Below are 57570 nucleotides of genomic sequence, written 5' to 3' on the forward strand. Positions count from 1 at the left end.
GCGCGGGCCGCCCGCAACCCTGGGGGTTCGCCACCCGGGCCACCCCCGTTCGCGCCCGCCGCACCCCCGTCACCGGCCCCCCCCCCGGGGGCCCGGGCCCCCCCCGGCCCGGACCCACGGACGGACGGGTCAGCGGCCCCGGTGCAGCGGGACGCGCAACTCCTTGATCCACTGGTTGCGCAGGTAGTCGCGCGCCTTGAGCACGACCTCCTTCTTGCCCACCTCCACGCGCAGACCGGTGTTCTCCTTGCCGGACATGGACGTCTCGCCGCCCTTGCCGTCGTCGGTGAACGAGGTCTGCACGGCGCCGGTGTTCACGACGGTGAAGCCCTCCAGGTTTCCGGTGCCGGGCACGACCTTGCGCACGGCCCAGTCGGAGAGGCCGAGGCTCCAGTGGGTGTGCGAGGTGAACAGCACGGCGTCCCGGTACTTGCCGAGGACGTTCAGGAGCCGGTCGGCCTGGAGGTAGTCGCCGCCGTACATCTTGTTGCGGGTACCGGAGACGGTGTCGGGCAGCACGTGGTGGGAGAAGACCATCACGGGCTTGCCCTCGCGCTGCCAGTGCCGCAGTCGCGCGTCGAGCCAGGCGAGTTGCTTGTCGCTCATCCACACCTCGTCCCACTTCGAGGCGTCGTGGTACTTCATGTACTTCTCGGTGCCGAGCATCAGCATCGGCACGCCGTCCACGACGCGCTCGTAATAGACCTTGTCGAGCCCGGTGAAGTCGTAGAAGTTCTGGAAGAGCTCGCTTTCCTTGGTGCCGTTCGGCCAGGTCTCCTGACAGAGCTTGGAGGCGTCGCAGTACTTCGGCACGTAGAACTCGTGGTTGCCGATGGTGAAATACGTCTTCTTCGGGTGCGGGTGCGCGTTCAGCGTCTTGCGCACCTCCTGGTATTCGTGCGGGTATCCACGGTTGGTGATGTCGCCGTTGACGACCAGCGCGCTGCTCTTGCCGGGCAACCCCTTCATCTGGTCGAGGGCCCGGCCGAGGTCGCCGACGTCACCCTGGACGTCGCTGACGACGTCGAAGGTCACCGCTCTGTCGCGACCTCTGTCCTGGTGGCCGTGGCCGCCGGCGGTGGCACCGGCGGGTACGAGGGCCGCGGCGGCGAGGCCGAGTGCGGCGGTGAGGACGGCGGCGCCGGATACGACGGTGCGTTTCACTGCGAGCTCCTGATCGGTTCGGGCCACACGGCGGGGGGCCGCGTGGCCAGCGGGGGTAAGCAGGCCCGAGCAGCGAAACAGGGCGCCCTGAGCGCGTACGGAAACGGCGCCCATCGGAACATGACGGGCATGTGAATTATTACGATGGGGTTACTGGTCTGGACCGAGATTCGGGGGCGGCGACGGCGGGAGCGGCCTGCGCGCCAGGGTCCTGTCGGGCGCGTGGGCGGGGACCGCGCGGGCGGCCCCCCGTCGGGGGGGGCGGGGGGGGGGGGGCCCCCCCCCCCCCGGGGGGGGGGGCGGGGGGGGGGGGGGGGGGGGCGGGGGGGGCCCCCCCCGGGGGGGGCGGGGGGGGGGGCGCGCCCCCACGAGCCGGGGGCCTTGGGATCGGGGGCCTTGGGGCTGGTCAGGTCGCGGATTCGCCCTGGTCCGGGAGGGCTCGCGCGAGGTGCTGGCGGACGAGGTCGACGAGCGGCTCGTAGGGGGCGGGGTGCTCCGCCGCCGAGGCGGTGCGCTGGGCCACGACACAGACGTGGTCGCGGTACAGCGGGGAGTACCGCTCCGTGCCGGGGCACACGGAGAAGCCGAACCGCTGCTGGAGGGTGACGTGTCCGCCGTCGAAGCCGACGGTCCCCACCATCGCGACGGCGCCGAGGATGCGGGCCGCCGCCACCGCGCACGCGTTCATCAGGGCGCCCAGCCCCACCCCCCGGGCGTGCTCGGCCACGACGAGCCTGCTGTGCTCGAACGTCGCCGACCCGGGCACGCCGAGCGCGGGAAGGAGCGCGGCGAACTGGTCGGGGCCGATCAGCGCCCTGGACTGGAAGTGGTCGGACAGCGCCGGCGGGGCCAGCCGGATGTATCCGGCGGGTGGGGCGGCGGGGTCCCGGTGCGCGGTGAAGTGCCACGCGCCGAAGTCCAGGGGCTGCGGGTCGACGAAGGAGCCGTCGGGGTCACGGAAGGCCGGCCGCTGCCCCGCCGCGTACAGCATCTCCGCCCGAAAGGCCCGCAGCCGTGGCAGCGGGCCCGCGTCGGTGTCCGTCGGCGTCGCGTGGCAGCGCAGGAGGAGGTCGTCCCCACGCCAGGGAAGGACCGTCTCCCGTGGGCCGGCGGCCTTGGCCCGCGCCGGTGCCGCGATCCGCCCGGGGGGTCTCACGAGGGGACCGCCGCCGAGTCCAGGTCGGCTTCCGCGAGGCGCAGGCATTCGCCCATGAACCGCGCGTAGCTGGCCAGCGCGGCGCTGCCGGCGTCGACGAGGGCCGGCAGGAGCCGCGGGGAGGCGGCCAGCACGTCGCGGAGCTGGCCCCGGTTGAAGGCCGTGTGCCCGCCGTCGAGTTCGACGTGCTCGGCCAGGAAGGTGTAGCAGCGGGGACCGGGGCCGAACACCCGCTCGCAGTTGTGCAGCAACAGCGGGCCCATCGTGAGGGAGAGCTGCTCGATCTCGTACTCGATGCCGAGCTGGCCGTGCGGCGTGGGGCCGGCGATCACCGTCTCGTGCAGGTCGACATAGGAGCGCGCGCTGGCCAGGGGCGGTTCGGCCAGCAGCGCGTCCACGTCCACCGACCGGACGAACCGCTCCCCGAGCACGCCGGCGACGGCGCGGGCGTCGGCGACCATCATCCGGTCGTGGCCCGCCTCCGCCCGGGAGTGGGCCTTGAGCGCCCGGCCCAGGGTCGGGTCGCCGAGTTCGGCGCAGCGGCTGCCCGCGCCGGCGATCCAGGACTCCACCGGGGCCGTCATGGCGACGCCGTGCACGCTGTACCGCAGCAGCCACCAGGCGAAGCGGTGCTCGTCACAGGTGGCGGACGTCAGCTCACGGACCGCCGGGTCGGCGGCGAACGCCTCGCGGTGCGGGGTGAGTTCCGCCTCGTAGATGTCGAATGTCGTGGGGCTCATGGCATTTCCCGTCCGGTTGGTTTCGTCTTTCCTGATCGCCACGGCGTACGGAACGGCCGGGAAGGTCATCCCAGCCCTCTGATGAACGCGGCGAAATCACCCCGGTAGCTCTTCTCGACCTTGAGATGCGCCCGCCCGCCGGGCGCCAGCGACCGGGCCAGTACGTGGGTGACGTTCGCCGCCTCGCTGGGGGCGTGCGCGGAAAGCCGTGCGACGCGCTCCGGAAGTCCCGGGAACGCGCACGACGGCAGGCCGGTGGTGTAGAAGGCGACCCGGTGGACCGCGCCGTCGTCGAGACCGACGGTGGCGGCGGCGCAGGCGTCGTAGGCGGGCGCGGGCCCCTGGTCCGGCTCCCCCGCCGGGTGGGCGGTCCCGTCCGCTCCGACCAGCGCCGCCAGGCCCGCGCACTGGCGCCGGGTCAGTGGGCCGCCGTTGTGGAAGTACACGTTGAGGGCGTCGTGCAGGTGGTTGACGGCGACCCCGAAGACGTACGGGAGTCCCGCCGCGCGAAAGGCGGCGGAATTGCGGGACACGGCCTCGGGAACGCGGGGCGAGGCGAGCGCGGCGCCGGTCTCCAGGCTCGGGAAGAAGACATAGGTCTTCGCCAGTCCGTGCCACGCGTGGAAATCGCAGTGCGTCACGGCCCGCTCGCCCGCCCGTTCGCTCCAGTCGCGCAGGAGTTTCCCACTCGCCGCGCTCGCGCGCAGCAGTCCGGCGGTCTGTGCCGGGCCGATGGTGTCGCGGTGAAAGGGGGCGTAGAAGCGGTAGAAGAGACCGTCGCGCGGACGCTCGGTGGTCTTCCAGAGCACCGTGCTGGTCGCGAACCGGTCCGCGTAGGCGCCGACCGCGATCCTGGTCGTACGTTCCGAGAACGGGGCCTCGACCAGGGCGGCCGTGGTCCGGATATCGGCGACAAAGCGTTCGTCGGAGAATGGTGGGGCGGCGGGCAGCGACATTCCCACGGATCGACCCTTCGGTTTCGTACCGCACGTGGCAGAAACAGACCCTAGGGTCGGTGGCGTACATATCCCGCGCATTCGGTCACTCGAACGAGCGAGACACTGATGAAGGAACGGGATGTTTACCGTCGGGCGGTGAGCGGAATTCGGTGCCGTCGCGACCGCGTCGGTGGGGCCGGCTCCCCGGGCCCGGGTCCCCGCCGGGTGCGTCCCGGGTCCCTGTCGGGGGCGCGCGGGCCCGGCCTATCCTGCGTACGGAAAGATCGTGACCGCGTCTCCAGGAGGCTTCCGTGACCGCACCCACCGCCGTCATCACGGGCGCGAGCAGCGGCATCGGGGCCGCCACCGCGCGCCGGCTGGCCGCCGCCGGGTACCGGGTCGTGCTCGCGGCCCGTCGCGCCGAGCGGATCGAGGCGCTGGCCGCCGAACTGACGGCGGCGGGGCGGCAGGCCGTGGCGTACCCGCTGGACGTCACCGACCGCGCCGCCGTGGACGCCTTCGCCGCCTCGCTGGCCGCCTACCCCTCCGTGGACGTGCTGGTCAACAACGCGGGCGGCGCGCTGGGCGCCGACCCGGTGGCCACCGCCGACCCGGACGACTGGCGCACCATGTACGAGACGAACGTGCTCGGCACCCTGCACCTGACCCAGGCCCTGCTGCCGGCGCTGACCAGGGCGGGCGAGCGGGCGCCGGCCCCGGCGGAGTCGGCGGACGGCGCGCCCCGGCCGACCGGGCCGGGCGCCGGCACCGTCGTCGTGGTGTCCTCGACGGCCGGGCTCGCGACGTACGAGGGCGGCGGCGGGTACGTCGCGGCCAAGCACGGCGCGCACGTCATCGCCGAGACGCTGCGGCTGGAGCTCCTCGGCACCCCGGTGCGGGTCATCGAGGTCGCGCCGGGCATGGTCAAGACCGAGGAGTTCGCCAGCACGCGCTTCAAGGGCGACCTGGAGAAGGCCGCGGCGGTGTACGCGGGGGTGGCCGAGCCGCTGACCGCCGACGACGTCGCCGACACCATCGAGTGGGCCGTCACCCGCCCCGGCCACGTCAACATCGACCTGCTGGTCGTCCGCCCGCGCGCGCAGGCCTCCAACTACAAGGTGCACCGGGAGGGCTGAGCCGCCCCCCGGCGCCCCCGCGTGCCGCCCCGACGCCCGCCCGCCGACCGGCGCGGGGGCGCCGGGTCCCGTCCGTGGCGCCCCGCACGGGGCATCCCGTACGGGGCCGCTCGCTCGGGGGTGCTCCCGGGTCGTCCCGTACGGGATGTCGGGGTCAGTCGTCGAGGGCGTTGAGCACCCGGCCCAGGTCCACGAACGTGAAGTTGGTGGCGGGGCGGTCGCCGTCGCCGGGTGTGTCGTGGCCGTCCTGCACGACGAGCAGGCCGTTCGGGTACCTGCGGCCGAGCGGCTCGTTGAGCACGGCCGCGCCGTCGCACTCCTGCGAGCCGTCCAGCGCGGCGGAGGCCGCGGTGACCCGGAAGCCGCCCTGGTAGGCGTTGTGGTCGGCCGGCTCGCGGTCGTAGGCGGCGAACGTGTCGTCGCCCTGGCTGGAGGCCAGCAGATAGCCGTCATCGCCGTCCTCGCGCAGCAGCGTCAGCCCCTCGACGTCGGCCGCCAGGCGCTTGCCGCCGAAGCCGGGGTCGGCGCCCGGCACACACGCGTCGCTCTGCTCGTCGTACGTCCCCGGCACCCCGAACTCGCGGACCCTGTCGACGAGCTGGGGCCTTCCGGTGAGGTCGGCGCGCAGCCGCCAGATGCCGACGTCCTCCTGGCCCGCGTACAGCGTCCCGTTCGCCGGGTCCACCACCATGCCCTCGACCTGCGGCGACTCGCCCGGCTCGGCGCAGGGGGACCAGGCGGCGCCGTTCGGCAGCCGGAAGGACGCCGGCAGGTCCAGGGTGCGCACCGGGCGGTAGCCGACGGTGCCGCTCGCGGTGGCGGTCAGTTCCAGGAGTGCCAGGCGGGTCCGTTCGCGCTGGCTGACGAGCGCGTACGAGCGGCCGGTGGCCGGATCGGTCCAGGTCGCCAGGCCGTACGCGGTGCGCTGGTCGTTGACCTCCTGCTGCATGGCGGAGAAGACGGCCGGGGCCTTGGGGTCGGTGACGTCGACGAGGGGGCCGCCGGCGCGGGCGGGGTCGACGCGGTAGAAACGCAGCCGGTCGCGGCCCCGGTCGCTGGTGACGGCCAGGTCGGCGGGGCCGGTGGACAGGCGCGGGCCGTGGACGAGGTCCACGTTGTTGAACCGGCCCGGCGCGTCGTCGGGACCGGGCGCGGCGGGTGCCGGCACGGACTGCACCTCGCGCGCGTCCAGGTCGTACACCCGCAGGCCGCCCTCCTTGGCGGTGGCGACGACCAGGCTGCGGTCGGGGTCGGCCGGGTCGCGCCAGATGGCCGGGTCGTCGGCGTCAGCGTTGCCGCCCGCGTCGTCGTCGTCGTGCAGCGCGGGGGTCTCCGCGTGCGGCACGACCACGGGCAGCCGGGCGGCCTGGGCGCCCGGGGCGAGCACGGTCGTGGCGAGTGTCGCGAGCGCGGCGAGCAGGGCGAACCGACCGGAAAGGGCGCGGGGCTTGGGCACAGGGCGGATTCCTCTCATGTCGCGTCGCGAACATGACCAATCCGCTCTGTGGCCTTCCGGTGAAGCGGCCCGTCCGACCGGGAGAGGGCGGCCTGTCCGTGACGTGAACGGCTGGCCACGCCCGCGCGCCGCGCTCGCCCCGTCGGGCGGCCCCTCATCGGTCGACGCGCTCGACCACGCGCAGTCCGGGCACCGAGACCTGGGCCAGCGCCCAGAGCACGGAGACGGCCACCGGAAGGTAGAGGTCCTGGTCCACCGCCCGCAGGGCCGGCCCCTCGGCCAGTTCCCGCGCGTAGTAGCCGAACCTGCCGTCGTCCCGCTGCTGGCTCTCCAGGTAGCGCGTGGCGCACGCGCGGGCCTCGGGGTCGTCCGCGTCGATGTAGGTGAGGGTGCGCAGCAGGGTCGACCCCAGGACCAGGTCGTACTCACGCAGCTTCTGCAGCGTCAGGACCGGCAGCGTGCGGTGCAGCCCCGCGGTGTGGCCGGGCATCGCGCGGGCCCCGAACAGCGTGGCCCCCGCGATCGTGTCGCAGAGCCGGCGCACCACGGGCGGGTCGGCCAGCAGCAGCGACACCCCCGAGGGGTGCGGGTCGTCGACGTCCTCGACGGCGGCGAACGGCCCCTCGCCGACGGCGTCCAGCAGCCGCGCGAGTCCGGACAGGCGGGCCGGGACCGCCTCCATGTCGCGCAGGGCGGCGGAGACCTCCCGGACGAAGGTCCGCAACGTACGGCACTCGACGCCTTTGCGCCGCATCGTGTCGTGACACAGGAGCAGGAGTTTCGCGTCGTGGGCGAAGGGATCGAACTCCCCGCCCGCGTCGACCTCGTCGAGCCGTTCGCCGATGTCCACGGCCATGGATTCCGTGTGCGTCACGGCGGCGGGCGTGCCGGCCTTCTCCGCGAGGGAGAGGCCGAACAGGGCCTGGAGTTGGTGGGACACGGAGGCGTTCGGCGCGCGCCCGGCCGCGTGGACGAACGCGGCGGCCCGGTCCACGGCGTTGGGTCGGTACGGCATCGTCCTCTCCTCCTCATCCGTCCCGGAGTGTGGCCAGCGCGGCGAGCGCGGAAACGAGCGTCGTGTGATAGCGGGAATCCACGGTCGCTTCCGCATCCGGGCCCGCGCCTGGCTCGGTATCCGGTTCCCCGTTCAATTCGCCAAGTGATTCCCCGGGCGTTTCCCGACGCGTTCGCGCACCGGCCCGCGCGGGATCACGCGGGGCCGCTTCAGCCTGAGCCAGGCGGGCTCGCAGGCCCGGAACCGAACCGTCGGCCCGTTGGGTGGCGACCAGGCATTCCCAGCCCCACGGCTCGAAGAAGGCGGGCCGCCGCAGGCACCGGGCGGAGAGGATGAGTTCCGCCGTCAGATCCCAGTCGCGGGCGGCGATGCACATTCCGAGCAGCCGGTCCACCAGGCGCGCGAGCCGCCCGCGTTCGCCGTCGCTCATTCCCCGGGCGGGGCGGTGTCCGAGGTCCGCCGCGTAGAAGATGACGTGCGTCAGGACGTAGACCTCCGCGCGGGTCACGTAAACGGGGTTCACCGGCCGCGCCGGCATCGTGCCGCGATAGAGCGCGGGATAGGACGGGAGGTCGTGCCGGACGCCGCTGAGGTCGAGCGCGTGCCGGAGTTCCATCATCCGGTGTGGCGGGAGCGAGGGTGCCGTCACCGTGCTGGCCCGCACCAGGCGCTCGACCACGCGCTGGTAGGAGGCCCCGTCGAGCCGCCGGCCGTGGGCGAGAGCCGCCGCCACCACGAGATGGGATACCAGCGTCTCCGGCTCGCGGAACGGACGCTCCTGGTAGACCGGTCGCCGGTAGGCGGCCTCCATGAAGTCCAGGAACCGCGCGATGACGGCCGCGTCGACGTGCCGCGCGGAACGTTGGGCCGAATACGTGAGAATCGCCAGTTCGGTCAGGGGAATCTCACACAGCCCCGTCAGCTCCCCGTCCTTGAACGGGTCGAAGTACGACAGGTTCTCGTCTATCCAGCCCAGCGCTCCGTCAGCGACCCGCTCCGCCATGGCGGAGGAGGTCACAGCTCACACTCGCAGACGGCATGCGGATCGTCCCCGGAGGCGATGACCCACCAGGAGCGCTCTCCCTGCCGATAGCGCGCCACATTACGCGCGAGTTCGGGAATGGAATCCCTCAACGGTGCGTCGAGGTCCACCATTCCGAGATCCTGGAGGCGTTCCACCTGCTGTCGGATCTCCTCGCGACTGGGGCGCGAGGGTGGGTAACTGGTGCTCACGGGAGTTCACTTCCCCTCGCTACGTGAGATGGTCGCACCATCCCTGGTCGCCGACGAGCCAGTAGCCTCCGGCCACCGCCTGAGCGTCGCTCGCCCGCTGTGGATATCGCTGGTCGAGTACGTCGATGACGTCGCGCGCGGGGGCGTCCAGATTGATCACGCCCTCGTCGTGCAGATGCTGAACGTGTCGGTAGATATCGGCCTGCGCCTCGGCTACCGCACGCCGCTGCTCGCCCTCGGCCTGGTAGCCGCTGCCGGGCCCGGCGTTGGTTGGTGTCACGATGTCTCCTTTCCCGCGTGGGAATTGCTCTCCTTCCCCAGCATGCATCGCCGTACGAGTTCGGCAACTCGGGCGTGGGGGGTGCCCGTTGATCGCATTCCGGCGGGCCCGGATCAGATCGACTTGCGGGCACTTCGGAATGGAGGACGGTGAGGGAAGGGGCGGTATCCAGCACGAGAAACGCGAAGGAGGTCCGCCATGACCACCACCGCTGAGAAGATCTACGCAACCATGGCCCGCGCACAGTTCGGCCTCCACAAGGAACGGCTGCGCTCCCTGGTGGAGCGGGCCGAGGTGACTCCGGAGGCGGTGCGCGACTCGCTCGACACCACGGACTCCCACCCGTACGCGGCGACCGTCACGCTGGGCGGCTTCTTCGTCGTCAGCCCCGTCACCACCCGGCTGACCACCGTCGAGGGCGACCGGTACGACCTGGACGGGGAGCACGACGACTGGTGGCCGGGCCCGCCCACGGTGCTGCTCGGGCCGCCGTTCTTCTCGTCGAGCGGGTCCGCCGAGATGAACTACCCGATCCAGGACCTGGTCGGCCGCGGCTTCCGCTACCTGGCGTTCTTCACCGGCGCGCAGTCGTCCGTGACCTGGCGCGGCACCACGGGCGAGCACCTCGGCGTCTACGTCGGCTCCCCGATCGGCTTCTGGCCGCCCTACGGCTCCCCGGACATCCACGTCGCCTGGGGCGGCGGCACGGTCCGCGCCGCGAGCGACCGCGCCACGGCGCGGCAGGACGACGGGGGTTGAGGCGACCGAGGACCCGCCCCCGACCCGCCCGGCGCCGCCCCCCACGCCACGACCCGGTGCGCGGCGCCCGCGCCACGACGGGCTGTCCACCTCACGACGCGGCGCCCGCGCCACAGCGGGGTGCTCCCCGTGCCACAGCGGGGTGCTCGCCGTGCCAGAAGGGCGCCGCCCCACGTCAGAACGCGCCCCGTCCGGGGGCCGCCCGGCGCGGCCGTCGCGCCGGCGACCGGCTCAGAACGCGGTGCGGGTCTCGCTGCGGCTGTCCCCGCGTACGACGTGGGCGTCGTACAGCCCCGCCCGCGCGGTGCGGCGCCACGGGCGGGCGAGACGGCGGGCGGTGTCGATGTCGGGGTCCCGCGTGTCCAGGTCGATGTCCGCGATCGCCAGGCCGGGGCGGTTCTCGGCGGGGCCGCTGGCGAGCCGTCGGCCGCCGGGCGCGAAGATCACGGCGGGCGCGGTCGCCCCGAACTGCGCGGGGACGGAGTAGCCCACCCAGGAGGTGTAGAGGGTGGCGTACGCCCGCGCGACGTCGGCGCGGGACGCGTCGTCGAACATGACGGAGATCAGGAGACAGTCCACGTCCAGCCGCTCGTACGCGTGGAAGAGTTCGGGGAAGTTGATCTCGATGCACAGCGCGACGCCGCACCGGACGCCGTCGATCTCGACGACCAGGGGCTCCGTGCCCGGGGTGTACAGGTAGGAGACCTCGGAGTGCGAGAGGTAGCGCTTGTCGTAGCGGTTGACCAGCACGCCCTCGTCGGAGACGACGTACAGGCTGTTGTGCGGCCGGTGCGGCGGGGTCAGGGGGTGGGGCGAGCCGAACGCCACCCACAGGCCCAGCTCGCCGGCCAGTTCGGCGATGGACGCGGCCTCCTCGCGCACCACGTCCCAGTCGACCCGGCTCCAGTCCGCGGCGGCCAGCGTCCCGGGCGGGCCCGAGGACAGCACGTGCTTGTCGGGGTAGGTGATGGCGCCCTCCGGGAACTGCGCCAACCGCGCGCCCGCGGCGTGCGCCTCGCGCATCAGCGTCCGTATCTGATCGCCGCTCGCCCGCAGGTTCTCCGGGTCGGTGGGGTCCTCGGGGACCGTGCTCTGCGCGACCGCCAGTCGCAAGCTCCTGCTCATCGGAGCACGATAGGCCACCCGGACCGCACGACGCCCCGGCCGCGCGAGGCCCCCGGACACCGCGTGTCCGGGGGCCGAGGGGCAGCCCCGCCCGGGGGCGCGCCGGCGCGCCTACCCCTTCACGCAGATGACCTGCTTCAGCTTGGCGACGACCTCGACCAGGTCCCGCTGTTGGTCGATGACCTGGTCGATGGACTTGTACGCGCCCGGGATCTCGTCCACCACACCGGCGTCCTTGCGGCACTCCACACCCCGCGTCTGGTCCTCCAGGTCGCGCGTCGAGAACCGCTTCTTGGCCGCGTTGCGGCTCATCTTCCGGCCCGCCCCGTGCGAGGCGGAGTTGAAGGACGCCGCGTTGCCCAGGCCGCGCACGATGTACGAGCCGGTGCCCATCGAACCGGGAATGATGCCGAGCTCCCCCACCCCGGCCCGGATCGCGCCCTTACGGGTCACGAGCAGGTCCATCCCGTCGTACCGCTCCTCGCTGACGTAGTTGTGATGGCAGCTGATGACGTCATCGAAGGCGACCTTCGCCTTGCGGAACTCGCGCCGCAGGACCTCCTGGAAGAGCGCCATCATGATCGACCGGTTGCGCTTGGCGTACTCCTGCGCCCAGAACAGGTCGTTGCGGTACGCCGCCATCTGCGGGGTGTCCGAGACGAAGACGGCCAGGTCACGGTCGACCAGCCCCTGGTTGTGCGGCAGCTTCTGGGCCTCGCCGATGTGGTACTCGGCCAGCTCCTTGCCGATGTTGCGGGAGCCGGAGTGCAGCATCAGCCACACCGCGCCCTCACCGTCCACGCACAGCTCCACGAAGTGGTTGCCGCCGCCGAGCGTCCCCATCTGCTTGGTCGCCCGGTCCTGACGGAACTTCACCGCGTCGGCCACGCCGTCGAAGCGGGACCAGAAGTCGTCCCAGCCCGCCGTGGGCAGGCCGTACAGCCGCCCGGGGTTCACCGGCGCGTCGTGCATGCCCCGGCCCACCGGGATGACCTGCTCGATCTTGGAGCGCAGCCGCGACAGGTCCGTGGGCAGGTCGGCGTCGGTCAGCGACGTCCTGACCGCGCTCATGCCGCAGCCGATGTCCACGCCGACCGCCGCCGGGCACACCGCGCCCCGCATGGCGATGACGGAGCCGACCGTGGCGCCCTTGCCGAAGTGCACGTCGGGCATGACGGCCAGGCCCTTGATCCAGGGCAGCGTCGAGACGTTGTGGAGCTGTCGCATCGCCAGGTCCTCCACGGTGGCCGGGTCGGCCCACATGCGAATCGGTACGTGCGCGCCCGCTACCTCTGTGTACGTCACGACATACTCCATTCCCCCGTGAAAGACAGAAAAAAGACAGAAAAGTCAAAAGCCGGACCTGGCGTTACATTCACGGCCGTGAGCCGGCGAACGCGCTAGCGGTTGAGGTAAACATTGTCTCCACCGGCCGCCCCAGTGCGGCAACCAGTTTTCCGGGGAAGGGAGCCGCGGACAGTGCAGCGAAGGCCGTACGTACCGGGCACCGCGCTGACCGCCGCCGTGCTCGTCACGGGGCTCGCCGGATGCAGCAGCCAGAGCGACGCGCGGGGGGACGACGACGGCAAGCCCGGCGGCTTCAGCTCCACGGCGAACGTCCAGCCGGGCAAGTTCCGTACGCTCCCCGAGCCCTGCGGCACCGTCAGCGGGGACATGCTGCGCTCCCTGCTGCCCGGCATCGACGACCAGGACGAGGCGACCCGCAAGGCGGTCGCCGAGGGCCAGCCGGCCGTCACGTACGACACCGACCGGCGCGTGGGCTGCCGCTGGAAGCTGACCACGCCCGAGGGCTCCCGGCACCTGACACTCGACTTCGAGCGCATCGTCTCCTACGACCCGCAGGAGGGCGACGACGACCGGGCCGAGGCGGCGTACGCGAAGAAGGCGTCGGCCGCCAGGATCCCCAGCCCGCCCCCGAGCCCCGGCCACAGCGACGGCGGCGGCACGGAGACCGCGTCGCCGAGCGCCGGCGCGTCGAGCCCGGGCGCGCCCGGCGACGTCTCGGAGCGGGACGCGGACGCGGACACGCCCGACATCGTGCGCGGCTCCGGCGACCCGAACGGCGGCCTCCACCCCAGCCCGGACGCCACGGTCGACGCGGCCTCCTGGCGCCTGGCCACCGCGACCCGGCGCGACCCGGCCGGCGATGGCGGGGCCGCCACGGCCCTGGATGCTCGGGGCGCCGACGGGGACGCCCGGCGCGGGCGGCCGGGGGCCGGAGCCGACGGCCCGGCGACCGGGTTCGCCCTGGTCAGCCACGTCCGCGCGGCCGAGGACGCGTCGCCCTCGCCCGGCGAGGCGTCGGGGGGAGCCCCCGATGAGGCGTCCGCCACACCCACCGCCCCCGCCACCCCGAGCGCGTCCGGCGATGGCGGGACCAGCGGCGACGAGGGCGGGCAGGAGGACGAGGACGGTCTCGACCTGGCCCCCCGGCAGCTCGACGGCATCGGCGACGAGGCGTTCCTGAACGACGAGTTCAGCACCGCCGACTCCGGCGTCCACCGTGACATCACGATCGTCTTCCGATCCTCGAACGTCATCGTCACCCTGGAGTACGACCAGTGGTCCACGGACCCACGGCACGTGCCCAGCAGCGCCGAGCTGCAGGAGAAGGCACAGGACCTGGCGCGCAAGCTCCCCGGGCACTTCGGCGACTAGCACGGCGAGTACCGTCACGGTTCGGCCGACCGGACACCGCGACCGCGTACCGTGCCGAACGAGTCACGCGGCGGGACGGCCGCCCACCGAGAAGAGAATGAGCAAAGGACCATGCCCCGAACAGCACCGAGACTCGCCCGAATGCTCGCCTGCGCCGCCGCGCCGGTGATGCTCGTCGCCGGATGCTCGTCCGACTCGGGTGACAAGGACCCGAAGGACGACGCGTCGTCGTCGGCCACCGCCAGCCCGTCGCCGACCGTCATCCCGGCGAAGTTCGCCAAGCTTCCCGAGGTGTGCGAGACGCTGCCGAAGAAGATGGTGGGAGACCTCGTCCCGGAGGCGAAGGACAAGCAGGGCAAGACGCTGCCGTCGGCCAACATCAACGAGTCCGCGAGCTGCCTGTGGTCCGGCCTCGACGGTTTCCAGTACCGCCAGCTCACCGTCTCGCTCAAGCTCTTCGCCTCGGACGTCGGGCTCGGTCCGGGCGACAAGCGCGCCGCCACGTACGCCGGGCAGCAGACCGAGAAGGCCGGCACGGCCGACGGCGCGAAGGGCGCCAAGACCGGCACCGTGACCGGCGTCGGTGACGAGGCGAAGGCCGTGGCGACGACCACGAAGAAGGACGGCGACGAGTTCAAGAACGAGACCGTCGTCGCCCGTACGGCCAACGTGGTCGTCACGGTCGAGTACCGCGGCGCCGGCTACGAGGACGCGAAGCCGCCGAAGCCGGAGGACCTGAAGAAGGACGCCGAGAAGGCCGCGAAGGAAGCGGTGGCGGCGGTCGGCAAGGCCAACGGCGCCACCGCCCCCGACGACCAGGGCAGCGGCGGCCAGGGCGGCGGCACGAACGACGGCCAGGACGGCAAGAAGGACGAGCGGGGCGGGACGGACGGCGAGAAGGCCGACGACAAGAGCGGCGCCTAGCGTCTCGCCCGCACCGCCAGCACGCCCCGGCCCCGCGCCCCGCGTCCCGGGCGCGCCCGGGCCCGGGCCTCGACCCCACGGACCGCGCGCGGCCCGACCTCGGATCGGATGGTCCCCGGGCCGGGCCGCGCGTGATCCGCGAGACAGGTCGCTCGCACCGTGCGTCACTCACGCCGCAGGTGGCTCGCGCGGCGGGGCTCTGCGGGGTACGCGGCTCACGCCGCGCGTGGCTCGCGCGGCGGGGCCTTGTGGGGTACGCGGCTCGCGCCGCGCGTGGTCCGCGCGGCGGGGCCTTGTGGGGTACGCGACGCCTGCGGTGCGCGGCCCCGGGGGTGTGGGGCACGGGTGCGCGACTCGTGAGGTGGGCGTTGCGCGATCGGCGCCGTCCGCGAGGCGGGGTACCCGTGCGGGGGTTTCCGGGGCGCGCTCTCGGAGGGGCGTTCGCCCGGTGCCCGCACGGGGTGGGACGGGTCAGTCGGCCATCGCGGCGAACATGCCCGGCTCGTACGAACCGCCGGGGTTGTGCACGATCACGTTCATCCGGGTGGCCGCGTTGATCAGGGCCACCAGGCAGACCAGCGCGCCGACCTGGTCGTCGTCGTAGTGCTCGCGCACCGCGGCCCACGTGGCGTCGCTGACTCCGTGGTCACCGAGCCGGGTGCCCTCGTCGGCCAGGGCCAGCGCGGCCCGCTCGGCCGGCGTGAAGACGGTGCTGTGCCGCCAGGCGGCGACCAGCGCCAGCCGCAGCGGGGTCTCGCCGGCCGCAGCGGCCTCCTTGGTGTGGATGTCGACGCAGAAGCCGCAGCCGTTGAGCTGGCCGACCCGCAGCTCCACCAGCTCCCGCAGGGACCTGGGCAGCGTGGACTGGTCCATCGCCAGCGAGACGTTGTAGAACCGCTTGGCGATCTTCGCGGCGGTGGGGCTGTCGAACAGGTTGAAGCGGGGTTCCATGACCGTTCCTCGTCATTCGTGGTGCACGGGGCGCCGCGCGTGGGGCGACGGGTGCCGTCGCGCCCGTGGTGGCGGGCCACCGCACCGGTGGTGGCGCGGGGCGCCGGGCTCGTGGTGACCCCGGGGCGCCGCGCTGGACGACCACAAGACGTCACCGGCCCGACGCCCGTGACGGCCGCGCGATGTGACGTGGCCCACCGGCCGCGGGTGTCACACGGGAGCGCCGGCCGGCGTCTGGTGACCGGCACAGCCGACAGCGAGCGAACGGGGAACCAGCCATGAGCGAGCCACCGAGGGACACCCCCGAACGGGGCGCCGACGCTCTTGGGCCCGGCCCGGGGGGTGGTGCCGCCCCCGGGGGCGGCGACGTCGGATCGGGTGACCGGGACGCCCTCGGGCCCGGACCCGGCGGTGGCGATGTCGGAGTCCACACCCGCGCACCGGGCGGTGGCGTCGGGGCCGGCCCCGACGCCCGGTTCCCGGACCGTGCCACGGCCGCGTTCGTCGCCCACCGCAACCTGCTCTTCACCGTCGCGTACGAGATGCTCGGCTCGGCCGCCGACGCCGAGGACGTCCTCCAGGAGACCTGGCTGCGCTGGGTGGATGTCGACCTCGACGCCGTACGCGACCCGCGCGCCTATCTCGTGCGGATCACCACGCGCCAGGCCCTGACCCAGCTCCGCGCGCTCGGCCGGCGCCGGGAGTCCTACGTCGGCCCCTGGCTACCCGAACCGCTGCTCACCACGCCCGACGTGGCGGAGGACGTCGAACTGGCCGACAGCGTCTCGATGGCGATGCTGCTGGTCCTGGAGACCCTCGCGCCGACGGCGCGGGCGGTGTTCGTCCTGCGCGAGGTGTTCGCCGTGGAGTACGAGGAGATCGCCCGCGCCGTCGACAAGAGCCCTGCCACGGTCCGCCAGATCGCCCACCGCGCCCGGTCCCACGTCGCCGCGCGCCGACCCCGCGAGACCGTGTCCGCCACCGAGACCCGGCGCGCGGTCGAGGCGTTCCAACAGGCCGTACACACCGGTGACCTGCGACGCCTGCTCGACGTCCTCGCCCCGGACGTCGTCCTCCTCACCGACGGCGGCGGAGTCGTACGGGCCGCGCTGGCCCCCGTCGTGGGCGCCGAGGCGGTGGCCCACGTACTCCACCGGCTCGACGCCGCGCTCGCCCTCCACCCCACCCGGGTCAACGGCCACCCGGCACTGCTCCTCCGACGCGCCAACGAGATCGACACGGTGCTGGCCCTGCGGGTCGCCGCCGGACGCGTCACCGGTCTGTACGCCGTCCGCAACCCCGAGAAACTGGCCCGCCTGGAACGGGAGACCCCTCTCCACCGCTGAGCCCTCGGGCCGGGCGGGCCGATTTGAGCTGTGCGTGGGGCATGGCCGGGCGCGGCCGGCTTGAACTGTGTGTGTGGGGGCATGGCCGGGCGCGGCCGGCCGGGCGGGCGCGGCGGGGGCGACCCAGCCGTCGGGCCGCCACCGCGAGGGCCGCACGAACTCGGCGTGCTGGCCTAACCCTGCTGCGGGGTCAGGGTCAGGCCCTGGTCGGGCGCGCGAGCGGGGGCGAGTGAGCGAGGGTGCTCCCGGTCCAACCCTGCCGTCGGGTCAGGGATACGCACCGGCCAGGCGCGGGCGCGGGAGCGGCTGAGCGGGAGCGGCTGAGCGGGAGGGTTGTCGACCCAACCCTGCTGTGGGGTCAGGGTTACGCACCGACTGGGCGCGCGGACTTCGAGCGGCTGGCCCCACCCTGCCGTCAGGTCAGGGTTGGGCGCCGGGCGCGCGCGGGTGAGCGGGAGGGCTGCCGGCCCGACCCTGCCGCCAGGTCAGGGATAGGCACCGGGTGAGCGAGCGCGGGTGGACCAGAGGGCCGTCGGCCAACCCTGCCATCGGGTCAGGGATAGGCACCGGGTGAGCGAGCGCGGGTGAGCGAGAGGGCCGCCGGCCCGACCCTGCCGTCGGGTCAGGGATAGGCACCGGCCGGCCGGGCGGCCTTGGAGCTGCCGACCCCACCCTGCCGTGGGGTCAGGGATACGCACCAGCCAGGCGGGCGCGGGTGAGCGGGAGGGCTGCCGGCCCGACCCTGCCGCCAGGTCAGGGATACGCGCCGACCGGGCGCGCGGACTTCGAACGGCCGCCCCACCCTGCCGTCGGGTCAGGGTTACGCCCCGGCGAGCCGAGCTCATGGCGGTGGGCCGGGGTCGGCTCCTCGGGGGTGGTTCGTGCTCGGTGGGGAGCGGGCGGGTGCCGTCGGGGGTGGCCCTGCCGTCGGGTCAGGGTTACGTCCAGCGAGCCGAGCTCACATCGGGTCAGGGTTGTGGCGGCTGGCCGGTGTTGTCGTCGGATGGCGGCGAGGGGCCGGGCGAGCGCGGGGGGGCGGGCGGGGCAGTGCGGTGTCCGGGTGGGGCCGGGCACCGTCAGGTCGGGCACGGAGTGCGACGTCACTGCACCAGTACGCGACGGCGAAGGGCCTGGGACGGGCTCCAAGCCGGGGCGCGGGGGACGGAACGGGGCGTTACCGTACGCCTGTTCGCCCCTGGTCGCACTCTTGACTTGACGCGTATGCCAGGCTTGGCGCGCTAGTTGCCGAGGGCGGGAGGGATCGCGGGTGGCCGCGATGCGATTGACGCGCACACACCGAATACTGATCGGGGTGATCATCGCCGGTGCGGCGGTGATCGCCGCGATCGGATTCGTCGGTTCCTACGCCGCGGTCCGTGACCTCGCGCGGGAAAAGGGGTTCGGCAGCTTCGCCAACGTCTTCCCCATCGGTATCGACGCCGGAATCGTCGTACTTCTCGCCCTCGACCTGCTGCTGACGTGGATTCGCATCCCGTTCCCGCTACTGCGACAGACGGCGTGGCTGCTGACCGCGGCCACCATCGCCTTCAACGGCGCCGCCGCCTGGCCCGACCCGCTGGGCGTCGGGATGCACGCGGTCATCCCGGTCCTGTTCGTCGTCGCCGTCGAGGCCGCCCGACACGCCATCGGTCGCATCGCCGACATCACCGCTGACCGGCACATGGAGTCGGTCCGCGTCGCCCGCTGGCTCCTGGCGCCCGTTCCCACCTTCCGGCTGTGGCGCCGGATGAAGCTGTGGGAACTGCGCTCGTACAACGAGGTCATCCGGCTGGAGCAGGACCGTCTCGTCTACCGGGCCCGGCTACGCGCCCGCTTCGGCCGCGCCTGGCGTCGCAAGGCCCCGGTGGAGTCCCTGATGCCGCTGCGGCTGGCCCGGTACGGCGTGCCCATCTCGCAGACCGCCCCGGCCGGGCTCGCCGCGGCCGGCATCGTGATCCCCCCGGAGTTGGCGCTGGCCACGGGCGAGGCCATGGCCGGCACGCCGCAGACGGCCGCCCTCGTGGCGGCGGGCGCGACCGACCGCGCCGAGGCGACATCGCCCGGACCGGCCGCCGGAACGGCCGCGCTACCGCCGGCCGCCACCGTCTCGATCGCCAAGGACACGCCCCACGCGGCGACGGCGGCGAACGCGGCACACCCGGGCGACACATCCGCCACCCCGCCGGCCCCGGACACGACGAAGACGCCGGCCAGCGCGGCCGAGGCCACGGACCCGTCGGGGGCCACGGACCCGGCGCTGGCGAACGCCGTGGCGGCCGGAGGCCCGGCCAAGGACACGGCCACGGCACACTCTGCGCAGGCCCCGGCACCAGCCCCGGCGGAAGCGTCGGCCCCGGCGCGCGCCACCGCTACGGCCCAGGCCGGTGCGGCCCAGGCCGGTGCGGCGCGAGCCGGTGGTACGGCAGGGGCTGTCGGTACGGCGGAGGCCACGGACGTGACCGGCGCCCGACCGGTGAACGGCACGGCCACCCAGGCACCGGCCGCGCACCCGGGCCCCGCCGCGTACGCCACACCCCAGGCACCCGCCTCGCCCGCGACGGCGGGGGCCAACGGTTCGCTGGCAGCCGCCGCCCGAACCTCGGCGGAGCACGCCCCCGCGGCGGGGCAGCCGTCCGCCAGCATCCCCGCGCCGCGCGCGGCGGAGGCCGACGCGCGTTCCGGCGCGCCGGCCCAGGCGGCGACGGACAGTTCGCAAGCGGGACTCCACTCCGAGGCGGGAACCACTCCGGAGGCTGGCCCGGAGGCCGAGGGCACGCACGTGACCGTGCCCGTCATCTCCGGCGGCCGGCGGCGGGCGCTGGGCAGTGCCCAGGCCGGCGGGCCGGGCCAGTACCCGGACGAGCGGCCGTACCCCGGCGACCCGGGGGAGATCGCCCCCACCCACCGCGACGAGCGGTACGGCCAACGCCACGACCAGCATCAGGACCAGCAGCCCGCCGCGTACCGCGACGAGCGGCGCCCGTACGCCGCCCAGCGCGAGGCCGACGAGCGCCGCCCGGACGGCGGCGACGACCGGTACACGGCAGCGGCCCGCGAGGCGCAGGCCGAGCGGCGCGCCGCTCCGACCCCGACTCCGGAGTACCCGCCGGACGCCACGCAGGAGATCGCCCTCTCGGCACTGCCCGACGACATCCCCCGGGACGAGGCGTTCTACGGGGCCTTCCGGCAGTTCGTCGCGGAGCGCGGGGCGTTCCCCGACTCCCGTCAGTTCAGCCGCTACCTGCTCGATCTCTACGGCATCGCCGGCGTGGGCGGCGGCCCGCTGCCCGCGCACGGCCTCCGCCGCGAGATCCGCGAACTGCGCGAGCGCTACCGCATGGAGATGGAAACCCAGAACATCCCGTAACCGGCCCCCCTCGTCCCACACGGGCCGGCCCCTCCCACCCGGGGCCGGCCCCGTCGCGTAGGACCGCCCCCGGCCGACCCACCCGCCGGGAACCGGCCCCACCCGAGGCCGGGCAGCCCCCCGGGCACTCAGGCACCCCGGCACCCCGGCACTCAGGCACCCCGGCACCCCGGCACCCCGGCACCCCGGCACCCCGGCACCCCGCGAAGCAACGGCCCAACCGGCACTCGGCGAACGCCCCCCTCGCGACAAGACCGCCCACACAGGGCGCCCCGCCACGAGCCGTGTCCTGACCCCCGCCCGGCACCTGGGCGCACACCACACAGAGCCGGCCGCCTGACAACGGGAAAGGTCCGCCCCGCGCCCCGAGCCGAGCCCGTCGCGTACGCCCCACGGCCCTCAGACCAGGGGCCCACCAGCCCCACCCGAACCGAGCGCGGCCCACGCACGAGCCCCGCCCAGAACGGGCCACACCCCCCCGCGCCGAACCCATCCGAACCGGGCCCGGCCGAACCAGACCAGGCCCCGCGCACCAGCCCCGCCCCCATCGAGCCCGGCCGCGTACGCCGCACGAACCAGGCCCCTCGGACACACCAGCCCCGCCCCGAGCCAAGCCGGGTCGCATCACCACACCCACCCGAACCGGGCCCGGCCCCACCCGAACCGGGCCTTGCCGCTCCGTGTCGGGCCGAGGGGCTGTCCCCTCGCCGCGCGTGGGGCGGGGTCGCGCGGAACGCGTCCCGCTCAGGCCCGTTTGCGGGTGGCGCGGGTGAGCTCGCTCCAGGCGGCGAGCGCGAGGCCGGCCGCGGCGATGGCCACATAGCCGGGGGTGGGGACGTCGAACCACTGCTGGAGCATGCCCCACGGCTTGTCCCCCACGACGCGCCCGACGATGCCGAGCGCGCCTTGGATGGCGGCCACGATTCCGACGATGCCCAGGATCTCTCTCATGGCTCCAGCATCCTCGGCCCGGTGCTGCCGCACGTCCTTCCCCCGGGGGAAGTGTGGGTCCGTCGAACGATGCAGCCCCGCCCCCCACCTCGCCCGCCCACCCCGGGGCCCGTCACCCACATCGCGTACGCCGGCCCGTCGCCCCCGACGAAGACCCGGTCACCTCGCGAGCGACCAGCCCGACAACCGCACGGGCCACCCGCCCAACCGGCCCATCCGGCTCGCCCGCCCCCTCGGACACACCGGTCACACGGGAGCGAGCCGACAGACGGCAGCGCGCGCAGCGACGGCCCGTGGGAACCCCCACGGGCCGTCACCACTCGACGTCATCCACCACGGCGCCGGCCTTGCTCGATACCCGGTCGCACCCCGTACCAGGCCGCACCCGATATCGGGCGCCCCGCGCCGGGCCCCGCCCGAAGTCGGCCGACGTCGGGCGAGGTCGGGCCACCCGCTCACACCGACCCCCGGCACCGCCCGTGCGACCGGCCACAACCGGTCGCACGGGTCGGCCGGCGGCCGGTTACGCGCCGAGCAGGTGGCGTACCCGGTCCGCGCCCACGGCCAGCAGCAGCGTCGGCAGGCGCGGGCCGGTGTCGCGGCTGACCAGCAGCCGGTACAGCAGGGCGAAGAACGTCCGCTGGGCCACCTTCAGCTCCGGCGTCGGCTTCGCGTCGGCCGGCAGGCCCGCCCGCACCTTGGGCACCCCGTAGACGAGGGTGGTCAGGCCGTCGAGCGACCAGTGCGTGTCGAGCCCGTCGAGCAGCAACCGCAGCGACTCGCGGCCCTCCTCGTCCAGCGAGCCCAGCAGCTCCTTGTCCGGGTCGTCGCGGACCAGGGTGCGCTGGTCGGCCGGCACCTGGGTGGAGATCCAGCTCTCGGCGCGGTCGAGCCGGGGGCGGACCTCGTCCAGCGTCGCGATCGGGTCGGCCGGGTCCAGTTCGCTGAGGATGCGCAGCGTCTGCTCCTCGGCGCCCGCCGTGACGTCCACGACCGAGGCGAGCGTGCGGTACGGCAGCGGGCGCGGCGTGCGCGGCAGCTCGCCGGCCGCCGTGCGGGCCGCGCGGGAGTGGGCCGCGGCGTCGGCCGGCAACGCCGTCCCGTCCGCCACCTTGGCCTCCAGCTTGTCCCACTCGTCGTACAGCCGCTGGATCTCCTGATCGAAGGCGATCTTGAAGGACTGGTTGGGCCGGCGGCGCGCGTACAGCCAGCGCAGCAGCGGCGCCTCCATGATCCGCAGGGCGTCGGCCGGGGTGGGCACGCCGCCGCGCGAGGACGACATCTTGGCCATCCCCGAGATGCCGACGAACGCGTACATCGGCCCGATCGGCCGCTCGCCGCCGAAGATCCCCACGATCTGCCCGCCGACCTGGAACGACGAACCCGGCGACGAGTGGTCCACGCCCGACGGCTCGAAGACGACGCCCTCGTACGCCCACCGCATCGGCCAGTCCACCTTCCAGACCAGCTTGCCGCGGTGGAACTCGCTCAGCCGCACGCTCTCGCCGAAACCACACCCCGAGCAGGTGTACGTCAGCTCGGTGCTCTCGTCGTCGTAGGCCGTGACGGTGGTCAGGTCCTTGCCGCAGTCGCCGCAGTACGGCTTGTACGGGAAGTACCCCGCCGTGCTCGCCCCGTCGTCCTCGGCCGCGGCGCCGGAGCCCTCGGCCGCCTCCAGCTCGGCTTCGTCCACCGGCTTCTGCGACTTCTTCGCCGGCGCCTTCTTCGTCCGGTACTGCGCGAGGATCGCGTCGATGTCGCCCCGGTGCTTCATGGCGTGCAGCACCTGGTCGCGGTAGACGCCCGAGGTGTACTGCTCGGTCTGGCTGATCCCGTCGTACTCCACCCCGAGGTCGGCCAGCGCCTCGGCCATGGCGGCCTTGAAGTGCTCGGCCCAGTTCGGGTGCGGGGAGCCGGCCGGGGCCGGGACGGCCGTCAGCGGGCGGCCGATGTGCTCGGCCCACGACTCGTCCACGCCGGGCACCCCGGCGGGCACCTTGCGGAACCTGTCGTAGTCGTCCCACGAGATCAGATGCCGCACGGCGTGGCCGCGACGCCGGATCTCGTCCGCCACCAGGTGCGGCGTCATGACCTCCCGCAGGTTGCCGAGGTGGATCGGGCCGGAGGGGCTCAGGCCCGACGCGCAGACGACGGGTTTGCCCGGCGCGCGACGCTCCGCCTCGGCAATGACCTCGTCTGCGAAACGGGAGACCCAGTCGGCCTCGATGCTCTGAGCCACGGTCGGCACTTCCTTCCTTGCGGTCCTGGCAGCGACCATTCTCCCAGACGGCGGGGGCCCGCCCCGGGTCGCCCGCGACGCCACCCCACCCCCTGGCGCCCCGCCGGCGAGACCCACGGCGCCTCCTTCGTGCCGACGACGGCGCGGGCCACCGTCCGGAACGCGATTTAACAGAAAACCGATCGGGCGCGGCGTGGAATACTTGACCGACCCTTCGCACCTCTAAAGGAATGGCACCCCTCTCATGGCCTCGGTCCCTTCCCTTGCCGCCACGGTCCACCAGCGCGTCGCGAACGCCCTCTCGGCAGCCCTGCCGGAGGCCGGTCCCGCGGACCCGCTGCTGCGACGTAGCGATCGGGCCGACTTCCAGGCCAACGGGCTGCTCGCACTCGCGAAGAAGCTGGGGGGCAACCCCCGGGAGCTGGCGGGCCAGGTCGTGGGCGTGCTCGACGGCACCGCCGAGGGCGCCGAGCGGCCCGTGGACGACGTGGTCAAGGACGTCGAGGTCTCCGGGCCCGGCTTCCTCAACATCACCATCAGCGACGCGGCCATCGTGCGCACGCTGGCCGAACGCGCCGCCGACGCGCGACTCGGCGTCCCGCACGCGGAGCGGCCCGGCACCACGGTGATCGACTACGCGCAGCCCAACGTCGCCAAGGAGATGCACGTCGGCCACCTGCGGTCGGCCGTGATCGGCGACGCGGTGACGCGCATCCTGGAGTTCTCGGGCGAGCAGGTGGTACGCCGGCACCACATCGGCGACTGGGGCACCCAGTTCGGCATGCTGGTCCAGTACCTCATCGAGCACCCGCACGAGCTCGACCACGGCGACGAGGGCGAGGTCTCCGGCGAGGAGGCGATGTCCAGTCTGAACCGGCTCTACAAGGCCTCGCGGACGCTGTTCGACTCCGACGAGGAGTTCAAGGCCAGGTCCCGGGACCGGGTCGTGGCCCTCCAGTCGGGGGACGCGGAGACGCTGGCGCTGTGGCAGCGCTTCGTGGACGAGTCGAAGATCTACTTCTACTCCGTCTTCGACAAGCTCGACATGGAGATCCGGGACGCGGACGTGGTCGGCGAGTCCGGCTACAACGACATGCTCGACGAGACCTGCCGGCTGCTGGAGGACTCGGGCGTCGCGGTCCGCTCGGAGGGCGCGCTGTGCGTGTTCTTCGACGAGTACAAGGGCCCGGACGGCAAGCCGACCCCGCTGATCGTGCAGAAGTCCAACGGCGGCTACGGCTACGCGGCCACCGACCTGTCGGCCGTCCGCGACCGCGTCCAGAACCTCAAGGCGAACACGCTGCTGTACGTCGTGGACGCCCGGCAGGCACTGCACTTCCGGATGGTCTTCGAGACCGCGCGGCGGGCGGGCTGGCTGAGCGAGGAGGTGCGGGCGACGCAGTTGGCGTTCGGCACGGTGCTCGGCAAGGACGGCAAGCCGTTCAAGACCCGGGAGGGCGAGACCGTACGCCTGGTGGACCTGCTCGACGAGGCCGTGGACCGGGCGTCGGCCGTGGTCCGGGAGAAGGCCCAGGACCTGACCGACGAGGAGATTGCCGAGCGCGCGGCCCAGGTCGGCATCGGTGCGATCAAGTACGCCGACCTCTCCACGTCGGCCGCGCGGGACTACAAGTTCGACCTGGACCAGATGGTCTCGCTCAACGGCGACACCAGTGTCTACCTCCAGTACGCGTACGCCCGTATCCAGTCCATCCTCCGCAAGGCCGGCGAGACCCGCCCGGCCGCTCACCCGGAGCTGGCCCTCGCCCCGGCCGAGCGCGCCCTCGGCCTGCACCTGGACCAGTTCGGGGAGACCCTGGCCGAGGTGGCCGCGTCGTACGAGCCGCACAAGCTCGCGGCGTACCTCTACCAACTCGCCTCCCTCTACACCACGTTCTACTCGGAGTGCCCGGTCCTGAAGGCGGAATCCCACGCCCAGGTGGAGAACCGCCTCTTCCTGTGCGACCTCACCGCCCGCACCCTGCACCAGGGCATGGCCCTCCTCGGCATCCGCACCCCCGAGCGCCTCTGACGTCCCCCGGGACCGTCGGGCCCAGCGCCCGCGCTGCCCCGGCGCCGAGCCACCCGACGCCCCGCCCCTCACCCCTCGCGTGAGCGGCGGGGCGCCGCACGTGGCGGCACCACGCACGAGCCGTCAGTACCCGGTGGACTCCCCTTCGGGCACCTGGTAACAGGCGGATGTGAGACTCACATAGAGCAGGGAGCGCTTTCTGCCGCCCGGCGAAGGCTCCAGCGCCTCGACGCTGACCGAGAACTTGTCGTCGCGGTAGTCGGCCACCAGCGTGAGCTGTTGGGCCTTGCTGGGCGCCGGTCCGTAACTGGCTATGTCCCAGCCGTTACGGGGGAGTTCCTCTTTCAGGCGTGCCATGGCCGTTCGCAGGTCGGCCACGGGTGAGCCCGCTACGGACCAGAAACTGTTGATGCGGTAGAACGTGTCGCTGTCCCGGTCACCGCACAGTCCCACCGCGTTTCCCGGCTGCTTCACCTCGCCGCGCAGGTTGACGATCTTCAGCAGGGAATCGGACAACTCAAGGGATTTCTTCTTGACTTCGCCCACTTTCCTGACCGTGGGTTCATCGTTGTCCATACCTGAGCACCCCGTCATCCCGATCATCAGCGTCACCACGAGAACAGCGAGACCGCCCCGCACACGGCCCACCTGAAGACGGCGTAGGCCGGGAGTTCTCACCACGGCTCCACCCTCACTTCATCGTGCCTGCCGACCACGACTCGCGCCTGGTTCTTCAGACTCTCCGAATCGTCATTCCAGTAACCGCTGTGCCCGTCGGTGTCCGTACGCATGTGATGCGCGCCGAAACGGTCGTCGCTGGGAATGACGAAGTCCCATCCCGAATCCCAGTGGTACTCGGGATGCCCGTGCTTCATACGCCCCAGCTCGGGAATCCAGTCACCCTCCGCCTCCTCGTTCCACACGTGCCCCTCAGGCACGTCCAGATCGGTCGCCCGACCCACCTGGGTACCGGGGCTACCCAGCGTGACGATGTCGTCCGCGTGAAGGTCTCCCTGCCGGGCGGCGGAGCCGATCAGCGTGGTGCCGTAGCTGTGGCCCGTTACGGTGAGATGACCGGGGGAGTCTGTCGCGCGGGAGGCGTGCACACCATCCACGAACGCGTTCAGGTCCGGAGCGCCGTTGTTGGCGTCATCCGAAGAGACGGCGTTCGCGACACCCTGGGGCGCGTCGTATCCCAGCCAGGTGATGGTGGATACGGTCCCCCCGTCCGCGGCGGCGTCGGCCGCGATCCACAGGTTCGTCATGCGCTTGAGGTGGGGGTTCAGGTTGCCGAAGCCCGCGTCCGTCCCCGGCACGTAGACCGCCGTGTGGTCGGCGGTGTCCGGGTTGCCGTTCGCGATGACGGCGCGTCCTCGGCCCTCTGGGGAGAACGCCAGCAGGTAGGGGCGCGGGAAGCGCTTCTCGCCCGGTTCCAGCTCGGTGTGCGTGAAGCGCTCCTGGATGTCCCCCATTCCCTTGAGCGACGCTTCGAGTTGGGACTTCTTGGCGCTCCACTTCTCGTCCCAAGCGAGCCATGCCGCTGTCCTCGTGGCGATGGGGCTGCCCACCCGGCCGGGCTGGATCTTGACCGGTTCGGGAGGGATCGCGTTGAGCTGCGCCTGGTAGTCGGCCCGCTTCTCGGCGAGGACGGCGCGGTTGGCCTCGTCGCGGGCCACGGCCGGGAGGCCGTCCAGGGCGCCGACGCTCGCGGGGTGGAGCGCGATGTAGCCGGCCTGCTCGTCAGCCGAGAGCGCCTTCCACCAGGCCGCGTTCTCCTTGGGCGACCCGTCCTTCGGGATGTCGCTCGCGGACAGGTGCGCGGCCACCTCGCGCACCGCGGCCATGTCCCGCTGGGCATCCACCCAGTCCGCGTCGGAGGTGTTCAGGTCGCTGTCCGCGTGCAGCCGGCCCAGCGCCTGGGCGTACCGGGCGTCCGCCTCGGTGGCCTCCCGTAGGGCCGCCCCGATGCGGTCGGCGTACTCCTGTGCCCTGGCCCGCCTGGGGTCCGCGTCCGGCGCGATGACCACGCTGGGCCTGCTGCCCCGCACGCTCTGGCGCGGCGCCAGGGGTGCTGCCGGGTCCTTGTCGACCCAGTGCACCGAGCCGTCCGACCTCACGGTGAACTGTTCGGCCTCGGCGTCCGCCACGGCGCCGGTCAGCTTCTTCCGTGCGGAGCGCAGCTCCCCCGCCAGCCCGTTCAACGCCGTGCGGACCAGGCCGGTCTCCACCTGGACGTGGTGGCAGCTCCGTGCGAGATCGTGCAGTCGCCTGACGGCGGCGTCCACACCCTCGCCCGTCGCCGCGAGCTGTAATCGCGTGGCGATCTCGTCCGTCACCCGCTCCTTGGCGGCGCTGGCCGCACTGCTGAGCCGGTGCCACCCGTCGGCCGCCTCCTCCAGCTCCGCCGGGCGTAAGTCGATGAGTTGATCGAACGTCACCACCGGGACTGGCCCCCCTCACCCGGGGTGGGCCGGCCGATCTCGGGCCGGTCGTCCGAGGTGGTGTCCCGCTTCTCGAACGCGTCCTTGATCTCGTCGTTGGTCTGGTAGTAGGCCTGGGCGGCCTTGGTCATCTTGCCCCGCACCTCGTCGCACTCCCGCCGCATCAGTTCGACCTTGTGCTTCCACGACTGGAAGACGCTGGCCTGCACCGTCGCGCTGAGCAGGCCCGCCACGGCGGCGTCCGCGCCGCCCGCGCCCCGCTGCCCTTCGGACAGCCCGCCCACGGCGGCACGCAGGTCTCCGCCCACCGCTCGCACCCCCTCGGCCGCCTGGCTCCACGCGCGCCTGGACTGCCGCAACTCGCCCTGGGCGCCCGCGCCACCCGGCTCGCCGGCGCCCGCCAGCCGCAGCCGGGCCGACGCCTCCCCCGTGAGTTCCGCCCATTCCTGATCGAACGTCACCGTTCCCCCTGAGGTCCCCACGCGTCACGGCATGCGCCGATGACTCCTTGGAACATGAACGTAACAGGCTGTGCGGACCTCCGCCGGGGCGGCCTTCCCCCTATCAGCGGCCGGCCGGGTCGGGCCCCTCGGGTAGGGCGGCGCGGCGACGCGCCCGCGGTCCCGGCGCGGCCCACGCGCCGCTGACGTGGTGCCCGGTCCGTCAGCGGACGCCCCCGGGCGTGGTGGACGCCGACTGGTGGGGGTGGGTGTGGCCGCCCGAGGCCAGGCGGTACTCCAGGCGCTCCTTGGCCGCCGGCCACTCGTCGGCGAGCATCGAGTAGTACACGCTGTCCCGCCAGGTGCCGTCCGGCATGGCCATGTGGCGGCGGAGCACGCCCTCGCGGTGGGCGCCGAGGCGGGCTATCGCCTCCTGGGACCGCAGGTTGCGGTGGTGGGTCTTCCACTGCACGCGACCCACGCCCAACTCCTCGAAGGCGTGGGCGAGCAGGAGGAGCTTGGCCTCGGTGTTCACCGCCGTGCGCCACACCTGCCGGCCGTACCAGGTGCCGCCTATCTCCAGGCGCTCGTCGCGCGCGCTGATGTCCAGATAGGACGTCTGGCCGACGGCTCGGCCGTCAGCGCGCCGCACGGCCGCCCACCAGACGGCCCCCTTGCCCACCTCGGCGAGCTGGGCCGCGATGATCTCGCGCAGCTCGGCCTCCGTACGCGGCATGGGCCGGTTCAGCCAGCGCCAGACCTCCTCGTCGCCGCCGCCGGCACGGAAGAGGTCCGGCACGTGGTCGAGGGTCAGCGGCTCCAGCCGCACGGCACGGCCCTCAAGAATCAGGGGAGTCGGGATCACGGAGAGCATGCGAAAAGCCTACGGGCACTTCACACTAGAGACAAGAGGTTTATGCTCTAGCGCAAAAACTCGTCTCGGCGCCCTCCCGCTCCACGCCTGGCCCACCGCCCACCCCTTCGCGCCCCCATGAGCCCAACCCCCCGCCCCGCACAGCACCCGGTCCCCGCGCTGCCACACTCCGAGCCCCCGCCCCGTCCGCGCACCGGGCCGAGCCGGGCCCGGCCCGGAGCACGGGGGCGGTCGCGCCGGGCGCGGGTCAGCCCCGCGTACCGCAGAGTGCCTGGTCGAGCAGGCTCTGCACGGAGCGCTCGGCCTTGAGCAGCCAGGCGTCACCGGGCTCCTTGCCGCTGGCCACGATCACCACCCCGCGCTTCCCGTCGGAGGTGAAGCCGGTGCGTACGGTGCCGCCCTCGACGTCGCCGCCGTGCCCCCAGCGGTAGCCGCCGCAGGCCAGTGGCTGGCGCATCAGCCCGAGCCCGTACCGCAGGCCCGGCATGACCTGGTCGAAGTCCTCGCCCACCGGGACGACCTCGCGCATCTGCGCGAGCTGCTTCGCCGGCAGCAGCCTCCCGGTCACCAGGGCCGTGTAGAAGCGGTCCAGGTCGCGTTCGGTGGTGACCAGCGCGCCGGCCGAGTCGCCCCAGGTCATGTTGCGCACCGTGGTGTCCGTGAGCCGCTTGTCGCCGGGGAACCGCTGGTAGGTGTGCGCGTGCGGGCCCCGCAGGTGCGGCTCGTCGCCGGGCGCGTACGTCCCCTTGAGGCCGAGCGGTCCGGTGATGCGGCGTTCCACCTCGTCCGCCCACGACCGGCCCGTGACCCGCTGGACGACCTGGCCGAGGACGACGTAACCGGTGTTGGAGTAGTTCCATCTGGGGGCCGGGTCGTCGGGGTCGGCCGGGTCGAAGTCGGGTCGGTGGCGCAGGGAACCGGCGATGAGCTGGCCCGGCTCCACGTGGTCGAACCTGGTCCGTTCGAAGTCGGCCGAGGTGTCGCCGGTGTCCTCGGTGGTGTCGTAGTTGTGCAGGCCGCTGGTGTGCTGGAGGAGGTGGCGCAGCGTGATGCGCCGGCCGTCGTTGCCGTTGCCGGTGATCAGGCCGGGCAGCCAGCGGTCCACCGTGTCGTCGAGCGACAGCCGTCCCTCGGCGGCCAGTTGCAGGACGACGGTGGCGACGAAGGACTTGGTGGTGCTCGCGGCGCGGAAGGGGGCGCCGGCGGGTACCGGGCGCCCCGTGTTCAGCTTCGCCTCGCCGGCGCGGGCGGTGGTGTGCCGTGTGCCGTCGCGCACGTCCACGGAGATGTTGACGTAGCCGGCCTCGCGCAGCGTGCGTTCCACGGCGCGTCGCAGTTCCCGTGACGTGAGCGCCGGGCGCGCCGTCGATCGGGCGTCGTCGCCCGCGCGCGCGGACGCGGAACCGGGCGCGGCGGCGGAGGCGGGGCCGGCCGGGGACGCGGGGGCGGGCGCCGGGTCGGCGACGGCGGGGGCGGCGGCGAGGGCGGCCAGGGTCGCGGTCAGCGCGGCGGCGGTCAGAGGGGCCTTGCGGGCCCTGGTGCGTGGGGTCATGGCCGCCCAGCGTTCCCCGCGCGGCGCGCGCCCGCCATGCGGGAAGCTCCCCAACAGCCCTGGTGCTAGCCCCCTGTTCACCGCCGCGCGCGCACGCGCGCGTACCCGCTCCCACGGCGTGGGCGAGGATGGCGTACGCGGGACGCCTTCGAGAGGCGACGGCCCCGCGCGAGGGGGCGGCGTTGGATTCGGTGTCGGTGGTGTCGGCGGTCGTCGCCGTGGTCGGTGCCGGCCTGACCGGCTTCCTCGGCTACTGGCAGCAGCGCCGGCTCGCGGTCCGCACGGAGCGCAACTACATGGTGCGCTACGGCTCGTCCCTCGCGTTGGCGGCGTACGACCTGCAGAGTCGGCTGTACAACATCCCGCACGGGCACGTGGTCGACCGCACCGCCGCCCCCGACCACTCGGGCTACCTGACGACGTTCCTCACCCACGGCACGCCGGCGGAGGCGGAGTACGCGCGGCGCAGCACCGTGTTCGTCCTGGCGGAGTACCTGGGGTGGGCGGAGATCCTGCGCCGGGACATCCAGTTCCTCAACCTGGGCGGCAGTCGGACCAACCGGAAGATCATGCGGCAGTTGGGGCACATCAGCGCCCTCGTCGGCAGGATCTCCGAGACCAGCGACGAGCTGCGCGTCTTCCGCGCCCACCAACGGGCGATCGGCGAGCTGATGGTGCACCCGGACAGCGTTCCCGGACAGCGCTGGTGTCTGGGTTACGCGGAGTTCTGCCGGCGGCTGGACCAGGACGAGGTCTTCCGCGCCTGGTTCACGCACCTGTTGACGGACGTGGACCGGCTCGCGGTGGGCCCCGCCCCGGCCCTGGCCCGGCTGGAAGCGCTACAGAACGCTCTGGTCGAGCTGGTGGACCTGCTGGACCCGGCGGCCGTGCAACTCCCGCACAACCGCCGGCTCTTCCACCTCGCCACGCACACCGCCGGGCCCCTCAACGCCACGTGACCCGTATCGATGTCACGCCCCGGCCCAACGCCACGTGACCTGGGTCGACGCAATGCCCCGGGCCAACGCCACGTGACCCGGGTCGACCCCACGTGCCCCCGCCCCGTCGGGCGTCACCCCCGACGCCCGGGCGCCCAGCCCGACGTTCGGACGTCGCCCCGGCGCTCAGGCGTCCAGCCCGGCCGCGACGGCCTCGATGTCGGCCGGGCTGCCGGTCATGATCGTGTGCACGTGCTCGGTGACGGTCTCCAGCGGCCAGTCCCACCAGGCGGCGCGCAGCAGCCGCGCCACGTCCTCGTCGGCGTACCGCTGCTTGACGGTGCGGGCCGGGTTGCCGCCGACGATCGTGTACGGCGGCACGTCGGAGACGACCACGGAGCCGGTGGCGATGATCGCGCCGTGGCCGATGGTCACGCCCGGCATGACCGTCACGTCCCGGCCGAACCACACGTCGTTGCCGACGACCGTGTCGCCCCGGCTCTCGATCTCCGCGAAGACGTGGGCGGTGCGCTCGGCCCACGTCCCGCCGAAGATCGTGAACGGGAAGGTGGACACCCCGTGCGTGGCGTGGTTGGCGCCCGCCATGACGAACTTCGTGTCGGTGGCCAGCGCGCAGTACTTGCCGATCACCAGCCGCTCGGGCCCGTACGCGTACAGCACGTTGCGCTGCTCGAAGGACTCCGCGTGCTCCGGGTCGTCGTAGTAGGTGAACTCGCCCACCTCGATGCGCGGGTCGGTGACCAGCGGCTTCAGCAGCACCACCCGCTCGTGCTCGGGCAGCGGGTGCAGCACGGTGGGGTCGGGAATCCGCACGGGCTGCCGCTCGGGGTCCTGCTCGGGCACGGGCACACGTCCTTCGGTGGGGGGGGCGGCTGGCCGCACCGGCGTGCGGCCGGCCCCATCCTGCCTCAGCCGGCGACCGGATTCGACGGAATTTTGGTGGCATCAGCGCAGGTCAGGTCGTGCGCCGGCCGTCGGCCCGTGAGGAGGAAGTCGGTCACCACCCGATCGCAGCGGGCGTTGCCACCCACCACGTACGCGCCGTGCCCCGTCGCGTCCACCGACACCATCCGCGCCCGGTCGCCGAAGGCGCGCCGCAGCCGCAGGGCGCCGGAGTGCGGCGTCTGCGCGTCGCGCAGGTTCTGCGCGAGCAGCACGTTGGCCGGGCCCCGGGCGGTGATCCGCGTCGCGGGCTCGCGCGGTGCGTACGGCCAGAACGCGCACGGCATGACGCTGGCGGGCATGCCGACCGTCAGCGGGTACCGGGCCCGGTCGCGGGCCACGTTCCGTTCGTACGCGGGCAGCGAGCGCGGCCAGGACACGTCGTTGCAGATGGTCGCGACGGCCACGGCGATGTTGTTGCGCAGGTACGCGTCCGAGGGCGCCGCGCCCGGCGCGGGCAGCTCACCGCCGGTGCGCGCCGCGTTGACCAACTGGGCGAGGAAGCGGAACCGCCCCGTGTTGGCGAGGCTGTCCAGCATCACCTGGCGCAGGTGGTTGCCGGTGAGCTGGCCCGGGTTGGCGCCCGGCCACGGCAGCGGGGCGCGGTCCAGTCGGGCGGCGAGCTCCAGGAGCAGCGGGCGCACCCGCTCGGGTCGGTCGGCCACGCGGTCCTCGTTGCCCGGGCGGGTGGCCCAGGTCGCGAAGGCGGGGAGGCTGTCCTCGACGCCGATCGCGTAGTTCGCCTGCCACTGCCGCGCCACACGGCGCGGGTCGGGGTCGTCGTTGCTGTCGAGCACCCAGCGGTCGGTGCGGTCGGGGAACATCTGCGCGTAGACAGCCCCGGCGTACGTCCCGTACGAGTGGCCCCACGCGGAGAGCCGGTCCTCGCCCAGCGCCCGCCGCACCCGGTCGATGTCCCTGGCCTCGTCGCGGGTGCTGATGTGGCGGACCAGCTCGCCGCCGTCGCGGGCGCAGGTCTCGGCGACGGCGCGGGCGCGCTCCACCGGCCCGGTGAGCCCGCCGTCCGCGTCGGGCCAGGGCCGCAGATGGACCACCGCGAGCTGCTCGTGCGAAAGGCCGCAGGTCACCGGGGTACTCAGCCCCACGCCGCGCGGGTCGAACCCGATCAGGTCGTACGCCTCACGCACCTCGCGCGGCAGTCGCTGGCCCTTGGTGGAGGGGCCGTTGAGGCCCGTGTTGCCGGGGCCGCCGGGGATAAGGAGCAGGGCGCCGCGCCGCTGGTCCGGCGCCTCGGCGCGGACGCGGGAGACCGCGATGTCGATCTGCCGGCCGTCCGGGCGGGCGTAGTCGAGCGGGACCCTGACGGTGGCGCACTCCTGTCGGGCGAGCGCGCCCTCGACCTCGCAACGCCCCCAGTCCAGCGCCTCGCCACCGCGCGCGCCGGGCGCGCTGGACGCCTTCCGCACGCCCGGCTCGGCGCCGGCGCCGGGGCGTGCCGCCGTGGCCGGGTCGGTCGCGCCGAGCAACGTCGCGGTGACCGCGAGGACCAGCGCCGGTACGGCCCGCCGCCGGACGGCGCCCGTGCGGGGGGACGCGGCGGGGGCGGCCGTGGTCGTGACCGTGGGACGGGGTGCGGTGGGTCGGGCCCGGGGCGTCCGTGCGGCCCGGGACGTCGGTGCGGGGCGGGGTGTCGGTGCGACCCGGGGCGTCGGTACGAGGCGGGGTGTCGGTGCGACCCGGGGCGTCGGTACGAGGCGGGGTGTCGGTACGGCCCGGGGCGTCGGTACGAGGCGGGGTGTCGGTACGGCCCGGGGCGTCGGTACGAGGCGGGGTGTCCGTGCGGCCCGGGGTGTCGGTGCGGGGCGGGGCGTCGCGAGGCGGGCCCGGGTGCCGGGCTCGGCCCTGGCCCCGGGATCGGCGGGGCCCGTGCCCTCGGCGGGGCCCGTCCCTCCGGGGTCGGCACGCCCGCCGCTTGGGCCGCTCCGTGGCCCGGCGCCCCGCTCGCTCTCGTCGCGCCGGGGCCGTCTGTTCGCACTGTGTCGGTACATCACCCCACCGAGGCTCTCCCGGCTCGGCCCACCCGCCCAAGGGGGCCAGACGGTTGAACACGCTATGGCTATCCCCCTTGCGGACCAGCACAGTTGCCCCCCGGATGGGCGTTCCCGCGCGCCGGCACGCGCCGCACGCGCCTACACCCCAGCCGCCAACTCCGTTCGCTGGTCGGGCCGTTCCGCGTCGCGTCGCGCGCCCGCGCGCCAAGCAGCCGGGGGCGTGCGCCACCCACACGGAGCATCCGGTGAGGTGGGCCCGCGTCAGCGCGCGCTGACCGCCGACTTGCCCGTTCCGCTTTCGCCACGGCACGTTGAGGCCGTACGCACGCCACGGCGTCGCGCGCTCGCGAGCAACCTTTTGGTCAAGCGGCTCGTCACTTACACCAAGGCACAACCGCTCGATGCACGCGTGAACGACACCACTTCATGGGGGTAACCACAATGCGACGGTGGGGCACTGCACTGGCCGCGATCGTGCTGGCGAGCGCCGGGCTGGCGGCGAGCGTCACGACGGCCAACGCTGCCGCGCCACAGGCGGCGAAGGCGGGCACCGACCGCGACCCGATCTGGGGACAGGGGACGGCCGACCCGTCCTGCGCCCCGGTCTGGGGCAGCGGCGACAAGACCGCCGAGCCGACGGAGTACCGCCCGCTGGAGAACGTCCGGGCTGGTCGGCACGCGTGCTTCGACCGCCTGGTCCTCGACGTCCGCGGCAGCGGCGACCGGAAGATCGGCTACCGCGTCGGCTACGTCAAGGAGCTGCGCCAGGACGGCTCCGGCGACCTGATCAAGGTCGGCGGCGGGGCGATCCTGGAGGTGCGCGCCGCCGCGCCGAGCTACGACCCCGAGACGGGCACAGCCACCTACCAGGGCCGGGCCGGACAGCCGCTGCCCGGTGTGAACCTGGCCGGATACCAGACGTTCAAGGACGCCCGCTTCGGCGGCAGCTTCGAGGGCGACACGCAGATCGGCCTCGGCGTCCGCGCCAAGCTGCCCTTCCGGGTGACGCAGACGGCCAACCACCTGATCGTGGACGTCGCCCACTCCTGGACCGCCACGCGCTGACGCCGCCCCGGGGCCGGCGCCACCCGCGTCCGGACCCGGCGCACCGTCACGGACCACCCCGCCGCTCAGCCGGCCGCCACCCACTCCGGGTCGCGGGCCGGCCCCGGGTCCGCCCCGCACGGCGGCCGGAGCCTGCCCGCCGGCCGCGCCAGCCGGTTCCGCAGGGAGCCGGGCCGCCCGGCGGCCGAGCCGCCGACCTGACGACAGGGCCACACCCATGCGGCACTCCCGCCCCGCGCCTCGTACGCCTCACCCCTCCCGCACTTCCCTCGCCCGACGCGCCGTGCTCGGTGGCGTCGCCGCGGCGGGACTGACCGCCGCCCTGCCGCCGGCCCTCACGCCCTCGGCATCGGCCGCGAGCCCGACCCCGCCCCGGACACCGGCATCGGCCAGGGCTTCGGCCGCGCCCCGGAGCGAGGCTTTCCGCTTCGACCTGCCGGCCCCGACCGGACGGCACCCGGTCGGCACCACACGCCTGCATCTCGTCGACCGCTCCCGCACCGAGCGGTGGGCCGAGGAACCCGGCCACCCCCGCGAGCTGATGGTCAGCGTCTGGTACCCGGCCAGGGCGGGCGCCGACGCCCCATCCGCCCGCTATGTCACCCCGGGCCTGGCCGCCGCCTTCGCGGTGTACGGGCAGACCCAACTCGACCTGCCGGCCGGCGCCCTGGACTGGGGCGACATCGGTACGCACGCCACGCAGGGCCCACCGCTCGCGCCCGGCCCGCACCGCAGGCCGATCGTGCTGTACACGCCCGGCTTCCAGGCCTCCCGTGACATCGACACCGCCGTGGTGACCGAACTGGCCAGCCACGGCTTCGTCGTGGTCACCGTGGACCACACGTACGACGCGATGGCCGTCGAGTTCCCCGACGGCCGCGTGCGCACCACCTCCCCGCTCCTGACCGGGCTGCCCCACGACGAGATGGTGCGGGCCGCCATCGCCACCCGGACCGCGGACCTGCGCTTCGTGCTGGACCAGGTCACGGCGCTGGCGCGCGGGCGCAACCCGGACGTGGCGGGTCGCCCGCTGCCGGCCGGCCTCGCCCGCGCCCTGGACACGGGGCGGATCGGCGGCTACGGGCACTCCATCGGCCCCTCCGCCCTCTTCGACACCATGCTCGCCGACCGGCGCGTGCGCGCCGGCGCGATCCAGGACGGCCCGCTCGTCCAGGGCCCGGGCCGGCCCACCGACGCGGCCCGCGCCGGAGTGCGGCAACCGTTCCTGCTCATGTGCGGCATGCTCGGCGAGCACTACACCGACCCCTTCCACCACCGCTCCCCGCTGGCCGCCGGGCTGGCCGCGCTGTGGGAGAACTCGCCCGGCTGGAAGCGCGACCTGTGGTCGCGGGGCGCGGCCCACCAGTCGTACACCGACCTCCAGCACGTGCTCCCCGTACTCGACGCGGAGTTCGGCGTCCGGGACCAGGCGATGGAACAGATCGGCTCGCTCGACCCGGCCGCCTTCGTCGCCACCCGCCGCGCCTACCTGACCGCGTTCTTCACCCGCCACCTACGCCACCACCCCCAACCGCTCCTCGACGCCCCCTCCCCGCGCTACCCGTACGTCGAGTTCATCGCCTAGCCCGATCACCTCACGCAGGGCCACCACCGCACGCCACCCGGCCACCGCACGAGCGCCGGCCACCACCCGCACCAGCGCACCAGCCGGCCGCTCCGGCGAGCGCGCCCCACGCGTGCCCGCCGCGCGCCAACCGGGCGGCCACACCGGCCACTTCACACACCAGCCGAGCCCGAGCCCGCCGGGCGCGGACCGCGCACGTCAGACCCCGCCTGGCAGCCGCGCCCCCGCGCTACGCCCCGGGCGCCTCGACCGCCGGTTTGCGCACCATGACGTACGCCTGCGGGGTGCGCTCCGTCGGCTCCGCCGCGCGCACCAGGGTGGCCTGGGGCTCGAAGCCGGCGTCGGTCAGCAGCTCGGACACCCGTTCCGGGCGCCAGCGGTGGAACTCCAGCGCGATGGTGTGGCCGAACGCCTCCGCGAGGCGCAACGGCTCGTCCCCGACCTGGAAGGCGAGCATCACATGACCACCCGGCGCCACCACCCGGTGGAACTCGGCGAACACCGCGGGCATCAGCTCGGGCGGCGTGTGGATGATCGAGTACCAGGAGACCAGGCCGGCCAGCGCGCCGTCGGCCAGGTCGAGCGCGGCTATCGCGCCCTCGACGAAGCGCAGTTCGGGATACGTGCGCCGGGCCAGCGCCACCATCTCCGGGGACAGGTCGACGCCGAACACGTCCAGCCCCAGCCCGTGCAGGTGCGCCGCGATCCGCCCGGGCCCGGTCCCCACGTCGGCCACCAGTCCGCCCCCGCCGACCCGCACCACCTGCGCGAACGCCGCCAACATCGCCGGGTCGAAGGGCTTGTTGGCCAGATCGTCGCGCGCGAGGTCGGCGTACGGAACGGCGATGGCGTCATAGCCGGCCCGGGTGGTGCGCAGATACGAGGGTTCGGTCATGGCTGAGGACCCTAGCCCCCACCTCTGACATTCCCCGCTGACCAGCCACGTTCCGAGCCCGCCCGCACCCCACGTCGCCACCCGCCGCCGGCGCCCACCGCCCCACCCGCGCCGCGACACCGCACTCCACCACCGCCCGCGCCCACCCGCGCCACGACACCGCCCCACGCCCCGGCCGAACCACCCCGCCCACCGGACCGGACCGCCCCGCGGAGCCGCTCCCCCGCGGAGCCGATCCCCCTGAGCCGCCCCGCTCCGCCCGGTCACAGGACCAGGCCACTCCCGCGCCCGCCCCGCGCCCGACCGCGCCCGCACCCGCCCCGCCTCCGGGCCCGACCTCCCCCACCGGACCACGCGACCCGGCCTGCCACGCCCCCGAACTCCCGGCACCCGAGCCCCCGGCCCCCGGCCGGCCGCCGTTCACGGCGCGGCCCCGCCCCCGTCCGCCGCCAGCGCGCGCAGCACCCGGGCCTCCTTCGCCGGGTCGAGGCCCACCCGGGAGCGGTCCGGGCGGTGCGGCGCGACGCCTCCGATGTCCCGCAGCCACCGCCACGTGTCGGCCACCGTCCGCTCCACGGGCCGGCATCGCAGCCCGGCCGCCGCGGCCTTGGAGACGTCCGTACGGTGCAGCGCGTCGTAGAGTTCGCCGGCCGCCGCCCACACCGGCAGCTCCGTCCACGGCCCGATGCCCGCCGCCAGCACCGCCTGCGGCTCCACCCAGCGCAGCCGCGCCCCGCCGCCCGTCACCTGGGCGCACGCGGTGAGCAGTTCCCCCATGGTGGCGTGCCCCGAGGGGCTGATCGCGTTGTACGGGCCGCCGAGCCCCGCCACCCCCGCGTCCAGGCACCAGTGAGCCAGATCGCGTACGTCCACGTACTGCAACGGCAGCCCCCGTGGCCCCGGCGCCAACACGGCCCCGCCCCTGGCCATGCGCCCCAGCCACCACGGCAGTCGGCCGATGTTCTCGTACGGCCCGAGGATCAGTCCGGCCCTGACCAACAGCGCACGCTCACCGAACGCCGCGATCGCGGCCAGCTCCCCACCGCGCTTGGCCCGCGCGTACTCCACACCGTCACCGTCGTCGACCGAGGCGTCCACCACCGGCCAGCTCTCGTCGTGCCCGGCCGCCGACGGGTACTGGTACACCGAGCCGCTGGAGACGTAGACGTACCGCCCGGCCCGGCCGGCCAGCGCCCCGGCCGCGTCCCGCACCGCGGCGGGCGCCTTGGACCAGGTGTCCACCACCAGGTCCCACTCGCGCCCGCCGCCCGCCCCCTCGGTCAGGGCCGCCAACCCGCCGGTGGCCGTGCGGTCACCGAACAGTGACGTGGCCCCGGGCGGCGCCGCGTGCCGGCCCCGGTGGAAGACCGTGACCTCCCATCCGCGCGCCAGCGCCGCCTCGGTGACGGCGCGCCCGACGAACTCCGTTCCGCCCAACATCAGCAGTCTCATGCTTCGACCCTGCCCGCGTCGGCGGCGCGGCGAAAGCCCGTACGCCCACAGCGCGATCGCCCTTGGCGCAACCGTGGAAAACGTCGCCGTCCGCGCCACCGGCGTTCACGACCCCGTCGATCACCGGCAGCCTCGCGCCCGCGCGCGAAGCGCGGGCCCGCGCCGGCGCGTACGGCCGTGTCGCCCTCTCCCATCGGGGATTCACCATCTGGTAGAAGGCGCCCCGTACACGACGAGACCCCGCCCCCTCGGCTGTCCACGAGGGGGCGGGGCCGTGTGCGATCGAGCCGCGGCGGGGCCCGTGGGTGACGTCAGCGGGCGGCGCGCAGCCAGCCGGCGACCTCGGTCGCCCAGTAGGTGAGGATCATGTCCGCGCCGGCCCGTCGCACCGACGTCAGCGTCTCCATGATCGCCTGGTCCCGGTCGACCCAGCCGTTGGCGGCGGCGGCCTCGACCATCGCGTACTCCCCGGAGATCTGGTATGCCGCGACCGGGACGTTCGAGGCGTCCGCGATCTGCCGCAGGATGTCCAGATAGGGCAGCGCCGGCTTGACCATCACCATGTCCGCGCCCTCGGCGAGGTCCAGGGCCAGCTCGCGCAGCGACTCGCGGGCGTTCGCCGGGTCCTGCTGGTAGGTCTTGCGGTCGCCCTTGAGCGAGGAGCCGACGGCCTCCCGGAAGGGTCCGTAGAAGGCCGAGGAGTACTTGACGGTGTACGCCAGGATCGACACGTCCTGGTGGCCGGCGTCGTCCAGCGCCTCGCGGATGACCCGCACCTGGCCGTCCATCATGCCGCTGGGGCCCACCGTGTGCGCGCCCGCGTCGGCCTGGGCGCGGGCCATCTGCGCGTACCGCTCCAGCGTCGCGTCGTTGTCCACCCGCCCGTGCGCGTCCAGCACGCCACAGTGACCGTGCTCGATGTGCTCGTCCAGGCACAGGTCCGACATGATCACCAGGTCGTCCCCGACCTCGGCCCGCACGTCCCGCAGCGCGACCTGCAGGATGCCGTCCGGGTCGGTGCCCGGGGTGCCGACGGCGTCCTTCTTGGACTCCTCCGGCACGCCGAACAGCATGATCCCGCCGATCCCGGCGGCCACCGCCTCGGCGGCCGCCTTCCGCAGCGTGTCCCGGGTGTGCTGCACGACGCCCGGCATCGACGCGATCGGCACCGGCTCGCTGACGCCCTCGCGGACGAAGGCCGGCAGGATCAGCTCGGCCGGGTCCAGCCGGGTCTGGGCCACCATGCGCCGCATGGCGGGGGTCGTACGCAACCGGCGGGGCCTGACCCCGGGGAAGCTGCCGTGGTCCATCAAGAGCGTGCCCTCCTACGTGATCCGGGCCGCCGCTCGCTCGGACGCGTGACCGGGTCCCCGGCCTCGATGGCGGCTGCGCGCCGCGCCGCGCCGAACTCCGCGAGCGCCTCGGCGAGCTTGTGCACCGAGGGCTCGGGCGACAGCACGTCCACCCGCAGGCCGTGCTCCTCCGCGGTCTTCGCGGTGGCTGGGCCGATGCAGGCGATGACGGTGACATTGTGTGGCTTGCCCGCGATACCGACCAGGTTGCGCACGGTCGACGACGAGGTGAAGAGCACCGCGTCGAAGCCGCCGCCCTTGATCGCCTCACGGGTCTCGGCCGGCGGCGGCGACGCGCGCACCGTCCGGTAGGCGGTGACGTCGTCCACCTCCCAGCCCAGCTCGATCAGGCCGGCGACCAGCGTCTCGGTGGCGATGTCGGCCCGGGGCAGGAAGACGCGGTCGATCGGGTCGAAGACCGGGTCGTACGGCGGCCAGTCCTCCAGGAGACCCGCGGCCGACTGCTCGCCGCTGGGCACCAGGTCCGGCTTGACGCCGAACTCCACCAGCGAGCGCGCGGTCTGCTCGCCCACCGCGGCGACCTTGATGCCGGCGAAGGCGCGGGCGTCCAGCCCGTACTCCTCGAACTTCTCGCGGACCGCCTTGACCGCGTTGACCGAGGTGAACGCGATCCACTCGTAGCGCCCGGTGACCAGGCCCTTGACGGCGCGCTCCATCTGCTGCGGGGTGCGCGGCGGCTCCACGGCGATGGTCGGCACCTCGCTGGGCACCGCCCCGTAGGAGCGCAGTTGGTCGGAGAGCGAGGCGGCCTGCTCCTTGGTGCGCGGCACGAGCACGTTCCAGCCGAACAGCGGCTTGGACTCGAACCACGACAGCCGGTCGCGCCGCTCGGCCGCGCCGCGCTCGCCGACCACGGCTATGACGGGCTGGCCGCCCTCGGCCGACGGCAGCACCTTGCCCGACTTGAAGACCTGGGCGATGGTGCCCAGCGTCGCCGTCCAGGTCCGCTGGCGGGTGGTGGTGCCCGCGACGGTGACCGCCAGCGGGGTGTCCGGCTTGCGGCCCGCGGCCACCAGCTCGCCGGCGGCGGCGGCGACCGTCTCCAGCGTGGCCGTGACCACGACGGTGCCGTCGCTGGCGCCGACCTCGCCCCAGCAGCGGTCGTCGGCCGTCCGGGCGTCGACGAACCGCACGTCCGTGCCCTGCGCGTCCCGCAGCGGCACCCCGGCGTACGCCGGCACACCGACCGCCGCCGCGACGCCGGGCACCACCTCGAAGGCGATGGACTCGGCGGCGCAGGCCAGCATCTCCTCGGCGGCGTCCCCGTCGAGGCCGGGGTCGCCGGCCACCGCACGGACGACCCGCTTGCCGCCGCGCGCGGCCACCATGACAAGATTGGCGGTGTCCCTCAGCACCGGGACACCGGCGGCCACTGACGCGCCGTCAGCCTCGGTCTGCCGTAGTGAACTCTGCGCGTCGGCCGCGACGTTCGGCCGCACGTGCGGACGCACCACGTCGAGCACCTGCGCGTCAGCGATCAGCACATCGGCCGTGGCCAGTGCCTCCACGGCGCGCAGCGTCAGCAGGCCCGGATCGCCTGGCCCGGCACCGAGGAAGGTGACGTGCCCGCAGCCGGGGTGGTTCGGGGCGGTGGGGTTCAAAGTGCTCGCTCCCCCATAAGACCGGCCGCACCCTTCGCGAGCATGTCAGCGGCGAGTTCGCGCCCCAGCGTGGCTGGGGTCGCGGCGCCGTCCGTCGCGCTACGAGAGGAAACGGTGGGTACGGGACCGGTGGTGGATAGCTGCACCAGCGCGGAGCCGTCGGTCGTGCCGACGACGCCCCGCAGGCGCATTTCGGTCATGGCCTGCCCGTCGCCCAACAAGTCGGCCAGCGCCCCCACAGGTGCGCTACAGCCGGCCTCCAGGGCGGCGAGCAGAGATCGCTCGGCGGTCACGGCGGCCCGGGTCAACGGGTCGTCGAGCTCGGCGAGTTGGGTGACGAGCGCGGTGCCGTGCACGGGGTGCGAGGCGGCGCACTCGATCGCCAGGGCCCCCTGGCCGGGGGCGGGCAGAATCGTGTCGGCGTCGATGATCTCGGTCGCCTCGCCGATCCGGCCGACGCGGCGGAGCCCGGCCGCGGCCAGCACCACGGCATCCAGCTCACCGGAGCGGACGAAGCCGATCCGGGTGTCGATGTTGCCGCGGATCGGGACGGTCTCCACGGCCAGGCCGTGCGCCCGCGCCCACGCGTTGAGCTGGGCCATCCGACGCGGCGAGCCGGTGCCGACCCGCGCCACGCGCCCGGCCGCGGCGCAGTCGGCGGCCAGCGCCTCGAAGCCGAGGCCGTCGCGGGCCACCAGGGCGTCGCGCGGGTCCTCGCGCGGCGGCACGGCGGCCAGCACCAGACCCGGAGCCTCGGCCGTCGGCAGGTCCTTGAGGGAGTGCACGGCCAGGTCGATCGCGCCGCCGAGCAGCGCGTCGCGCAGCGCGGAGACGAACACGCCGGTGCCGCCGATCTGCGCCAGGTGCTCGCGCGAGGTGTCGCCGTACGTGGTGATCTCCACCAGCTCGACCCGGCGCCCGGTCACCTCCGCCACGGTCTCGGCGACCTGGGCCGACTGGGCCATGGCCAGCGCGCTGCGCCGGGTGCCGAGCCGCAGCGGGGCACCGGGGCCGACGCCGCCGCTGCCGACGGCCGGGCCCGGCGGGTCCGTCGCGCGATCGGGGGTGGGGGGTGTGCTGTCGGTCATGCCCGTCCTCGCTTCGGGTGGTTCCCATCGGCCCGGCTGACGGCCGCGACCGCCTCCGGGTCGAGGTCGAAGAGCTCGCGCAGGGCGTCCGCGTAACCGGCCCCGCCCGGCGTGCTCGCGAGCTGCTTGACCCGCACCGTCGGCGCGTGCAGCAGCTTGTCGACCACGCGGCGGACGGTCTGGGTGATCTCCGCGCGTTGCTTGTCGTCAAGATCGGGCAGTCGCCCGTCCAACCGGGCGATCTCGCTGGCCACCACGTCGGCCGCCATCGTGCGCAGGGCGACCACGGTGGGCGTGATGTGCGCGGCGCGCTGGGCCGCGCCGAAGGCGGTCACCTCGGCGGAGACGATGGTCCGCACCTGGTCCACGTCGGCGGCCATCGGCGCGTCCGCGGACGCCTCGGCGAGCGACTCGATGTCGACCAGGCGCACGCCGTCCAGGCGGTGCGCGGCGGCGTCGATGTCCCGGGGCATGGCCAGGTCGAGCAGTGCGAGCGGCCGGTCGGGGCGCTGGTCGGCGGCGGCGCGCAGCGCCTCGGCGTCGAGCACCAGACCGGTCGCGCCGGTACAGGAGACGACGATGTCAGCGGCGGCCAGCTCGGCCGCGACCTCGGTCATCGGCACGGCACGGGCCACCAGTCCGGGGCGTACGCCGGCACGTGCCGGCATCCCCGTCACCGGAAGCTCGACCGGGGCGGCCGGCGGCGCGCAGCAGGTGCCGTCCGGCAGGCCCGCCACGCACGCGTGGTCCGGCTGGCTCGGTACGGCCGCCAGGCCGACGCCGCCGGTGGGGCCGAAGGCGGTGCCGTGGCCCCGCTGGTTCGCGCCCACCGGATCGGTGGCCTCACCACGGGCCTGGTCACTGGCCGTACCACTGGTATGGCCACCGACCTGCCCGGCCTGCTCCGTCAGCGAGGTCGCCAGCCGCTGGGCCCGCTCCACCGTCCGGTTGGCCACCGCGACCTCGGCGACGCCGGCGCGCGCCAGCGTGGTGGCGGCCAGCGAGGACATCGAGCCCGCGCCGATCACCAGGGCGCGCTTGCCCGTGACCCAGCGCTCGACGGGCACCTGGCCGGCGAGCTGTTCGAGCCCGAAGGTGACCAGCGACTGCCCGGCCTTGTCGATACCGGTCTCGCTGTGCGCCCGCTTGCCGACCCGCAGCGCCTGCTGGAACAGGTCGTTGATCAGGCGACCGGCGGTGTGCAGCTCCTGCCCGAGCGCCAGCGCGTCCTTGATCTGCGCGAGGATCTGCCCCTCGCCCACCACCATCGAGTCCAGCCCGCAGGCCACCGTGAACAGGTGGTGCACGGCCCGGTCCTCGTAGTGCACGTACAGGTACGGCGTCAGCTCGTCCAACGTGACACCGGTGTGCCGCGCGAGCAGCGTGGACAGTTCGGCCACGCCCGCGTGGAACTTGTCCACGTCGGCGTACAGCTCCACCCGGTTGCAGGTGGAGAGCACCGCCGCCTCCACCGCGGGCTCGGCGACGAGCGCGTCCTGGGCCAGCTTCGCGCGCTGCTCGGGCGGCAGGGCGGCCCGCTCCAGCGCGCTCACCGGCGCGCTGCGGTGACTGATTCCGACGACCAACAGGCTCATGCCGGCATCACGGCGGGGACGTCCCCGTCAGGCCCCTGGTTGTCCCGTGCGTCGACGCCGGCCGCCGCGCCGGAGAGGGTCGCGCCGGCGACGGGCGCGGCGGGGCTCGCGGCGCCGTCGGCCAGCGGGCGGCTCGGGCGGGCGGGCGCGGGCTCGGTGGCCCCGGCCTGCGCCGCGTCCTGCGCCGCCTCCTCGCCCGCCTTGCGCTGCTCGTGGAAGGCGAGGATCTGGAGTTCGATGGAGAGGTCGACCTTGCGTACGTCCACGCCGTCGGGCACCGACAGCACGGTCGGCGCGAAGTTGAGGATGGAGGTCACGCCGGCGGCGACCAGGCGCTCGCAGACCTGCTGGGCGGCTCCGGCCGGGGTGGCGATCACGCCGATGGAGACCCCGTTGTCGTTGATGATCGTCTCAAGCTCGTCGGTGTGCTGGACGGCGATGCCCGCGACGGGCTTGCCCGCCATCGCCGGGTCCGCGTCGATGAGCGCGGCGACCCGGAAGCCACGGGAGGCGAACCCGCCGTAGTTGGCGAGCGCGGCCCCGAGGTTGCCGATGCCGACGATGACGACCGGCCAGTCCTGCGTGAGACCGAGCTCGCGGGAGATCTGGTAGACGAGGTACTCCACGTCGTAGCCGACCCCACGCGTACCGTACGAGCCCAGATAGCTGAAGTCCTTGCGCAGCTTCGCCGAGTTGACCCCCGCGGCGGCGGCCAGCTCCTCGGAGGAGACCGTGGGAACCGAGCGCTCGGACAGCGCGGTCAACGCGCGCAGATACAGCGGAAGCCGGGCGACGGTGGCCTCGGGAATCCCTCGGCTTCGGGTCGCCGGTCGGTGAGTTCGGCCAGTTGCCACGGTGCTCCTGCGGGTAGAGCGGGGCTGCGGGCGGTCCGTCCCAGGGCCGCCCCGTGAAGTGCAGGCTATGCCTTTGTGAACGCGTGCACAAAGATGGTGTCCGCTTTGTCCAAGCAAAGTGACCGGTGTCACGCGCCCTTTCGAGCCGATTCCGGAACCGCCACCCGCACCACGCCGTTCACACCGTTCACCGCTTTCCCGCAGCGGTCGCGGGGTCACCAACGGGAGCACGCGCCCACCCTCCTCACCGCTATGCCCCCGGATGCCAACAAATCGCCCACGATGGTAATCGACCGCGCGCTCCGCCCGAACCCGTCGGACATCTCGCATGCACATCGGGCGAACGGCGGCACAATGGCGAACATGAGCCCGCTGCTGCGCCGATCGCCCCGCAAGAACCCCGCCGAGTCCACCGTGACACTGATCGGCAAACCCGGTTGCCACCTGTGCGACGACGCCCAGCGGGTGATCGAGGAAATCTGTGCCGAACTCGGCGCCTCGTGGGAAAAGAAAGACATCACCGAGGACGCGGAGCTCTACCGGAAGTACTGGGAACAGATCCCCGTCATCCTCGTCGACGGCGCCCAACACGATTTCTGGCGCGTCCAGCCCGACCGGCTCCGCAAGGCGCTCGGCGGCTAACCCGCCCCCGCCCGACGGCGCGCCACCAGGCCCCACGCGGCCCCACCCGGGCCCCACCGGCCCCATAGGGCCACCGCCGGACCCGGCGACCGGACCCACGCCACCCGCGCCGTGGCGGAGCGGCCGCACACCGCTCCAGCCGCTGGCCGGCGGCACGGGAATTCCCGTAGCGGAATGTTCACGCTCCGCGAATCGTCCCGACTCCGGATGGACCGAACAATCTGGCTATGCTCGCGCTATGGCGGCTCTAGGATGGCTCACTCCCCGCAGGCGCTCGGCTACCGCACGCAGTGTGCTGGCCGGCGAAGCCGCGGCGGAGGCAGCACGGAAAAGCGCGTCGGAACTCGGTGGGGATCTGACGGACGAGGCCACGGAAGCCCCCCAAGAGGACACCGAGCCCGAATTCCCCGTCCCCGGAGATCACCGCGCCGCCGCCTTCTTCGACCTCGACAACACCGTGATGCAGGGCGCCGCGCTCTTTCACTTCGGCCGCGGTCTCTATAAGCGCCACTTCTTCCGCAAGCGCGAACTCGCCCGCTTCGCGTGGCAGCAGACCTGGTTCCGACTGGCCGGCGTCGAAGATCCCGCGCACATGGAAGACGTACGCAACAGCGCCCTGTCCATCGTCAAGGGCCACCGCGTCTCCGAGCTGATGTCCATCGGCGAGGAAATCTACGACGAGTACATGGCCGAAAGGATCTGGCCGGGCACCCGCGCCCTGACCCAGGCCCACCTGGACGCGGGCCAGAAGGTCTGGCTGGTGACCGCGGCCCCGGTGGAGACGGCGACGATCATCGCCAGGCGACTCGGCCTCACCGGCGCCCTGGGCACCGTCGCCGAGTCCATCGGTGGCGTCTACACCGGCAAGCTGGTCGGCGAACCGCTGCACGGCCCGGCGAAGGCCGAGGCGGTACGCGCCCTGGCCGCCGCCGAGGGCCTGGACCTCTCCCGCTGCGCCGCCTACAGCGACTCGGCCAACGACATCCCGATGCTCTCGCTCGTCGGCCATCCGTACGCCATCAACCCCGACGCCCGGCTGAGCAAGCACGCCCGCGAGCGCGGCTGGCGGCTGCGCGACTACCGCACCGGCCGCAAGGCGGCCAGGGTCGGCATCCCGGCCGCGGCCGGCCTCGGCGCCGTCGCGGGCGGCACGGCCGCGGCCGTCGCCCTGCACCGCCGCCGCCGCTGACCGAGCGAACCCACACCGGGCCGTGCGCCCGCGGCCCCGCCCGCCGCCACCACGGCCCGCCGTCAGATCTCGAAGGCGGCCGGGGCGGGTCGTCCGCGAGCGAGGCGTCGCGACCCCCCGGGCCAGCGGCCGGATCACCCGGACGCGCGGTGGTGCGGGCGCGACGAACGGCGCGGAAGGCGGTCAACGCGCCGCCTCACCCCACCCCCCGTCACACAGAGCGATCACCGGGCCCCGGCCGCCACGCCGACGACGGCGACGCGCCCGTCCACGCAGACCGCCCCACGCCCCACGCGTCCCGGCCCGCCCCCGGACCCCGCGCCTGACCCCGCAGCCACGCCACGAACTGCACCGACCGTCACGGACGGCCCAGTTCGACCAATCCAAGCCGCTTACCCCCGCGCCTCTCCTGCCAGTCCCGTTGCACCCGGACTGCCACAACACGCCCCGCAATCAAGCAGAACACAAAGGTTTTCGATCAACTTCCGATCAGTGTTCGACTCTTGAACGGCCGTCAACGCACTACAGAGCGGACGGAAACGACGATTTAAGCAACTGGGTGTAGCGTCACCTATACGAAGCGTTATTCTCCTCAGACGCAACCGGTACCCACACGTCCCTACGACGGGTGAACGGTCCCGCACTGCACGTGATGGAAGCTCTGCCTCTGGGAGTCCCGTGTACCCACACGTCGGGGTTGACGCCTCGGGCCTGGCTACGCTCCGCGAAACGGTCATCGACCGCCTTCGCGGCTACGTCCCCACCGCGTACGCCGTACCCGCTGTCCCCGCATTCGCCACACCCGTCCCCGCCGCCTCAGCAGCACCCTGCTACACCGTCGCCAACGGAAGCGCGACCGTCGGAAGACGAGCCCGCGGCAGCGCCTCCCCCGCGGCTGCCCGCCGTCCCAGCGCCGACAGCGACAGCCACCGCATGATGGAACTGGTCGAGCGCGCCCAGTCCGGCGAGTCCGAAGCCTTCGGCCGCCTCTACGACCAGTACTCCGACACGGTCTACCGGTACATCTACTACCGCGTCGGCGGCCGAGCCACCGCGGAGGACCTCACCAGCGAGACCTTCCTGCGGGCCCTGCGCCGCATCGGCACCTTCACCTGGCAGGGCCGCGACTTCGGCGCCTGGCTGGTCACCATCGCCCGTAATCTCGTCGCCGATCACTTCAAATCAAGCCGCTTCCGCCTAGAGGTCACCACCGGGGAGATGCTCGACGCCAACGAGGTCGAGCGCAGCCCCGAGGACTCGGTTCTCGAATCGCTCTCCAACGCCGCCCTGCTCCAGGCGGTCCGCAGACTTAACCCCCAACAGCAGGAATGCGTCACGCTGCGCTTTCTGCAAGGGCTCTCGGTCGCCGAGACCGCCCGCGTGATGGGCAAGAACGAAGGTGCCATCAAGACCCTCCAGTACCGCGCGGTGCGCACCCTTGCCCGGCTGCTCCCCGACGACGCCCGCTGACCCGCCCACCGCGCCGCCCCGGCGCACCCCCGCCCTCTCCACGTCGATCTCGCGGGAGCCCCCCGTGGTCTCGGCGGCACCCTCCCCGATTCCTGCGCCGCGCCCGCCAGCACGCGGCCCTCGCCTGTGCTCCAGTCGGCGGTCCGATCATCGTGACCGCGTAACCCGGCTGCCGCGCCGCTCGTTGTGCGGGATGCAGGCTCCCTGCGGTCACGCCATGCCCGCAACTACTCACTCGATCGAGTGGCGGCGCTCAAGGCGTGCAACCTCCAAGGCGCCCTGAGGAGTCGACCATCATGACGAGAGGAGGTGCCGCCCGTGATCGCGAACCTTTCGGCGCACCGGCGGGCTCACGCCTTCGCCCAGGCCCTGGCAGAGCGGGAAGTCCAGGGCACGGCAGCCGACCAGGCCGAGCGCACGGCGGACCACGCCGAGCACGCACGCATGCTGGACCTGACGAGTGAGCTCGGCGAACTGCCAGCACCCGAGATGGACCCCGTAGCAAAAACCGTTCAGCGGGCCCAGTTGATCGCCGCGATGGAATCGTCCTTCGCCGGCGCGGAAGCCCGCGTCCCCGAGCAACGCTCGGCACGGGACGTCGAAGAAGGCGGCGACGCCCGACAACCCGGCAAGGCCGGGAAGGGGAGTCACCGGGCGGGCCCGCTCAGCAGACTCCGCCCCCGCTCGCGATGGTCGAAGGGACTGGCAGCGGGGGGACTGACGGTAGGCGTCGCGGCGGGCGCGTTCGGCGGGGTGGCCACGGCCAGCTCCGACGCCCTGCCCGGCGACTCCCTCTACGGCCTCAAGCGGGGCATAGAGGATCTCAAGCGCGGCATGGCCAACGACGACGCCGACCGCGGACGGATCTACCTGGACCAGGCCTCCACCCGGCTCCACGAGGCGCGCCGCCTCATGGAGCGCGCCCGCGCCGGCGAGCTGGACCACGAGTCGCTGGGCGAGGTCCGCAGAGCCCTGTCGGGCATGGAGCACGCGGCGTCGGAGGGCCACCGGCTGTTGCAGGGCGTCCACCAACGCGACGGCTCGCTGGGTCCGATGCGCGAGCTGTCCACCTTCACCACCAACCACCGGCAGAGCTGGAGCGCCCTGCGGGAACGTCTGCCGCACTCGCTCCACGACATGGGCGACCAGGTAAGCCTGGTCCTTGAGGCCATGGACCTGGACGTCGAGCCGTTGCGGTCGCTGCTCGTGCCGCCGGCCCAGGACGTGGAACGCGAGGCCGAGCGCGCGCCCGCCGCGTCCAGCACCGCCCCCGCCGCCCCGTCGGACCGGCCCGCCCCACGGCACGCCAAGCCGAAGCAGCCGGACCACGCCGAGCAGCGGCGCGAGGCCACCCCCGCCCCCTCGGCCAGCCCGCCACGGGAGCGGTCCGGTCTGCTCGGCGACCCCAGTCTGCTGAAGCTGCCGACCGAGGAGAGCCCGCCGTCCCGGCCGGAGGAGAGCGGCGGCACGACACCCACCCCGAGCGTCACGGTGCCACCACTGCTACCGCCCGACCTGCTCCCGGGGCTGGGGCTCGACACCCAGGAACCGACCGACCCACCGCAGTCCCACGGCGGCTGATCGCTCCGACGCCCACGCGGGCCCTGTCGACCCGCCCTTCGGCGCTCCGTCTTCGCCCACCGAGCCGGCCAGGCCCGAAGCCGGCTCAGAAGAAGACGGAGCGCCGTCGTACGAGCAGTTTGTACAGGGTGTGCTGGATGGTCTCGCGGACCTGATCGGTCAGGTTGAACATCAGCACCGGGTCGTCCGCGGCCTCCGGCGCGTACCCGTCGGTCGCGATCGGCTCGCCGAACTGGATCGTCCACTTCGTCGGCAGTGGCACCGCGCCCAGCGGGCCGAGCAGCGGAAACGTCGGCGTGATCGGGAAGTACGGAAAGCCGAGCAGGCGCGCCAGCGTCTTGGAGTTCCCGACCATCGGGTAGATCTCCTCGGCCCCGACGATTGAGCAGGGCACGATCGGCACCTGGGTGCGCAGCGCCGTCGAGACGAAGCCGCCCCGCCCGAAGCGCTGCAGCTTGTACCGCTCGGAGAACGGCTTCCCTATCCCCTTGAACCCCTCCGGCATCACGCCCACCACCTCGCCGCGCTCCAGCAGCCGCTGCGCGTCCTCGGCGCTGGCCAGCGTGTGGCCGGCCTTGCGGGCCAGCTCGCTGATGACCGGCAGCTTGAAGACGAGGTCGGCCGCGAGCAGCCGGAGGTGGCGGTCGGCCGGATGGTGGTCGTGCACCGCGACCTGCAACATCAGCCCGTCCAGCGGGATCGTCCCGGAGTGGTTGGCGACGATCAGCGCGCCACCGGTGCTGGGAATGTTCTCGATGCCGCGCACCTCGACCCGGAAGTACGACTCGTACACCGGCCGCAGCAGCGACATCAGGACCTGGTCCGTCAGCTCCTCGTCGAAGCCGAAGTCGTCCACCTCGTAATCGCCGGTGATGCGGCGGCGCAGAAAGTCCAGCCCGCCCGCGAGCCGCTGCTCCCAGCTCCCCGGCGGCCCGTCCGGCGGCCCCGCCTCGGCACCGGCCACGGGTGGCTCCGCGGTGGGCTCGTCCTCGTCGCGCTGCGGGGGCACGGGCCGCAGCGGGGCCTGGTCGCGGTGGGCCCGCGCCGGCCGCTTGCCGTCCTTGCGCCGCGCCCGGGGCTCCTCGCCGAACGGGATGACCTTGGCGTCCGCCATCGTGGATGCGCTCCTCAGTTCTGGCCGGGGGTACCGGCGGGCAGCGCCGCGGCGAGCCGGTCGACGGTTCGGGCGAGGACCTCAGGCGGCAGCAGCCCCGGGCCACGGCTGCGTACGAAGTCCGTGAAGGCCGCTGCGGTGCTGTGCCGGGGACGGAACCCCAGCGTCTCGCGCATCTGGGTCGTGTCCACGACCCGCCCGTGCGTGAGCAGTCGGATTTGCTCCGGCGAAAAGTCGGTGACCCCCACGGAGCGCAGTACCGAGCCGACCCAGTTGACCGTCGGCGACAGGAGCGGCAGCGTCGGGCGGCCCAGGCGCCGAGCGGCCTGCGAGAGCAGCAGCACGCCGTCGCCCGCGATGTTGAAGGTGCCGCTGTTGAGCGTGGCCCGTCGGGGTTCGCTCGCGCCGATCCGCAGCACCTCGATGGCGTCGTCCTCGTGCACGAACTGCAGCCGCGGGTCGAAACCGATGATCGTGGGCAGCACGGGCAGCGCGAAGTACTCGGCGAGGGGCGAGTCCGCGCACGGGCCGAGCACGTTCGCGAAGCGCAGGACGCACACGGCCACGTCCGGGCGGCGCCGGGCGAAGCCGCGTACGTACCCCTCGACCTCGATGACGTCCTTGGCGAAGCCACCGCTCGGCAGCGACTTGGGCTGCGTGGTCTCGCTGAAGACGGCCGGGTCGCGCGGGGCCGCCCCGTACCCGCTCGTGCTGGACTTCACCACCAGGCGGGAGACCGTCGGCGCCTTCTGACAGGCGCCGAGGAGCTGCATGGTGCCGATGACGTTGGTCTCCTTGACCGTGGTCCGGCTACCCCGGGAGCCGAGCGGCGTGCCGTTGATGTCCATGTGCACCACGGTGTCGACGTCGTGCTCCGCCAGCACCTTGCCGATCGTGGGCTGCCGGATGTCGGCCTGGACGAACTCGGCGCCACCCAGATGATGCTCGGGAGGTACGGCGTCCACGCCGATCACCCGGTCCACGTCGGGCTCCCGCAGCACGCGTCGGACGAAACGGCCTCCGAGCTGCCGCGCGACCCCGGTGACAAGCACGACCCTGCCCACGATCAGCGCCTCCCTTCCCACCCTCGCGAGACCCCGGGACGCTGCGCCCGACGCCGGACCGGCACGCCGGACCTACGACTCACCGTATCCACCGGGTGTGACAGTCCGCCGCCGCTGTGCGGCGAAACGCGGTGGGCACCACCCGACCCACGGCAAACGCACCGCAGCCCTCCCACCGTGTGGTGGGAGGGCTGCGGAACGTCGCACAGCGTCGCTTACTTCTTGTTGCGACGCTGGACGCGCGTGCGCTTGAGCAGCTTGCGGTGCTTCTTCTTGGCCATCCGCTTACGCCGCTTCTTGATAACAGAGCCCACGACTACCCTCGCTCACTTCGATTCACTCGGTGCGGGGCGTCCGAGCCCACACGACCTACATCTGGCCAGCCTACCCGGCACCGAGCGAACAACGTAATCCGAGGGTCAACGCGAACCGTCGGCCCGGCGAACCGCACCCCGTGCGCCCGACCTGGTGACCTCGCGAAGCGATGCCACCACGGCCGCACCGGGCCCGACCCGCCGGTCGCGACCTAGGCGGACTCCACCCCCACATACGACTCGCGGAGGTACTCGTGCACCGCCTGCTCTGGGACCCGGAAGGACCTGCCCACCCGGATCGCGGGCAGATGACCGCTGTGCACCAGCCGGTACACGGTCATCTTCGAGACTCGCATTACCGAGGCGACTTCCGCCACGGTCAGAAACTGGACCTCGTTCAGAGGCCTCTCGCCAGCAGCCATGACACACCTGAACCTTCCGCACATGACGGGCACCGGCTTCCCCTCCGGTGACTCCTCGTCGCTGCGCGCTCACTCACCAGACTAGGGGCGGGTGATACGAGTGGGGAAGAGGAGTAGCGATCGGCCGCCTACTGTGACAGACACGCTCGATTGAGTACATAGCGAGTAAGCGGCCGGTAGTAATTGGGCCGCGCAGCGTCATCAAGCGGAACGACGACCGATAACCTTCCCTCGGCCTGCCCGACGAACAGGGCCGGATCGTCGCTGTCGGCGAGCCCGATGGTCGCGATACCCAGTTGACCTGCCCCGCAGGCCCATCCGTGATCCCCGATGACCAGCTCGGGAAGCCTGCCCCCGGAGTCGGCCGCGACACCCAGGGCGATACGGATGGGAAGCGGGGAGTGCGTGTGCACGCCGGTCCCATTTCCAGTCTTTCGCGCGCCGGGTTCGCGCAACAGCGCGACTCCTCGCACATACTCAAGGTTGTGCGTACGTACCCCAAACCGGGTCGCGATGTCGATACGTCGCCCCCACGCAGGGGTGAGAACGGGACAGCCCGCCGACGACAGCGCTGCCGCCAAATCGGCGTAGAAGCCCAGCAATCGGTCCGGGTGCCCGGTCCCGAGCAGCACCGGGGCCCGCCGCTGGGCGACACTTCTCAGCCGATCTCCGAGGGCGTCGAGCGCCGCCACCGTACGGTCCGGGTCGATCACATCCTGGCCCGAAACACACGCGGGGTTGCTCGAGACGCCGCACCGGGCACTCATCAGCTCAAGCAACTCACCGAAAGACCACCCACGTTCGGGCACAAGGCCGATCAGGACGCGAGGGTCACCGGCCGCGAACAGCCGGTACCTGCGCAGACTGCCCTCGCGACTGGTGGCCACGGTGCCGGCCAGGCCCGAGGCGACGAGGTGGTCCCGTAGCTCGGGCGCGCTCAACACACCGACGATGGTGGCCGATGGTCCAGGCCATCCGCTCAGAAACGCGGATACGCGCCACAGTTGGCCTAATGCATCAGCTCGGCTGCACGTCACACCCGCAACTTCAGCGCTCAGGCACCTCGTTGGCCTCGCACTCCCCCGAGAGCGGCCCGTGAGGCGGCCTGAGCGGCCCCGTAGGGCCCGACATCCCGCCGCAAGGCCAACAAGGCCTCTGGGGTGGCCACGAAGCCGACACGGCACCCTCGACGCACCGCCGCGACGCCGGGCCTGCCGGCCGACGCCGTGGCACCCCGCCCACTCCGTACGCCGCCGCTCGACCGGCCAGCGCACCGACCGCACCGCGACACGGTGGCCGCGCCACGCGGACACTCCAGACGTCAGTTGGCCACCGCGCGCTCAGATCCGGCCATCCTGCCCTCGTGGCAGCACGGCACGGCGCCGTCACGGGCCCCCTGTGTGCGGGTCAGGGCAGCAGGCCGAGCGCCGGGAAGCTCGCCCGTCGGGTGGCCACGACGGCGCGGTCGAGCGCGTCGGCCGGGTCGTACCCCCACTCCTCCCAGTCCCGCCAGCGCGGCTGCCGGCCGTCGGTCATCCGCGCCGGCGCCTGCTGTCGGGTCCGCGCGTACACCTCGTGCCGCCAGGCGTCAGGGGTGGCGGCCTGCGGGTCGACCGGGTGGTCTGCGGCGATGCCCACCAGATGCGTCCAGGTGCGCGGTACGACGTCCACCACCGCGTACCCACCGCCGCCCAGCGCGATCCAGCGGCCGTCGGTGTGCTCGTCCGCGAGCTGTCGGCAGCTGGCCGCGACGGCACGCTGGGCGTCCACCGTCACCGCCAGGTGCGCCAGCGGGTCCTCGATGTGCGTGTCGGCGCCGTGCTGGCTGACCAGGACCTCGGGCTGGAAGGTGGCGATCAGTTCGGGGACCACGGCGTGAAAGGCGCGCAGCCACCCCTCGTCGCCGGTCCCCGCGGGCAAGGCCAGGTTGACCGCGCTGCCCTCCGCCCGTGGCCCACCCGTCTCCGTGGGCCAACCGGTCTGCGGGAACAGCGTCCGAGGGTGTTCGTGCAACGAGATCGTCAGGACGCGCGGATCGTCCCAGAACGCCGCCTGCACACCGTCGCCGTGGTGCACGTCCACATCCACGTACGCGACCCGCCGCGCGCCCAGTTCGAGGAGCCGGGCGATGGCCAACGCCGCGTCGTTGTACACGCAGAACCCGGCGGCGCTGCCGGCCATCGCGTGATGCAGCCCTCCCGTGAAGTTCACCGCGCGCAGGGCCTGGCCACTCCAGACGGCCTCCGCCGCCCCCACCGACTGTCCGGCGATCAGCGCGGACGCCTCGTGCATCCCCACGAACGCGGGGTCGTCCGGCGTCCCCAGGCCGTACGCGGCATCCGCCGACGCGGGGTCGGCCGAGGCCCGACGCACCGCCTCGACGTAGTCCTGGCGGTGTACGAGCCGCAGCGTCGAGTCGCCGGCGGGCCGGGCCGCGACCACCCGCACCTGCCGGTCGAGGCCGAACGCCTCCACCAGTCGCATCGTCAGCCCCAGCCGCACCGGGTCCATCGGGTGCCCGGGGCCGAAGTCGTAGCCCGTGACGGCGTCATCCCACATGAGATGCGTGCGGATGTTCATGACAGTCACCGTATCGGGCGACGTTCCGCGGTGCGGGAAAGGGCACCGAACGGCAGCGCGAACGCGGTACGTCCCACCACCCCGGCGATCGCCTCGGCCGCCGACCAGGGCGGGGCGACACGCGCGTCAACCGCCCTCCGCTCGCACTGCGATCAGCGGAATCGGTCAGCGCAGGAGGTCGGGAAGCTCTGCCATGGTGGCGAAGAGCGCGGTGGCGTCGCCGAGCTTGGCGGCCGGCGTCATCGCGGTGAACCCGAAGACGTCCATGCCGGCGGCGCGAGCGGCCTGAACGCCGAGGGGGCTGTCCTCCACGACGGCACACCGCTCGGGGGCCACCCCCATGACGGCAGCGGCGTGCAGAAAGAGGTCAGGGGCGGGCTTACCGCGCCCCACGTCCTGGGAACTGAAAATGCGCTCCTCGCCGAACAGGCCATAGAGCTCGGTCTTCTTCAGTGCGACCCGGATGCGCTCGTGGCTCCCGGAGGAGGCGAGGCAGTACGGCACGCCGGCGGCTCGCACGCTCTCGACGGCCGCTGCGGCCCCGGCAACGGCCTCCAGTTCGGCCCCGAATGCCGTGAAGACGCGCTCGTGGAACGTCGCGTCGAATTCCGGCGGCAGCCGCCGCCCGTACCGTTCCCACACGAGGTCGTGTATGCGGTGCATGGCGGAGCCCATGTAGTCGCGTACCGAGTCCTCGTACGTGGTGGGGTGCCCCAGTTCCGTGAGGTACGCGGCGAGCAGGCGATTCGAAATCGGCTCGCTGTCGACGAGCACTCCATCATTGTCGAAGATGACGAGGTCATAGCGCATGAGGTCACCCTACAAAGCAGAAGAGCCCTGTTACGGACCAGGTCCGTAACAGGGCTCTCCCTGAAAAATTGTTCGGCGGCGTCCTACTCTCCCACAGGGTCCCCCCTGCAGTACCATCGGCGCTGAAAGGCTTAGCTTCCGGGTTCGGAATGAGACCGGGCGTTT

The 57570-nt window shown here is 73.3% G+C and carries 49 protein-coding genes and 1 rRNA gene; 14 read left to right on the plus strand and 36 right to left on the minus strand.

The features are described 5' to 3' along the window. Positions 1 to 129: 129 nt before the first annotated feature. The 4 genes from ACFVFR_RS16120 to ACFVFR_RS16135 form a co-directional block, all read right to left on the minus strand. Entirely contained in the window at positions 130 to 1164 is a 1035-nt protein-coding gene (locus tag ACFVFR_RS16120) for a DUF4073 domain-containing protein (protein ID WP_383701863.1), read from the minus strand. Positions 1165 to 1570: 406 nt separating this feature from the next. Beyond that, a complete protein-coding gene (locus ACFVFR_RS16125; protein WP_383701865.1) occupies positions 1571 to 2320 on the minus strand; it encodes a hypothetical protein in 750 nt (249 codons plus the stop codon). Next, positions 2317 to 3060 (minus strand): iron-containing redox enzyme family protein, encoded by a 744-nt coding sequence (locus ACFVFR_RS16130; protein WP_383701867.1) that lies wholly within the window; start codon positions 3058 to 3060, stop codon positions 2317 to 2319. Before ACFVFR_RS16130 ends, ACFVFR_RS16125 begins: the two co-directional genes overlap by 4 nt. Positions 3061 to 3125: 65 nt before the next feature. Then, on the minus strand, positions 3126 to 4016 hold the full coding sequence (locus tag ACFVFR_RS16135; RefSeq protein ID WP_383701967.1) for an aromatic prenyltransferase: 891 nt from the start codon (positions 4014 to 4016) through the stop codon (positions 3126 to 3128). Positions 4017 to 4309: 293 nt separating this feature from the next. On the opposite strand from ACFVFR_RS16135, the gene ACFVFR_RS16140 reads away from it, so the two are divergent. Then, on the plus strand, positions 4310 to 5134 hold the full coding sequence (locus ACFVFR_RS16140) for an SDR family NAD(P)-dependent oxidoreductase (protein ID WP_383701869.1): 825 nt from the start codon (positions 4310 to 4312) through the stop codon (positions 5132 to 5134). A 154-nt stretch (positions 5135 to 5288) separates the two neighbouring features. On the opposite strand, the gene ACFVFR_RS16145 is transcribed toward ACFVFR_RS16140, so the two are convergent. The 5 genes from ACFVFR_RS16145 to ACFVFR_RS16165 all read right to left on the minus strand — a co-directional run bounded on the left by ACFVFR_RS16145 (position 5289) and on the right by ACFVFR_RS16165 (position 9118). Further along, the gene (locus ACFVFR_RS16145; RefSeq protein ID WP_383701871.1) at positions 5289 to 6608 is read right to left on the minus strand and encodes a phytase; all 1320 of its coding nucleotides are present in this window, start codon (positions 6606 to 6608) and stop codon (positions 5289 to 5291) included. Between the two features lie 136 nt (positions 6609 to 6744). Next, a complete protein-coding gene (locus tag ACFVFR_RS16150) occupies positions 6745 to 7605 on the minus strand; it encodes a hypothetical protein (RefSeq protein ID WP_383701873.1) in 861 nt (286 codons plus the stop codon). Between the two features lie 13 nt (positions 7606 to 7618). After that, complete coding sequence (locus tag ACFVFR_RS16155) at positions 7619 to 8623, minus strand: DUF6895 family protein (RefSeq protein WP_383701875.1); 1005 nt, start codon at positions 8621 to 8623, stop codon at positions 7619 to 7621. After that, a complete protein-coding gene (locus ACFVFR_RS16160) occupies positions 8620 to 8838 on the minus strand; it encodes a hypothetical protein (protein ID WP_383701877.1) in 219 nt (72 codons plus the stop codon). Before ACFVFR_RS16160 ends, ACFVFR_RS16155 begins: the two co-directional genes overlap by 4 nt. A gap of 19 nt (positions 8839 to 8857) precedes the next feature. Further along, positions 8858 to 9118, minus strand: a complete 261-nt coding sequence (locus tag ACFVFR_RS16165) for a hypothetical protein (protein WP_383701879.1) — start codon at positions 9116 to 9118, stop codon at positions 8858 to 8860. Positions 9119 to 9316: 198 nt separating this feature from the next. Between ACFVFR_RS16165 and ACFVFR_RS16170 the strand changes: the two genes are divergently transcribed. Further along, a complete protein-coding gene (locus tag ACFVFR_RS16170; RefSeq protein WP_383701881.1) occupies positions 9317 to 9877 on the plus strand; it encodes a hypothetical protein in 561 nt (186 codons plus the stop codon). Positions 9878 to 10108: 231 nt separating this feature from the next. Here the strand turns inward: ACFVFR_RS16170 and ACFVFR_RS16175 are convergent, their stop codons facing one another. Continuing rightward, positions 10109 to 11002 carry a carbon-nitrogen hydrolase family protein gene (locus tag ACFVFR_RS16175; RefSeq protein ID WP_383701883.1) on the minus strand — a complete coding sequence of 298 codons (894 nt, stop codon included), beginning with the start codon at positions 11000 to 11002 and terminating at the stop codon, positions 10109 to 10111. A 111-nt stretch (positions 11003 to 11113) separates the two neighbouring features. Next, complete coding sequence (locus tag ACFVFR_RS16180; RefSeq protein ID WP_383701886.1) at positions 11114 to 12307, minus strand: RtcB family protein; 1194 nt, start codon at positions 12305 to 12307, stop codon at positions 11114 to 11116. Positions 12308 to 12481: 174 nt separating this feature from the next. Here ACFVFR_RS16180 and ACFVFR_RS16185 point away from each other — a divergent pair, with 174 nt between their 5' ends. After that, entirely contained in the window at positions 12482 to 13681 is a 1200-nt protein-coding gene (locus tag ACFVFR_RS16185) for a DUF3558 domain-containing protein (RefSeq protein ID WP_383701889.1), read from the plus strand. Between the two features lie 111 nt (positions 13682 to 13792). Next, positions 13793 to 14605, plus strand: coding sequence for a hypothetical protein (locus ACFVFR_RS16190; protein WP_383701891.1), 813 nt, complete (start codon positions 13793 to 13795; stop codon positions 14603 to 14605). Between the two features lie 471 nt (positions 14606 to 15076). On the opposite strand, the gene ACFVFR_RS16195 is transcribed toward ACFVFR_RS16190, so the two are convergent. Beyond that, positions 15077 to 15556 (minus strand): carboxymuconolactone decarboxylase family protein, encoded by a 480-nt coding sequence (locus ACFVFR_RS16195; RefSeq protein WP_383701893.1) that lies wholly within the window; start codon positions 15554 to 15556, stop codon positions 15077 to 15079. 278 nt (positions 15557 to 15834) lie between these two features. On the opposite strand from ACFVFR_RS16195, the gene ACFVFR_RS16200 reads away from it, so the two are divergent. Together ACFVFR_RS16200 and ACFVFR_RS16205 are read left to right on the plus strand one after the other, a co-directional pair. After that, complete coding sequence (locus ACFVFR_RS16200) at positions 15835 to 16902, plus strand: RNA polymerase sigma-70 factor (protein WP_383701895.1); 1068 nt, start codon at positions 15835 to 15837, stop codon at positions 16900 to 16902. Positions 16903 to 18178: 1276 nt separating this feature from the next. Continuing rightward, positions 18179 to 20269 carry a DUF2637 domain-containing protein gene (locus ACFVFR_RS16205; RefSeq protein WP_383701897.1) on the plus strand — a complete coding sequence of 697 codons (2091 nt, stop codon included), beginning with the start codon at positions 18179 to 18181 and terminating at the stop codon, positions 20267 to 20269. Positions 20270 to 21013: 744 nt separating this feature from the next. On the opposite strand, the gene ACFVFR_RS16210 is transcribed toward ACFVFR_RS16205, so the two are convergent. After that, on the minus strand, positions 21014 to 21220 hold the full coding sequence (locus ACFVFR_RS16210) for a hypothetical protein (RefSeq protein WP_383701899.1): 207 nt from the start codon (positions 21218 to 21220) through the stop codon (positions 21014 to 21016). A gap of 523 nt (positions 21221 to 21743) precedes the next feature. Continuing rightward, positions 21744 to 23468: a lysine--tRNA ligase gene (gene lysS, locus ACFVFR_RS16215; protein ID WP_383701901.1), complete on the minus strand. Its 1725-nt coding sequence runs from the start codon at positions 23466 to 23468 to the stop codon at positions 21744 to 21746. Positions 23469 to 23703: 235 nt separating this feature from the next. Between lysS and argS the strand changes: the two genes are divergently transcribed. After that, positions 23704 to 25491 (plus strand): arginine--tRNA ligase, encoded by a 1788-nt coding sequence (argS, locus tag ACFVFR_RS16220; protein WP_383701903.1) that lies wholly within the window; start codon positions 23704 to 23706, stop codon positions 25489 to 25491. 123 nt (positions 25492 to 25614) lie between these two features. On the opposite strand, the gene ACFVFR_RS16225 is transcribed toward argS, so the two are convergent. The 5 genes from ACFVFR_RS16225 to ACFVFR_RS16245 all read right to left on the minus strand — a co-directional run bounded on the left by ACFVFR_RS16225 (position 25615) and on the right by ACFVFR_RS16245 (position 30798). Continuing rightward, complete coding sequence (locus ACFVFR_RS16225; protein ID WP_383701905.1) at positions 25615 to 26007, minus strand: hypothetical protein; 393 nt, start codon at positions 26005 to 26007, stop codon at positions 25615 to 25617. Between the two features lie 158 nt (positions 26008 to 26165). After that, positions 26166 to 27929, minus strand: coding sequence for an alpha/beta hydrolase (locus ACFVFR_RS16230; protein ID WP_383701907.1), 1764 nt, complete (start codon positions 27927 to 27929; stop codon positions 26166 to 26168). After that, positions 27926 to 28393, minus strand: a complete 468-nt coding sequence (locus ACFVFR_RS16235; protein ID WP_383701909.1) for a hypothetical protein — start codon at positions 28391 to 28393, stop codon at positions 27926 to 27928. The genes ACFVFR_RS16230 and ACFVFR_RS16235 overlap by 4 nt, the downstream gene beginning before the upstream one ends. Before the next feature lie 202 nt (positions 28394 to 28595). Then, positions 28596 to 29246: a GNAT family N-acetyltransferase gene (locus ACFVFR_RS16240; RefSeq protein WP_383701911.1), complete on the minus strand. Its 651-nt coding sequence runs from the start codon at positions 29244 to 29246 to the stop codon at positions 28596 to 28598. A 247-nt stretch (positions 29247 to 29493) separates the two neighbouring features. Then, complete coding sequence (locus tag ACFVFR_RS16245; protein ID WP_383701913.1) at positions 29494 to 30798, minus strand: serine hydrolase domain-containing protein; 1305 nt, start codon at positions 30796 to 30798, stop codon at positions 29494 to 29496. A gap of 191 nt (positions 30799 to 30989) precedes the next feature. On the opposite strand from ACFVFR_RS16245, the gene ACFVFR_RS16250 reads away from it, so the two are divergent. After that, entirely contained in the window at positions 30990 to 31757 is a 768-nt protein-coding gene (locus ACFVFR_RS16250; RefSeq protein WP_383701969.1) for a hypothetical protein, read from the plus strand. 165 nt (positions 31758 to 31922) lie between these two features. Here ACFVFR_RS16250 and ACFVFR_RS16255 read toward each other — a convergent pair whose 3' ends face one another. After that, a complete protein-coding gene (locus ACFVFR_RS16255; protein ID WP_383701915.1) occupies positions 31923 to 32600 on the minus strand; it encodes a CatB-related O-acetyltransferase in 678 nt (225 codons plus the stop codon). A gap of 65 nt (positions 32601 to 32665) precedes the next feature. Beyond that, positions 32666 to 34186: an alpha/beta hydrolase gene (locus tag ACFVFR_RS16260; protein ID WP_383701917.1), complete on the minus strand. Its 1521-nt coding sequence runs from the start codon at positions 34184 to 34186 to the stop codon at positions 32666 to 32668. Between the two features lie 951 nt (positions 34187 to 35137). Between ACFVFR_RS16260 and ACFVFR_RS16265 the strand changes: the two genes are divergently transcribed. After that, positions 35138 to 35776 (plus strand): hypothetical protein, encoded by a 639-nt coding sequence (locus ACFVFR_RS16265; protein WP_383701919.1) that lies wholly within the window; start codon positions 35138 to 35140, stop codon positions 35774 to 35776. A 217-nt stretch (positions 35777 to 35993) separates the two neighbouring features. Beyond that, positions 35994 to 37361: an alpha/beta hydrolase family protein gene (locus ACFVFR_RS16270; RefSeq protein WP_383701921.1), complete on the plus strand. Its 1368-nt coding sequence runs from the start codon at positions 35994 to 35996 to the stop codon at positions 37359 to 37361. A 229-nt stretch (positions 37362 to 37590) separates the two neighbouring features. Here ACFVFR_RS16270 and ACFVFR_RS16275 read toward each other — a convergent pair whose 3' ends face one another. The 7 genes from ACFVFR_RS16275 to ACFVFR_RS16305 all read right to left on the minus strand — a co-directional run bounded on the left by ACFVFR_RS16275 (position 37591) and on the right by ACFVFR_RS16305 (position 46219). Then, positions 37591 to 38256: a class I SAM-dependent methyltransferase gene (locus ACFVFR_RS16275; RefSeq protein WP_383701923.1), complete on the minus strand. Its 666-nt coding sequence runs from the start codon at positions 38254 to 38256 to the stop codon at positions 37591 to 37593. Between the two features lie 420 nt (positions 38257 to 38676). After that, complete coding sequence (locus tag ACFVFR_RS16280; RefSeq protein WP_383701925.1) at positions 38677 to 39708, minus strand: NAD-dependent epimerase/dehydratase family protein; 1032 nt, start codon at positions 39706 to 39708, stop codon at positions 38677 to 38679. Positions 39709 to 40019: 311 nt separating this feature from the next. Continuing rightward, positions 40020 to 41021 carry a porphobilinogen synthase gene (gene hemB, locus ACFVFR_RS16285; RefSeq protein ID WP_383701927.1) on the minus strand — a complete coding sequence of 334 codons (1002 nt, stop codon included), beginning with the start codon at positions 41019 to 41021 and terminating at the stop codon, positions 40020 to 40022. Next, complete coding sequence (locus ACFVFR_RS16290) at positions 41018 to 42682, minus strand: uroporphyrinogen-III synthase (RefSeq protein WP_383701929.1); 1665 nt, start codon at positions 42680 to 42682, stop codon at positions 41018 to 41020. The genes hemB and ACFVFR_RS16290 overlap by 4 nt, the downstream gene beginning before the upstream one ends. Next, positions 42679 to 43770: a hydroxymethylbilane synthase gene (gene hemC, locus ACFVFR_RS16295; RefSeq protein ID WP_383701931.1), complete on the minus strand. Its 1092-nt coding sequence runs from the start codon at positions 43768 to 43770 to the stop codon at positions 42679 to 42681. Before hemC ends, ACFVFR_RS16290 begins: the two co-directional genes overlap by 4 nt. Further along, entirely contained in the window at positions 43767 to 45365 is a 1599-nt protein-coding gene (gene hemA, locus ACFVFR_RS16300; RefSeq protein ID WP_383701933.1) for a glutamyl-tRNA reductase, read from the minus strand. The genes hemC and hemA overlap by 4 nt, the downstream gene beginning before the upstream one ends. Continuing rightward, entirely contained in the window at positions 45362 to 46219 is an 858-nt protein-coding gene (locus ACFVFR_RS16305; protein ID WP_383701935.1) for a redox-sensing transcriptional repressor Rex, read from the minus strand. The genes hemA and ACFVFR_RS16305 overlap by 4 nt, the downstream gene beginning before the upstream one ends. A 363-nt stretch (positions 46220 to 46582) precedes the next feature. Here ACFVFR_RS16305 and ACFVFR_RS16310 point away from each other — a divergent pair, with 363 nt between their 5' ends. The 4 genes from ACFVFR_RS16310 (at position 46583) to ACFVFR_RS16325 (ending at position 51101) form a co-directional block, all read left to right on the plus strand. After that, positions 46583 to 46861: a glutaredoxin family protein gene (locus ACFVFR_RS16310; RefSeq protein ID WP_383701937.1), complete on the plus strand. Its 279-nt coding sequence runs from the start codon at positions 46583 to 46585 to the stop codon at positions 46859 to 46861. A 238-nt stretch (positions 46862 to 47099) separates the two neighbouring features. Then, positions 47100 to 48050, plus strand: coding sequence for an HAD family hydrolase (locus ACFVFR_RS16315; RefSeq protein WP_383701939.1), 951 nt, complete (start codon positions 47100 to 47102; stop codon positions 48048 to 48050). Positions 48051 to 48728: 678 nt separating this feature from the next. After that, on the plus strand, positions 48729 to 49520 hold the full coding sequence (locus ACFVFR_RS16320) for an ECF subfamily RNA polymerase sigma factor, BldN family (RefSeq protein WP_383701941.1): 792 nt from the start codon (positions 48729 to 48731) through the stop codon (positions 49518 to 49520). Between the two features lie 318 nt (positions 49521 to 49838). Next, a complete protein-coding gene (locus ACFVFR_RS16325) occupies positions 49839 to 51101 on the plus strand; it encodes a DUF5667 domain-containing protein (RefSeq protein ID WP_383701943.1) in 1263 nt (420 codons plus the stop codon). Between the two features lie 85 nt (positions 51102 to 51186). Here ACFVFR_RS16325 and ACFVFR_RS16330 read toward each other — a convergent pair whose 3' ends face one another. From ACFVFR_RS16330 to rrf, 8 genes are all read right to left on the minus strand, one after another. After that, positions 51187 to 52215: a lysophospholipid acyltransferase family protein gene (locus ACFVFR_RS16330; protein ID WP_383701945.1), complete on the minus strand. Its 1029-nt coding sequence runs from the start codon at positions 52213 to 52215 to the stop codon at positions 51187 to 51189. A 14-nt stretch (positions 52216 to 52229) separates the two neighbouring features. Next, positions 52230 to 53279: an NAD-dependent epimerase/dehydratase family protein gene (locus ACFVFR_RS16335; protein WP_383701947.1), complete on the minus strand. Its 1050-nt coding sequence runs from the start codon at positions 53277 to 53279 to the stop codon at positions 52230 to 52232. A 215-nt stretch (positions 53280 to 53494) separates the two neighbouring features. Then, a complete protein-coding gene (locus ACFVFR_RS16340; RefSeq protein ID WP_003948845.1) occupies positions 53495 to 53593 on the minus strand; it encodes a 30S ribosomal protein bS22 in 99 nt (32 codons plus the stop codon). Positions 53594 to 53805: 212 nt separating this feature from the next. After that, complete coding sequence (locus ACFVFR_RS16345) at positions 53806 to 54015, minus strand: helix-turn-helix domain-containing protein (protein WP_014053989.1); 210 nt, start codon at positions 54013 to 54015, stop codon at positions 53806 to 53808. Between the two features lie 128 nt (positions 54016 to 54143). Continuing rightward, the gene (locus tag ACFVFR_RS16350) at positions 54144 to 54959 is read right to left on the minus strand and encodes a phosphatase (RefSeq protein ID WP_383701949.1); all 816 of its coding nucleotides are present in this window, start codon (positions 54957 to 54959) and stop codon (positions 54144 to 54146) included. Between the two features lie 463 nt (positions 54960 to 55422). After that, positions 55423 to 56595 (minus strand): acetoin utilization protein AcuC, encoded by a 1173-nt coding sequence (locus ACFVFR_RS16355; protein ID WP_383701951.1) that lies wholly within the window; start codon positions 56593 to 56595, stop codon positions 55423 to 55425. Positions 56596 to 56760: 165 nt separating this feature from the next. Beyond that, on the minus strand, positions 56761 to 57405 hold the full coding sequence (locus ACFVFR_RS16360) for an HAD family hydrolase (protein WP_383701953.1): 645 nt from the start codon (positions 57403 to 57405) through the stop codon (positions 56761 to 56763). A 70-nt stretch (positions 57406 to 57475) separates the two neighbouring features. Beyond that, positions 57476 to 57570, minus strand: a 5S ribosomal RNA gene (gene rrf, locus ACFVFR_RS16365); the annotation flags it as partial.

The organism is Streptomyces sp. NPDC057702 (genome assembly GCF_042799315.1).
Classification (GTDB): domain Bacteria; phylum Actinomycetota; class Actinomycetes; order Streptomycetales; family Streptomycetaceae; genus Streptomyces.

Bases quoted from the DNA above. Each gene is read 5' to 3' on its own strand.
- ACFVFR_RS16135 (WP_383701967.1), bottom strand. From the start codon at position 4,016: ATGTCGCTGCCCGCCGCCCCACCATTCTCCGACGAACGCTTTGTCGCC.
- ACFVFR_RS16330 (WP_383701945.1), bottom strand. From the start codon at position 52,215: ATGGCGGACGCCAAGGTCATCCCGTTCGGCGAGGAGCCCCGGGCGCGG.
- ACFVFR_RS16190 (WP_383701891.1), top strand. From the start codon at position 13,793: ATGCCCCGAACAGCACCGAGACTCGCCCGAATGCTCGCCTGCGCCGCC.
- ACFVFR_RS16145 (WP_383701871.1), bottom strand. From the start codon at position 6,608: ATGAGAGGAATCCGCCCTGTGCCCAAGCCCCGCGCCCTTTCCGGTCGG.
- hemA (WP_383701933.1), bottom strand. From the start codon at position 45,365: ATGAGCCTGTTGGTCGTCGGAATCAGTCACCGCAGCGCGCCGGTGAGC.
- argS (WP_383701903.1), top strand. From the start codon at position 23,704: ATGGCCTCGGTCCCTTCCCTTGCCGCCACGGTCCACCAGCGCGTCGCG.
- hemC (WP_383701931.1), bottom strand. From the start codon at position 43,770: ATGACCGACAGCACACCCCCCACCCCCGATCGCGCGACGGACCCGCCG.
- ACFVFR_RS16345 (WP_014053989.1), bottom strand. From the start codon at position 54,015: ATGGCTGCTGGCGAGAGGCCTCTGAACGAGGTCCAGTTTCTGACCGTG.
- ACFVFR_RS16200 (WP_383701895.1), top strand. From the start codon at position 15,835: ATGAGCGAGCCACCGAGGGACACCCCCGAACGGGGCGCCGACGCTCTT.
- ACFVFR_RS16245 (WP_383701913.1), bottom strand. From the start codon at position 30,798: ATGACCCCACGCACCAGGGCCCGCAAGGCCCCTCTGACCGCCGCCGCG.
- ACFVFR_RS16315 (WP_383701939.1), top strand. From the start codon at position 47,100: ATGGCGGCTCTAGGATGGCTCACTCCCCGCAGGCGCTCGGCTACCGCA.
- ACFVFR_RS16130 (WP_383701867.1), bottom strand. From the start codon at position 3,060: ATGAGCCCCACGACATTCGACATCTACGAGGCGGAACTCACCCCGCAC.
- ACFVFR_RS16360 (WP_383701953.1), bottom strand. From the start codon at position 57,405: ATGCGCTATGACCTCGTCATCTTCGACAATGATGGAGTGCTCGTCGAC.
- ACFVFR_RS16270 (WP_383701921.1), top strand. From the start codon at position 35,994: ATGCGGCACTCCCGCCCCGCGCCTCGTACGCCTCACCCCTCCCGCACT.
- ACFVFR_RS16210 (WP_383701899.1), bottom strand. From the start codon at position 21,220: ATGAGAGAGATCCTGGGCATCGTCGGAATCGTGGCCGCCATCCAAGGC.
- ACFVFR_RS16150 (WP_383701873.1), bottom strand. From the start codon at position 7,605: ATGCCGTACCGACCCAACGCCGTGGACCGGGCCGCCGCGTTCGTCCAC.
- ACFVFR_RS16280 (WP_383701925.1), bottom strand. From the start codon at position 39,708: ATGAGACTGCTGATGTTGGGCGGAACGGAGTTCGTCGGGCGCGCCGTC.
- ACFVFR_RS16240 (WP_383701911.1), bottom strand. From the start codon at position 29,246: ATGCTCTCCGTGATCCCGACTCCCCTGATTCTTGAGGGCCGTGCCGTG.
- ACFVFR_RS16275 (WP_383701923.1), bottom strand. From the start codon at position 38,256: ATGACCGAACCCTCGTATCTGCGCACCACCCGGGCCGGCTATGACGCC.
- ACFVFR_RS16205 (WP_383701897.1), top strand. From the start codon at position 18,179: ATGCGATTGACGCGCACACACCGAATACTGATCGGGGTGATCATCGCC.
- ACFVFR_RS16170 (WP_383701881.1), top strand. From the start codon at position 9,317: ATGACCACCACCGCTGAGAAGATCTACGCAACCATGGCCCGCGCACAG.
- ACFVFR_RS16195 (WP_383701893.1), bottom strand. From the start codon at position 15,556: ATGGAACCCCGCTTCAACCTGTTCGACAGCCCCACCGCCGCGAAGATC.
- ACFVFR_RS16265 (WP_383701919.1), top strand. From the start codon at position 35,138: ATGGGGGTAACCACAATGCGACGGTGGGGCACTGCACTGGCCGCGATC.
- ACFVFR_RS16310 (WP_383701937.1), top strand. From the start codon at position 46,583: ATGAGCCCGCTGCTGCGCCGATCGCCCCGCAAGAACCCCGCCGAGTCC.
- ACFVFR_RS16355 (WP_383701951.1), bottom strand. From the start codon at position 56,595: ATGAACATCCGCACGCATCTCATGTGGGATGACGCCGTCACGGGCTAC.
- ACFVFR_RS16175 (WP_383701883.1), bottom strand. From the start codon at position 11,002: ATGAGCAGGAGCTTGCGACTGGCGGTCGCGCAGAGCACGGTCCCCGAG.